A 56,856-nucleotide genomic window follows, 5' to 3' on the forward strand; every position below is an offset into this window, starting at 1 on the left:
GTCGCGCCGGTCGCTGCCCCAGTCGTGCCATGAGCGTCGAACCGCTCATTCAATTCGCTGCCGCCGTGGCGATCTCTTCGTTTCGTCGTTGGGGCTTCGCCCCTTCTTCCGTCAAGCACTGGACGCCCTAGGGGCGCGGCCCCGGCGGTATCCCCAGCCTTCCTCCCCTTTGTCGTGCAGGCCGGGTGATCCCCCTCCGCCGGGGCCGGTGCTGGACGGCTTCAACCCCCTCATTGCCGGGAGCTAGCCCGGGTTCATGCGAACCCGCAAGCTAGGAGATTGACGTGAAGAAGGAGCTTTACCAGGCCGTGACGGATACCATCATCAAGGACCTGGAGTTTGGCATTCGGACGTGGATGCAACCGTGGATCGTCGGTGGGGAAGGCGGCCAGCTCAATCGGCCGCTGCGCGCCAATGGCGAAGCCTATCGTGGGATTAACGTGCTCGTGCTTTGGGGAGCTGCGGCGGAAAACGGTTTCTCGTCGCCAACGTGGATGAGTTTCAAGCAAGCCCAGGACATAGGTGGAAATGTTAGAAAGGGCGAACGGGGAACCTTGGTGGTCTATGCCGGGACCCTGACCCGAACGAAAATGAACGAGCAGACTGGGGAAGAGAGCGAGCGGGGGATTCCGTTCCTCAAGTCCTATTCGGTTTTCAATGCCGACCAGATCGAGGGATTGCCGGCAAAATACATCAAGCCGCCGGTAGCGATGTTGAACCCCGCCCAGCGCATCGAGCAGGTGGACAAGTTTATCGCTGCCGCCGGTGCCGAAGTCAGAAATGACGGGGCAATGGCGTTCTATAGCCCCGAACGTGACCTGGTGCAGATGCCAGCCTTCGACGCGTTCCGTGAGCCTGAAGGATACTATGCCACCCTATTGCACGAGCTGACCCACTGGACGCGCCACAAGTCGCGGTTGGATCGCAGTTTCGGCCGAGAGCGGTGGGGCGACGAAGGTTACGCCGCCGAGGAACTGGTGGCGGAACTGGGCGCCGCATTCCTTTGCGCGGATTTGCAGATCGCCCCCACGGTTCGCAAGGACCACGCAGCATATATCGGAAGCTGGTTGAAGGTGTTGAAAGACGATAAGCGAGCGATCTTCACGGCCGCGTCTTATGCCCAGAAGGCCGCTGACTATTTGCATGGGTTGCAACAGACCAAGGAGGCTACGGCCTAGGCGGAGCCCTCCAATGGCCACAAAAAATGCGGCGCCTGCCAAGGGCAGGCGCCGAAGGCTGGCAGAAGCCAGCGAATGCCAGCCGCTATCCGCTATCCGCTCGCTTTGGCGGCAGCTGCACACAGCCTCGCGAAATCGCTCATGCGCCGAGGATCTGCACTTGCCCCGCAGATCAATATAGCTTCGACAGGGCAGAAAGAAACAGGCCCTGCAGTTGTCACTGCAAGGCCCGTTCACGTTGAGCGTGGGCGCCTTAGGTCCGGTCGTAAACCGGCGCGAGTGGAGCTACCCTCTTCGTTGCGTCTACACCCGCCTGTGCGGACTGCTTGGACGTGTAGACTTCAGAATGGCAGAGGGTTTCACCGTTGGCAGCCTTAAGACGCCAGAAGTACCCGCCTGCATTGGCGCGGAGGATTTCGAACATATTGTTGGCCCTCCTTGGGCCGAAAGTGAGACCCGTCCGAAGCGCCGGGTCATTGATTTTTAAGGAGGGGCCGGCTAGGGTGATGTTGTTCAAGACATGCCTAGCGGGCTTCGGCCCAGGTATTCGGAAATCGGCTGGTTTACGAGACCAGTCGGTTTTCCATCCATTTCACCTTCGGGGTCAGATACGGCCCCTTAGGCGGCAGTTCGTCGGGACTCGCCGGCGGGACTTGCGGAAACCGCGTCCCATCCTTGATTTCAGCGATACGGCCCTGATTGAGACCGAAGAACGCTGCAATATCGTGGTGGCGGTCGCCCCGCTCGATCATGCCCCGAATAAGCGCAACGTCGCGCTCGTCGTGGACGCATTCGCCTGAACTGGCGCTTGGTCATGGCACCAATGCCATTGGTCGACTACGTTATTGCCCACGAGGCTTGTCACGTTCTTCAGCACAATCATTCACGGCGATTTTGGCGGTCGTTAGAAACGATCATGCCGGACTACGAGGACCGCCTAAGAAGACTTGATCGAATGGGGCACCAGTACATTTGGTGATTTTGTATGAGCGATATCAAATTATTCCGCACGGAAAGCGCTGCTGTCACTGAGCTTCGCGGCAGCGCGGTTGCACTAGAAAAGTCGCTACAAACCCTCATTGAACGAAACATGGAAGCGTTCCTGGGCGTGCGGTTTCTCGCATCCGAGTTTCCTACGACGAACGGTGGGCGAATGGACTCGCTCGGCATCGACGAAAACGGTTCGCCAGTTATCGTCGAGTACAAGCGGGCGAGCAACGAGAACGTCATCAACCAAGGCTTGTTCTATCTTGACTGGCTCATGGACCACCGCCGTGATTTCGAATGGCTTGTTCTGGAGCGCTTTGGTGCCGAACAGGCAAAGGCGGTTGATTGGGGAACCCCTCGGCTGGTCTGCATAGCCGGCGACTTCACCAAGTACGATGCTCATGCGGTCAACCAGATGAATCGGAACATCGCGCTGGTTCGCTATCGCCGATTTGGCGAAGAACTGTTGCTTTTCGAACTGTTGACATCGGCATCGGAGCGCCCCACTCGCGAAATTCCCGCCAGCACCGACGCTCTAGGCGAGCCTGCGGCGGCGCGACCACGGTCCCGCCAGAAGACGGTTACGCAATATCTCGCGGACGCGGACCAGGACCTTGTGGACCTCTACGAGGCGACGAAGGCGTACCTGTTAGCGCTGGGCGATGATGTCGAGCTGAAGACCCTGGACAACTACGTCGCCTTCCGCCGCCTAAAGAACTTCGCGTGCGTCGAGGTTAAACCGCAGATCAGGCACCTCAAGGTTTTCCTGAAGGTCGATCCAGACACCATCGAACTTGAGCCCGGTTTCACCCGCGACGTGCGCAACATCGGCCATTTCGGCACTGGCGACCTCGAAATCATCATCACTGATGTCGCCAAGCTGGACAAAGCCAAGCCACTGATGGACCGCAGCTATGATGGCGCGTGAAATGCTGGGGGTCATGTCAATAGCCTGCAGCGCAGTGCACACAACCGACTGGCCGACCGTGGTATCACCGGGCCTTAAACCGGGCCTCTACGAAAGGCGCCAACAGATATACAGCTAACCTATTGAAAATACTGGTGGGCTCACCAGGTCTCGAAGCTGGAACCAGACCGATATAAGCGGTTTGGACGGACCTTAGAGGGAAAGATCGTCCGCGGCGCCGATGCCCCTATTTTTCCGCCGCCTGGCTGTGAATGCGAGACCGGGCGATACGTTCTGCAGGTACAGATCGATTTCCTCGCTAGCCTGGAGGACTAGTCAAAGGCACTACGTGTTAGTGTTGGCAGCTTTTGAGAACGTGCATATTTGCCGTCAGCGACGCGCCCCATTGCGGTGACTAAGCCGATCCACTTGTGGACGTGCATTCAAAACGGCCACGGAAACAGCGACCAAATTGGTATAGCGTGGCCGGACGAAACGGAGGGGCAGAACGTGGGCTTGGTTGACTATCTATACTATGATGACAGGCGCCTGGACTCGTACATAGAGCAATTCGCGTCGCCGGTGACGTTTGATAAATTTGCGGAATGGACGGCTAGCCTCAGCCTGGCAGGTCCCAATGGGGAGGGGAAACAAACCGGCCATGCTAGGCCACTGACCAAGCACGAGAAGGTTGAGGAGGTAACGCAGTTCCTTGTGGACAAGGACTTAGTGCAGGGTCGGCCATGTGGCAGACAGCGCGAATTAGCGTTTGTGGATGACACGTTCAGTGCACGGCGCTTTTTCATTCCAAAGCATAATATCGCGATCTGGATGTCTAAGCCCGCGAAGGCGCCGACCGTGTCTCATAATGATTTCCAGGTCACGTATTTCATTGAGGACTACACCCAGCGGGGGAACCACGAAGGTCCGCCATCCCGGTATTCTGGATATAGCGGTCTATATCTGCTGTCTGAGGAGCTTGAGCGAGGGAACAAGGAACCTCTTCGAGACCTCTGGGATGAACCAGAAACCGGCAAGCTTGCCTTTATTCGCGATCCGATAGGGTTCTTCACAAAGGTCGGGGCACATGTGGGCCCGACCCAAAACATCAGGACAGTCTACAAATTCAGGGCTTCATCGACCGATTTGGATCATCCGGATGGCTACGTCTTGTGCGTGATCGGGTATCCACTTTGGATCGAGAGGGCTTAGATTCTCAATCGTGTCACGCGGATAATAGAACAAACGACGAGTGACCCGGTAAAGTTAGCCTGCAGGGCACTTTCTCTTGAGAAGGCTACACCGAAATGCACGAGCTTGTGACTTTGCTACGCGGCCTGAAGGAGGCTTAGGGCGAACATGAAAAGCGAAAACAGCAGCAACCTCCTTCATCTCGAGGAAGTCCGGAAGGCTGCTAAGGGGCCGCTGCACCAGAAGCTGGTCGACGCCTTTATCGAGATGGCTAAGGACCCTGAAAAAGGGGCGGTCGATTACGCCACCGGTCTGAGGGCCATCTTGGAGGAAACGCTGATAAAGGAGGAGATCCCTAGTGCGCTTCCTCGATCTGACAGTTAGGAACTTTCGCGGATTCGGGCCTTCCGCCGAAACCATAAAGTTCGGTGGCGATTTGATCTTGATGTTCGGCCCAAACGGCTTTGGTAAAACCTCGATTTCAGAAGCCGTCGAGTGGCTGTTTTACGGTGTCACAAAACGTCGCAAACGGGGAGAGCAATTCAGCCGTCCCGAGTATGCCAATTCGTACGCCAATGTTCATGGACGCACACCGGTCGAAGTCATAGCCACGGTGGAGATCGCAGGTACGCAGCACGTGTTGAGCCGCCGCCTTGGTCCGGGGGAGACTTCGGTGACGTCTGTCGATGGCGTCGAGTCTTCCTTCGCCGTGCTGGGTCACAAGCCGATCGAGGCCGTGTATCCGGTCATAGCGCAGCACGGATTGCAGACCTTCATTCTGTCGAAGCCAAAAGATCGTCGCGATGCGATCTCGGCGGCGCTTGGGCTCGATGAGCTCACTGCATTCAAGGCGTCGCTCGAAGGGGCCCGGTCATCGTTTCAACGCACGCCACCTGCGAACGTCACCAGTGCAAGGAAGGAACTCTCGGGGCTGGCTCCGGGCCTGCTCACGGTTCTTGAGGCAAACGATGTTAGCAAAAGGTGGCAAAAACAGCCTGTCGAAGTCGATGCGACCCGCGATCCCGAGCAGTTGCTAGAGGCGGCAAGGGCGCTTTCTCATAGCACCGCCGAGAGCGTCGAGGATGTTTTGAAGGATCTGCGGACGACGCGAGAGCGCGCGAGCAAAGCACTGTTCGATCTCGAAGGGTTCAGCCCGCTGGGCGGAAAGACCGCAAGGCTTGCTATCGCTCGTGCCGTGAGGCTCGAGAAGCTGCTCGACACTCTGTCGAGAGGCGCCAAAAACTATCTTGAGCAGGTTGCTGCGGGGTACAGCGCGGCGCTGCTGGACTTCTGGATCAAAGGCATTGAGCTAGCTCCGGTCGGCGAGAAATGTCCGATGTGCGAATCCCAAACGCTGCGTGCGCATCATAGGGAGGAGTTGGCGGCCAGAATTAAAGCCGGCGCCGACCAGATCCAAACACGCAAAGATTTAGGGAGCGTCGTTAAGTCGATCGCCGCGCTGGCATCGCAGCTGGAAACGGACCTTAGGGCCCTTGCGATCCCCTCCGATTTCTCCATGGTGGAAGACGAACGCCTTCGCGAAATTCTCGGCCACGGACATGGTGCGGTTGATGCTTTCTCCGTGGCGCACGCCGACTTTAGGCGCGAACTCGCGGGAGCAATGTCCGCGCTATTGTCAGTGAAAAAGCATGCATCGGAATTCCTGGAAAAACTCGATGCCGGCGGCAGCTTTTCAGCCGTGCTGTCCGCGCACGAGATTGCCCGGAACACCATCCGACCTGCAGCCTCGCGTAGTGGCCGCAGCTCTGGATCATATGGGGCGGCCTTCGACACGCTGGATGCGCTCATCGCTGAGAAGGTATCCAGCGACAAGGAGGTTGCGAAGATCGATGCGGTCGGCAAGGCGCTTCGCAAATTAGATCAGGTCGATTTGCTAGCGCGTTATGCAACGACGCTCGCTGAATCCCTTGAGCTGATAAGGAGCGTTGAGAAGGAGATTCAGGGAAAGCACAACGTGCTGCTCAACACACGAGGTCAGGAGGTGAAGGACTTTTACGATCGGCTGAATGTGGGCGCCGATGTCGGCTTTTCCGGAATGGAGCCCGGCAATGACAGCATGCAGCTACACGCGACCAGCTTTGGCCGTAAGATGTCGGCAGCAGCGAATTTGTCGGAATGCCAGCTCAACTGCCTCGGGCTTGCCACCTACCTGATGAGAGCCTGCAGCCCTGGAACGCCGTTTGGCTTCGTCCTCCTCGATGATCCGGTACAATCCATGGATGACGGCCACGCAGAATCCTTTATCGCAGACATTGTTCCGCACCTGCTCGATGATCACGGAAAACAGGTGATCGTTCTCTCCCACACCCAAAAGGTGATCGAGCGGTTGAGGGATTTGAACCAGCATCGGGCGACCCGCGTCTACCACCTCGACAACTATGAGAAAGACGGCCCAACGCTAACCGAGCAGGTCGGGCTGCAGATGCTGATCTCAGAGATTAAGGGCGGAATGGTCGGTAACGAGAAAAATCGGGAATACGCGATCGACCGTATCCGTGTGCTCGGCGAGGAGGTAATTCGCGCGATCTACCTGAAGCAAATGAGATCGCCGGCGCCAGCGAAATACGACAGGGCTAACCCGAGCGATCTCCTGGACTTGTTTCGAACGATCACCGGAACGTCGCAACAGGAGTATGTTGGGTTGCGCGACACGATGAGGTTCGCAGACCCGGCACATCATACGCAGGTTGGGTACGCCGTGCCCGTGAAGACGAACATTCAACCGCACCTCGATCGCCTCGGGGGCCTGATAAAGACATACGGCATTTAGTTCGTACAAAGCGCCAGCACGATAGGTTCGGTGCAGGTGGAGGCTGCGCCTCCAGCCCTGGCGGGGAGAGAGAAGTCGTCCCTCCGAGCAGGGCTAGGGAATTGTGATAACGTCCCCGGTCGTGGTTCAGCGGCGAAACGCTGATGCAGGGTTGCGAGGCGCGGCGAAGGCGCTGTTAGGTTCTGGCACGCGAAGTTGGCGTTACGTCAGGATTACTAATTGGACAAAAGCTCAGCCATGCCTTGGATTGGCGAAAAGGGGCTGACGGCAGCTAACGGACTTAACCGCCTAAAAGCGGACGGACCGCTGTCGGCCCCAAACAACGCAATCAGGCTGGCATGGAGCTCAGATGCGATAGCAGCTCGGCCACATTGTGGGCACTATACTTCTTGAGTAGCCGCGCTCGGTAGCTCTCCACCGTGCGCGGCGAGATATCGAGCATGCGGGCAATCTCCTTGGAAGTCCGCCCCTCGCCCAGATGCATGACGATCTGCCGTTCCCGACCCGAGAGCTTGAGCACGTTCCGTGTCTCCGACAGATCGGCGAAGCTCCACACTGCGCGCCTGAGCGGATCGTCATCGCGGGTCAGCGAGTGACCGCGCACCCTGCACCAAAACAGAGTGCCGTCCCGGCGCGCCATTATACGCTCGTCCGAATAGCGGTTGTCGCGCCTGAGCGGTTCCACCCCGACGTCGCGAATTCGCTCGAATTCCTCGCGGGAGGGGTAAAGCATGGCAAAAGACTGTTCGAGAAGGTCGGCCACCGCATAGCCGAACATCTCCGCAAAGGTTGGATTGCAGCCCTTGATCACGCGGCTTTCCGTCACCACCAGCCCAATCGGCGCATGTTCGAAAGCAAGAGCGCTGAAATCGTCCGGCAGGGTCATATGGTGTGTTTCTACGGTATTGCCCGGTTGGGCGCGGCACAGGGATAATAGCGGTCAATTCGCGCTGCGCCAGAGAGATAAGCCCGACAAGGGCATGCGGGGTCGCGATTGATTGGGAGGGGGAGCATGGGCCGTGCAGTGCCCGGCAGGCGCTCCCCGGACGTAGAGTTTTCGGCACGGAGCGGCGCGCTTGCGCAGTTCCGGCCGGTCCAGGGAGGACAACAAATGAAGACCTTGCTCGCCGCTTTGGCAGTTTCCACCGCCTTTACTGGCGCCGCCGCCGCGCAGGATGCGGCCCGCATCGCGCTGCTGCACGGCCTGTCGGGGTCGCCGCTCGAAGCCTATTCCAAGCAGACCCATACCGGCTTCGAACTGGGCCTCGAATACGCCACGGGCGGCACAATGGAAGTCAAGGGCATCCCGATCGAGCTGATCATCAAGGACACCCAGTTCAAGCCCGACATCGCCCGCGCCCTCCTGGCCGAGGCTTATGGTAATGATGACGCGCTGATCGCGGTGGGCGACACATCCTCGGGCGTGGCGCTCTCCATGCTGCCGGTGGCCGCGGAATATGAACGCATCCTCCTGGTCGAACCGGCCGTGGCCGATGGCCTTACGGGTCCCGATTCCAACCGCTATGTGTTCAAGACCTCGCGCAATTCCTCGATGGACATGCAGGCCCAGGCGCTGGCGCTGGCGCCCGACGAGAACCTCTATGTCGCCACCCTGGCGCAGGACTATGCTTTTGGCCGCGATGGCGTTGCGGCCTTCAAGACTGCGCTCGAGGGCACCGGCGCGCATCTGGTGGCCGAAGAATACGTGCCGCAGCAGACGACCGATTTCACTGCCACGATCGAACGCTTGTTCAATGCGCTCAAGGACCAGCCGGGCCGCAAGGTCATCATGATCTACGTGGCCGGCATCGACGCCATGACGCCGCTTGCTTCGGCCGATCCGGGGCGCTTCGAGATCGAGCTTTCCACCGGCGGCAATATCCTGCCCGCGCTCGCCGCCTATAAGCAGGTGCCGGGCATGGAAGGGGCGATCTACTACTACTACGAAGCGCCGGACAATGAGGTGAATGACTGGCTGGTCGAAGAGCACATGGCGCGCTTCGGCACCCCGCCCGATTTCTTCACCGCTGGCGGCATGGCTTCGGCCATGGCGGTGGTGAAGGCACTCGAAACCGCGCCCGACTGGGAGACCGAGACGCTGATCCAGACCATGGAAGGCATGAGTTTCGAGACCCCCAAGGGGACCATGACCTTCCGACCGGAAGACCATCAGGCGCTCCAGGCCATGTACCACTTCAAGATCCGCGTCGAAGACGGCGTCGACTGGGCCATCCCCGAATTGGTGCGGGTCATCCAGCCGGACGAGATGGATATCCCGATCGGCCGCAACAACCAGGAATAAGCCGCGCCTCAAGCGGTCTTGACGGTGCGTCCGGCGGGGGTCCTCCTTCTCGCCGGACGCATCAGACATGCGGGGACACATGCCCAGTTCGCCATCGATCCGAACCGAGAACCTGTCGATCCACTTCGGCGGCCACGCCGCGGTCAATAATGTCACCTGCGCCTTTCATCCGGGCGAACTGACGGTGATCGTTGGCCCCAATGGCGCCGGCAAGACCACCTGGTTCAACCTGGTCTCGGGCCAATTGCGGCCGAGCGCCGGACGTATTCTCTTGGGCGAGCGGGACATTTCCCGGCTTGCGCCATCGGAGCGGGCCAAGGCCGGTATCGGAAGGGCCTTCCAGCTCACCAATCTCTTCCCCAAGCTCAGCGTGCTCGAAAATGTTCGATTGGCCGTGCAGTCACGGGCCAGGCAGGGCGGGCGGCTGTTTGCCCGCGCTGCCGCGCTTACCGGATTGACCGACAAGGCCATGCATTATCTCGCCGAAACCAACTTGACTGGGGCTGCCGCGCTGCTGGCATCGGCGCTGCCGCATGGCGACCAGCGCAAGCTGGAAGTGGCCATGCTCTTGGCCATGGAGCCGGATATCTTCATGTTCGACGAGCCGACGGCGGGCATGTCGGTGGACGAAGCGCCGATCATTCTCGACCTCATCGCCCGGATCAAGGCGGACACATCGCGCACCATTCTTCTGGTCGAGCACAAGATGGATGTAGTGCGGGCGCTGGCCGACCGCATCGTGGTGCTGCACAATGGCGAACTGGTCGCCGATGGCGATCCGGGCGAGGTGATGGCGCTCGATCTGGTGCGCGAAATCTATCTCGGCGTCGGCGCCGAGGAGGTGGCGTGATGGCCCCGGTGCTGCAACTGGACGATGTCCACACCGATATCGCGCAATACCAAATCCTGCATGGCGTCAGCCTGGCCATTCCCCAGGGCGGCGTGCATGTGATCCTGGGGCGCAATGGGGCGGGCAAAACCACGACGCTGCGTACCATCATGGGATTGTGGAAGGCGCGGAGCGGCAGCGTGCGGTTTCGCGGCGATGACATTACCCGGCTCTCGACCCCGGACATTGCGCAGCGCGGCATCGCATTCGTGCCCGAGAATATGGGCATTTTCGGTGGGCTGACCGTCGAAGAAAACATGCGGCTGGCCACCAAGGACGGCAGCTTTGACACGCAGCGTCTCAATCGCGTGCATGGCATCTTCCCGGCAATGGCGCAGTTCTGGACCAAGCCGGCCCACGCCCTCTCGGGCGGGCAGAAGCAGATGCTAGCGGTGTCACGTGCCATCATCGAGCGCCGCGATCTCATCCTGGTCGACGAGCCGACCAAGGGCCTGGCGCCAGCCATCATCCGCAACATGATCACCGCCTTCCGCGAGATCGCCGAGGAAACCACGATCCTGCTCGTTGAGCAGAATTTCTACTTTGCCAAGGCGCTGGGGCAGAGTGTCGCCGTCATTGATGACGGCCGCATCGTCCACAGCGGTACCATGGCCGAACTCGCATCCGATGCGGGCCTGCAGAGCCGCTTTCTCAGCCTGTCTCTGGAAGCGCATTGAGGACATGATGACCGACACCACCGCTTCGTTTCGCACCAGATTGACGACAGGCATCGACCGCTTTGGCGGGGTGCTGCTACTGCCCGTGGAGCTCGCCGTGATTGCTCTGCTGCTCATTGGCCAGCCCTCGACCTGGGCGACGCTGACCATAGCGGGCCTTGCCATGGGCATGATGATTTTCCTGATGGCCTCCGGCCTCTCGCTGATCTTCGGGCTCATGGATGTGCTGAATTTTGGCCATTCCGCCTTCGTCACAGCCGGGGCCTTCATTGGCGCGACCGTCCTGGGCTGGCTGGGCTTCTGGGTAACGGGCGGCAATCCGGCGCTCAACCTTGCCGGCCTGCTGCTGGCCATTGCCGCAGCCACCATCTTCGGCGGCCTTGCCGGCTGGTTCTTCGAACGCGTCGTCATCCGGCCCGTCTATCAGGACCATTTGCGGCAGATCCTGATCACCGTCGGTGCACTGATCGTGGCCGAGGAACTGGTGCTGCTGATCTGGGGCGGCGCGCCGATACCCGTGCCGCGCCCGGCGGTGCTCACGGGCTCGCTGGTGCTGGGCGGGGTGTCGGTCGAAATCTACCGCATCTTTGCCTTTGCGCTGGGGCTGGCCGTCTATGTCGCGCTCTATCTGGTGCTCAACCGCACACGGCTGGGCCTGCTCATCCGCGCCGGGGTGGAAAACCGCGAAATGGTCGAGGCGCTGGGTTTCCGCATCGACCGGCTGTTCATCCTGGTCTTCATGGCCGGTTCAGCGCTGGCGGCCATGGGCGGGGCCATGTGGGCGGGCTACCAGGGGCTGATCACCGCAGCGCTGGGGTCGGAAATGATGATCCTTGTCTTCATCGTCGTCATCATCGGGGGGCTGGGCTCGATCCAGGGATCGCTGCTGGGCGCGATCCTGGTGGGCCTGATGGCCAACTATGTCGCCTTTCTCGTCCCCAAGATGGCGCTGGCCTCCAACATGCTGCTGATGATGGCGATCCTGCTCTGGCGGCCCTATGGGCTGTTGCCCGCGGTCAAGCGGTGAGGCCGAGGTGAACATGGCACAGACCACTTCCGCCATCGGCGCTGCCGTCCCCAACTCAAAGGCGGGTCGCACCTTTGCCGGACGCGTGACCGTCTATGGCTTGGTGGCCCTGATTGGCCTGGCCCTGGCGCTGGCGCCATTCCTGTTCCCCGATGTGCGCAGCCAGGAGGTTGCGGCCCGCATCTGCGTCTTCATCGTGCTGGTGGCTAGCTATGACCTGCTGATCGGCTATACCGGGATTGTCTCCTTCGCACACACCATGTTCTTCGGGCTGGGCGCCTATGGTACAGCAATCGCGATCAAGACCATGGGACCGGGCTTCGAAGCGATCCTGCTTGGCGGCGGCATCGGTATCGTTGCGGCTTTGGTGCTGGCGCTGCTCATCGGCCTCCTCTCCTTGCGGGTGAAGGCGATCTTCTTTGCCATGGTGACGCTCGCTGCCGCTTCGGTGATGATGGTGCTGGCCAGTCAGTTGTCCGATTTCACCGGGGGTGAGGACGGCATCACCTATTCGATCCCGAAATTGTTCGCGCCTGCCACCGAACTTCTTGCGGACGCAGACGGCAAGGCCTTGAGGCTGTTTGGCGTTGCCCTCAATGGGAAGCTGGCGCTCTACTATTTCGTCTTCATCTCCGCCCTCGTGCTGTTCCTAGGAATGTTGCGCATCGTCGCCTCGCCGCTCGGTTCGGTGCTGCAGGCCATCCGCGAGAACGAGATGCGCGCCGAGGCCATCGGCTATCGGGTAGTAGTCTATCGCACCGCAATCTTCTGCATCGCCGCCGGCGTCGCCGCCTGCGCCGGCATCCTGCGAGCGGTCTGGCTCAAATATACCGGGCCGGAGGTCGTGCTGTCCTTCGACATCATGATCGACATCCTGCTCATGGTGGTGATCGGGGGCATGGGCACCATGTGGGGGGCGGTGATCGGCGTCGTACTGATGACGCTGGCCCAATATTATCTCAAGGACCTGATGGCCCTCGGCGCCGAAGCGTCGTCGGCCCTCCCCATCGTGCCCGACCTGCTCAATCCCGAGCGCTGGCTGCTCTGGCTGGGCCTGTGCTTCATTCTCCTGGTCTACTTCTTCCCGGCGGGCATTGCCGGCACGCTCATGGGCAAGGGAGTGCGGAGATGAGCCAGCCGCGCTCCACCTATCTCGATGCGGCAGGATTCGAGATGCACGTCACCGAATGGGGCGACAGAGGTAATCCTGCGCTGGTCATGTGGCATGGCCTCGCCCGGACCGGCCGGGACTTCGACGAGGCGGCGGCCGCCTTGTCCGACCGCTATTTCATCCTCTGCCCTGATACGCTTGGACGGGGCCTGTCGGCCTGGGCGCCGCGGGGCGCCGCAGACTACACTTTTGCCACCTATGGCGACATGGCAACGGCCATGCTGGACCACTATGGCATCGGTCGGTGTGGCTGGATTGGCACCTCGATGGGTGGTCTGCTCGGCATCACCCTGGCTGCGGGTTCCTTGCGCGACAGCATCAGCCATCTGATCATCAATGATGTGGGGCCTGACATTCCGGCCGACAGCGCCCGCCGCATCGCCGACTATGTCGGCAGTCCACCCGTCTTCGATACGGTCAGCGAGTATGAGGCCTGGTTGCGCCGCACCTACGCCCCCTTTGGCACCAATTCCGATCGTTTCTGGCGCCGAATGACCGATACGTCGGTGCGACGCACCGGCTCGGGCAGGCTGACGGTGCATTACGACCCGGCAATCGTCTCGCAGATGGGTGAGAACAAGGCCGATCTCGACGTCTGGACGGCTTACGATGCGGTCTCGGCAAAAACGCTGCTGATCCGCGGCGAGCATTCCGATGTGCTCCCGCCCACGATTGCCAGCGCCATGCGCATGCGTGGACCTTGCCCGCCGCTGGTCACCGTGCCCGACTGCGGCCACGCCCCCACCTTGGCCGACGAGTGGCAAATTGGCCTGTTGCGGGATTTCCTTGCGGACTAACGCGCCGCCGAGTGCCCAATGGCGCCCGACCGCGCCGCAGACGCCTGTCCTGAACGTCTGCTTCTCGCGTCGCGGACGCCAGAAGCCGTCAGTCCCCTTGCGGCCCCGGCTCTGCCGTTGGGCGGGAGCTAAAGAACGGCAGGTTTTGGGCTGCGGCCCGAGTAGCTGGAACGGCGACAAAGGGGTCGGAACCCGCCGGACGGGAACGCGCCCCATTCCGGTCGTTCGAGCGCTTTGGCGATATCCCAAAAGCAGCCGGCCCGCCCGGGCCACCGCAATGTCCTCGTGGCGTGGATTGCGGGCGGTCCGATCACATTGCATAAACCGAGGCTCGGCTCGGTTACAGCCCTAAACGCGTGTCGCGCTGATGTCCATTTGTCTCGTCGAAATGGTGGACCTAAGCCCCTTCCGACGATGGAAAGCACGACCTGGATTACCGTTGCGGGAGCGACGGTAGCAATTCTCGGCTCTTCATGGGCATCAAAAACACTATGAATTGACCTGCTCGATCAGCGCAAGCAGACCCATGAGTATCTCCCTCGGTGAGGGCGGGCACCCCGGAATGTGGAGGTCGACGGGGACGACGCTGTGTGCTCCGTCAAGCACAGCATAGCTGCCAGCAAAGCAACCGCCGTCCCGGGCGCAGTCGCCAATAGCGACGACCCATTTGGGGTTGGGCATCGCCTCGTAAGTCCGCCGTAGGGCTTCGCGCATGTTTTTGGTGACCGGACCCGTGACCGTCAGCACGTCGGCATGGCGCGGAGAGGCAACAAAGCGGACACCGAAGCGCTCGATATCGTAAAAGACGTTGTTGAGGGCATTAAGCTCAAGTTCGCAGCCGTTGCACGATCCGGCATCGACTGTCCTTATCGACAGGCTCCGTCCGAGCCGCTGGCGGGCGGCACGGTCGATTGCCGCCGCCAGCTCGGCGATTGCCCAATCCTCGGGCATCGGCGGCCGCTCGGTAAGAGGGGCTTGCAGTATGCCGTCCAGAAGCAGTCTGCGCATCACGTTACTCTAGAGGTCGTGCCCGGAATACGAGCAATTGAACGATTTATTGCAAAGCGGAAAATCGGCGACGATGTTGTTTTCGATCGCTGCCTCCAGTAGCGGCCACTGGAACCAGCTGGGGTCTCGCAGGTGGCAGCGTTCCACCTTCCCGTCGCCGCCGAGCCGCAGCCAGACGAGGATATCGCCGCGAAAACCTTCCACCAGGGCTGCACCTTCGCAAGGCTCGGTCCTGTCGGCAAAGCTGCCGACCAGCGCGCCCCCCGGCAGCGCCGAGAGCATCTGCTTGACCAGCGAGAGGCTCTGCTCGACTTCCCGTATGCGAATCCAGACTCTAGCGTCCACGTCGCCTTCGCTCAGCACCGGCACTTCGAAAGCGAGCTGGTCGTAGGGCGCATAGGGTTGCGTACGCCGCGTGTCAAAGCTCCGCCCCGATGCCCGGCCGATGTAGCCGCCGGCGCCGTACTGCGTTGCCAAAGCAGGCTTCAGCACCCCGGTCGAAACCGTCCGATCCTGCAAGGACGCGGTATTGTCGTAGGTTTCGACTAGCCGAGGCAACTGTTCGCCGATGCTGGCGATGAGCGCCGTGATTGCCTCCACCCCGTCGGGGCCGGGGTCAATGGAAACACCCCCCGGGACGATGCAGTCTCGCATCAGGCGATGACCGAAGGCAGTAACAGCTGCGCGCAAGACCCTTTCGCGCAAGGCACCAAAGTGCGCATGCAGGAGGGGGAAAGCGGCATCATTGCAGATGGCGCCGATATCACCGAGATGGTTGGCTAGGCGCTCCAGCTCCGCCATGAGCGCCCGCAGCCAGATCGCCCGGGCCGGAATCTCGAGTTGCAGCGCCGACTCCGCGGCCATGGCGAACGCCCATCCGTAAGCAACCGTACTGTCTCCGGAGACGCGGCCGGCCAGCTTTGCGGCCCCTGCCAGGTCGGCGCCGGCCATCAGGGACTCGATGCCTTTGTGAGCGTAGCCCAGCCGCTCCTCGAGCCGCACCACCGCTTCGCCGTTCGCGGTGAATCGGAAGTGACCGGGCTCGATAATGCCGGCATGCACCGGGCCCACGGCGATCTGATGCAGGCCCCCGCCCTCGACCGGCAGGAACGTGTAGAGCTCGGAATCTCGCCTTGCAGTCCGGGGGGGATTGAGGGGAAAGCTCTCGGGCCAGCATCCATGATCGAGCCAGGGGCGCTGGTCCGGAAGCCCGACGGGCACCAGGCCGAAAAGGTCCAGTATTGCCCTCTCAAGCCGAATGGCGGGAGGATGTGCCTGGCCGACCGATGGGTAGACGCCGTCCGGACATGGCAGGCTGAGGATGGCGACGGTGTTGGTCGCTGCCTCGATCACGGCCATGTGCACGCACTCGGTTTCGCCCCAAAGGCCGAGCAGGGTCATTTTCACGCTTACCAGCCCAGCGATGGCACGCTGCCACGTGGACGACTGGACAGTGCATCGCGGCCAGGGAGCGTGATATGGGACCAACATCCCCTCAGCGACGAGATCGGCCAAGCCTGACATTTGGGCTCCTCCTGCGTTCAACCGAGAAGAATTGCGATGTGCTGAAACCACGATACCAGCGGTGGCGGCAGGTAGACCCCCGCCGTCAACACCAGGGCGAGATGGATGAACATTGGGGCATAGGATGCCTTGACGGGCGCAAGGCTTCCCATCGGCTCGCCAAACGCCACTTCTGTGAGACGGAGCAGCAGCGCCCCGAACGCAACAAGCAGTCCAAAGGCCAGAGGAACCGCGAGTAGTGGCTGCAGGGCGAACGTCGAGGACACCACCAGGAACTCGCTCATGAAGATGCCGAACGGCGGCACGCCGATGATGGCTGCCACACCAACGACCAACCCCCAGCCCAGACCGGGATGAGTAACGGTGAGGCCGCGGATCTCGGCGAGTTTCTGCGTGCCCTTGACCTGAGAAATGTGCCCGACCGCGAAAAATATCGCCGACTTGGTAAGGCTGTGCATGACCATGTGCAACAGGCCCGCGAAGTTGGCGAGTGGGCCGCCAAGGCCGAAGGCAAAGACGATGATACCCATATGCTCGATAGACGAATAGGCAAACAGGCGTTTGATGTCGCGACGACCATACAGCATGAAGGCCGCGAAGATCAGCGACACCAGGCCCATGGTCATCATCAGCGGGCCAGGCGCAATCGCCCCCGGATTGGCGGCGAGCAGTATCTTGAAGCGTAGCACCGCATAGAGGGCAACGTTTAGAAGCAGCCCGGAGAGTACCGCCGAGATCGGCGTCGGACCTTCTGCGTGGGCATCGGGTAGCCAGGCGTGCAGGGGTGCGAGGCCCACCTTGGTGCCATAGCCGAGTAGCAGGAACACAAACGCGACATTGAGCAGCGCCGGGTCGAAGTCCGGAGCGTGTTCGACAAGGATCGTCCACACCATGGCGTCCTGACCTTCCCCGATCAGTGGCTGCGCCACCATGTAGACGAGGATGGTGCCAAACAGCGCGAACGCGATGCCGACGCTGCCGAGGATGAAGTATTTCCACGCCGCCTCAAGCGCTTCGCTGGTGCGATAGATGCCGACCATCAGCACGGTGGTCAGCGTGGCCAGCTCAACAGCCACCCACATCAGGCCGACATTGTTGGAGACGAAGGCCAGGTTCATGCCGAACATCATCACCTGATACATCGCGTGATAGAACCTGATGTTGGCGCTGTTGAGCCGCCCGGTCTCCAATTCGTGCGCGATGTAGCTGGCGCTGAATACGCTGGTGGTGAACCCCACGAAGGTATTGAGGACGATGAAGGCGATGTTCAGATCGTCGATGAAGAAATACGTTCCCGGATCCGGCCGACTGGTGACGAACAGCGACAACGCGGCCAACAGGGTCAGGAGACCGGCAGCCACATTGAGCCGCGCGGTCAGTCAGTAATTGGGTAGCAGCGCCATCAGCGCCGCTGCGCCCAGCGGAACAAGCAGCACCGCCATCACCGGGTCGAACGCGAGCGGGCTCACCGGCGGTCACCCTGGAACTCGTCGAGCGCCTCGACATCGACGGTGTCGAACCGTTCGCGAATTCGGAACAGAAAGATGCCGATGACAATGAAGGCGACAAGGATCGAAAAGGTGACGCTGATCTCGACCACCAGCGGCATTCCCTTGGCCCCTGTCGCCGCCAGCACGAGCCCGTTCTCCAGCGACATGAAGCCGACCACCTGGCTGACGGCGTTCCGCCGGGTGACCATCATCAGCAGGCCGAGGAGCAGCACCGACAACGCGAAGGCAAGATCCTCGCGCGCCAGCGGATCAATTTCAGAGGTAACCTGCAGCATCACCGCCATCGACAGCGCAACGAGCCCAATGCCGGCGAGCATGGTGAGACCGACCCCGACCGCGGTCTCGATCTCGCGATGGATGCCGAGCTGCCGGATAATCCGATGCAGTGCTACCGGAATAATGATCGCCTTGAAGACCAGCGCGATTGCGGCAGTGACATAGAGGTGGGGCGCATCCTGCACATAGGCCTGCCAGGCGACTGAAAGCGTCAGGATCAGCGCGTGCAAGGCGAAAGTGTTGAGCAGCGCATAGAGCCGATCCTGATAGAGCATCATGATGCTCACCAGCACCAAGCCGCCGGCAAGAAGGTGAGCAATGTCGAAAACGAAACCGTTCATCAGAGGCTCCGCGAGACGAATAGCAGTAGCGTACCCAGCAAGCCCAGCATCAGGGCCGCGCCCAGGAATGCCGGAACCCGGAAGACGCGCATCTTGGCGGTTGCCGTTTCGAACACGGCCAGCAGCGCGCCACCAACGAGGAGCTTGGCAAGATAGGCCGTGAAACCCAGGATGTGAGCAAGGGCGCCTGATCCAGGTTGCGCCAGCCCCCAGGGCACGAAGACGCAGGCAATCAGGGAAACATACAGCAGGAGCTTGAGCGCCGCGGCAAACTCGATCATGGCGAGGTGGCGGCCGGAATATTCAAGCACCATGGCCTCATGCACCATGGTGAGTTCGAGATGGGTCGCCGGATTGTCGATAGGGACGCGGGCATTTTCCGCGATCGCGACCATGATCAGCGCCACCAGAGCCATGCCGAGCGAAACGCGCAAACCCACATCGGGCGAAGCCATCACCGTGGCTACTGTGGAAAGCTGGGTCGACCCGGCAATCAGCGCCAGCGAGAACACGATGAGCAGCATGGCCGGCTCGGCAAGAGAAGCGATCATCGCCTCGCGGCTGGCGCCGATGCCGCCGAAGCTGGTGCCCGCATCCATGCCCGCGAGCGAAAGGAAGAAGCGGGCACTGCCGACCAATGCGGTGATGGCAATGAGGTCGGCGCTCCAGGTGAAATAGAGGCCGGTGGCAAATGTCGGAACCAGGGCGGCAGCGACCCAGGTCGCCGCGAAGATCAAATAGGGTGCGGCCCGGAACAGCCATGAGGCGTTCTCAGCCAGCACGACCTCCTTCCGCAGCAACCGGACGAGGTCGCGATAGGGCTGCAGAACGGACGCGCCTTGGCGCCGCTGCAGGCGAGCCTTGAGCTTGCGGACCAGGCCGGTGAGCAGTGGCGCGAGCAGCAGCACCGCCGCCATCTGCAGGCCCTGAACAAGGATGTCGAGGATCATGCCCACAGTGCCAGCACGAGCAGGAGGGTGACGAGGGCGGCGAAGACGATGCTGAGATAGCGCCTTATGGTCAAAAATTGCAGTCCGTTGAGCCGCTTGGCCACGAAGCGCACGCCGCGAACGATGGGGGCATAGATGCTGTCCCACACGATGTCTCGCATCGTCACCGTCAGCCGCGCCGCTCGCATGTCGCCAGGCGCAGGCATGTCGATCTCTTCGTGCGCCCGGAACGCAAGCTGGCCAAAGACCCGGCGAATTGGCTGCGCAAAGCTGTCGCCGGAATACTGCATGTCGGCGCTGAGCGACGGGAGGCCACACCCCCAGGCCGGACCGCGTCGCACTGCGCGCGAGGCGAAGCTGTGTATGAAGAACACGGCCAGCCACGCGGACAGGGCGACAAAGGCGAAAATCAGAAGTCCATTGTAGGAACTGCGGCTCTCAGCGATAGGCACCAGCGATAGCCAGGCAATCTCCGCCTGCCTCGGCAAGCCACTGCCAACCAGAGAATTTGCCACTGGGGACAGCGCATCGACCACCAATCCCGGAAACATGCCGGCCAGCAGGCACAGGCTGGCCAGGATCGACATGGCGGCGAGCGAAAAGTGATCGACCTCACGGGCTTCGATCGCCGCAGCGCTGCGCGGACGCCCGAGGAACACCGTCCCATACACCTTGATGAAGCAGGCGGCGGCAAGGGCCGCGGCGAGCGCCAGCATGCCACCGACCGCAGGCACCATCAGCTTCAGGCCGAATTGCGGCAGGTCCGGGCTCTGGAGGATCGCCTGGAACACCAACCATTCCGAAGCAAAGCCGTTGAGCGGCGGCAGTGCCGAGATGGCGAAGCATCCGACCAGGAAGACGACGCTGGTGACCGGCATCCGATGAATGAGTCCACCAAGCCTTTCCATGTCTCGCTCGCCCGTAGCAGTCAGCACCGCGCCCGCGCCGAAGAACAGGAGACTCTTGAAGAAGGCGTGATTGAGCACATGGAACAGCGCCGCAGTCAGCGCCAGCGCCGCCGCCAGCCTCATGCCGTTCGCCTCGAAGGCTAGCGCAAGTCCAAGGCTGACGAAGATGACGCCGATGTTCTCGATCGTCGAATAGGCGAGGAGACGCTTTATGTCTCTCTCCATTAGCGCCGAGAGTATGCCAAAGACCGCGGTCGCGCCGCCGATGAACATCACGATGATGCTGGACCACCAATTCGGTTCGCCGACGAGATCGAAGATCACCCGGATGAAGCCATAGACCGCCACCTTGGTCATCACGCCGCTCATCAGCGCGGAGACATGGCTGGGAGCCGCCGGATGGGCCAGCGGCAGCCAGACATGAAGTGGCACCAGGCCAGCTTTCGATCCTGCCCCAAGCAGCATGAGGCCCAGCACCAGCGCAACGACGAGCGATTTGTGTTCGACCGCCCTGATCATCTCGAACGCATAGCCGCCATCGGGTCCAGCGAGCAGGCCAAAGGCAAGCAGCAGCGCCAGCGTGCCGAAGCTTGCCATCACGAGGTAGATATAGCCGGCCCTGGCATTCCCTGGTTCGCGGTGGTGAGCCATGACCAGCGCCCAGGAACTCAGCGACATGAATTCCCAGGCAAACAAAAAGGCAAAGGCGTCGTCGGCGAGCACCACAAGGTTCATGCCGGCGAGGAAGGCGGGAAAGAATGGCAGCACGCGCCCCGGTGTCGTTTCGTGCGTCCCGTAGCCGAGACCGAAAAGGCTGGCCACGCCCCCGCCGAGGTTGACCACGACAAGGAAGAATGCCGACAGCATATCGAGGCGGAAGTTGGCGCCGATCCAGGGCAGTCCGAGAGGCAACGTCAGGGTCGAGTTGTCATGAAGTGCATCCAGAAGTTGTGTCAGGGCGGCAACGAGCGCAACTGCGGAAATAGCCGCGGTCACGCCGTAGATCACCTGGGTTGCCCTACCGGACCGGCCGAGTCCGATCGCCAATATTGCCGTCGCGAGCAAGACGGCAATGCACCCGAGCAACAGCCCGATTGAGCCCGTCACGACCGGCTCCCTGCAACACCGAGGCGCAGTTCACCACGCCCGCGAGCTAAGCTGGCACGCACCTGCAGGCAGCTTTGTAGGGTGATGGGGGCGCCAGGCACTGTCAACTTCGATGCCGCCGGGTTTGAGGTCCGCGATCAACTTCATGAGGGCGTGGACATCGCCGCGGGTCATGACCTCGCGACATGTATTTGAATGCACCATACCCAATATATGATGTCACAGACATATGAATTAGCGCAGCTTAGAATGACCGCCCGCTGTTAGGCAAGCTCGCCGGCAAGAAGCGGGCTTCAGGCCTTTCGCCCCCGCGCCCCCGCCGCCCCGCCGACAATGCGTGGTGACGTCAAGATAAAGAGCACCGCCGCAAGCGGGATTGAGAAGATATAGCCAAGGTGGCCGAACCCAAGGGCACCGACAACGCCGCCCGCAAAAAACATGCCGACGATCCGGAGCAGGATCGACAGCTTTTTCAGGTCAGCCTTGACCCTCGGGGCATCTGGTTGTTCCTTGCTGCGATGCCAATAGGCATACTTCCCCAGCTCAATGCCGATGTCCGTCACCATGCCGGTGAGATGGGTCGTTCGGATCCGGGAGCCAGAGATTTTGGTGATGGTCGCATTCTGAAGCCCCATGATGAAACAGAGCAATGGTGCCGCCAGCGCCATGAACCCTGGGGCCTCTCGACTGGCTGTGCCCAGGACGCCGAAGGCCAGCAGAAGCAGCGCTTCAAGAGCGATCGGATAGGCGTATTGTTTGGTCCGGTCGTTACGACGGCCCCAGTTGATCAACACCGCCGAACAGGCAGCACCCGCGACAAAGGCTATCATGGCCACAACGCCGACGCCGACAGCACCGAATACCCCCAGCGCAAGATTGTCGGCGATCGCGGACACGATTCCCGTCATATGAGAGGTGTATTGGCCGATAGCCAGAAAGCCACCTGCATTGGTCGCACCAGCGATGAATGCCAGAACGATCCCCAATAGCACGTCGGTCACCCCCGATCGACGGTGAGCAACAGTGGTGCGCAGGAATTGCGCTCGACTTCGGCGGCGAGGGGAGGGTTCTATGGCGCTTCCGATCCGGTTCGTCAGGTCTAGTGTGATCTCCCGGACGGCGTACCGGCCTGCCGAAGACGAACGCCGCGCCCCCCGGTCTCGCTGCGCGCGTATTCGCTGATCAACTCGATACCGTCGCGAGCCAGGGCATCGACCACCTTGGTCAGCGTGTCGATGTTGCCGCGCACATTGCCGTCACTGGCCTCCATGCGCTGAATGGTCGGCACGGAAACACCTGAAATCTGCGCCAGTGTTTTTTGGTCGATGCCCAATAGCGCCCGCGCGGCTCTCAGCTGTGCAGCCGTGATCATTCAATTCCCCTCGCGCCATCCACTTGTGGATATGGTATAATCTCCACAAAATGACGTTTCAAGCTTCATTATTGAGTGATTAGCAATATCGTGCCCGACGTGACGACGCTCGTGTGGTATGGGAGACAGCACATGGTATCAGGGACCATCAGGCGAGCCCTCGGGGGTCTACTCTCACATGAGACCGGCAGTGCGTGAAGTTTGGGAGGTGGTAAAGACAGGCGTCATTCTGGCGGTCCTGATCCTGTCTGTTTGGCTGGTCCTGATTGCGACGATGGGTGTCAACGTTTACTCGATCATCCTCGCCGTCACGTCTGCGGCCCTGATCCGGCATGCTGTGGGAAGGGGCAATGGGAGGTGAGTGGCAAGAATCCCGTGGAGTCTGTCAATCGGCTCGACCTCGTTTGGCGTGGTCCCCGGCGTCGACCTCACATCATGAACATCCTGGACCCACATTTGTCGCCGAATTCGCACGGGGGGTTTCCCAAGCGTTGCAAGCGGGTGTGATCAGCCAGAGCGCCTTGCCTGGGTGCCAGCGAGTGCAAACCGCACGCCGCGTCCACCGCCGTCGCCGCGCATATATCTCCAATCAGTTCAATGCCAGCATGATTGAGCGCGTCTACCACTTTGCTCAGCGTGTCGATGATGCCGCGGACGTTGCCGCCGCTCGCCTCCATGCGCCGGATTGTCGGCAGAGACACACCGGCAAGGCGGACCAGTGTCTTCTGGTCGATGACCCAAAGCGCGTCGCCAGCACGCAGCTGTATGGCGGTGATCATCATATTCCCCTTGCACAAACCCCCAGGTCCAATGGTACAAGCAAGCGAAGTTGATGTCTCAAGCATCGTTATTGAGCGATTGGAGCTAAGTCGGAGGCCCTATGTCTACTGCACGCATCGCATCAAGCGCCCGCATTGTGTTTAATGACGGCCAAACCACCGTGTCCTGCACGGTGCACCAATTAACCGAAAGCGGCGCAACTCTTCAGGTTCATTCTGTTTTCGGCATTCCCAGCGCGTTCCGACTGGCGCTGAGTGAAACCACGCAACACCCCTGCTGGGTGGTCCGGAAGGGCGCCAAGGAGCTGAAGGTCGCCTTTACTGATTGGCAGCCCGCCGCCGAGGCCCTGGGAGCGTGAAGCGTGCACATGCGGCACACACCTTGGGACCGGCTTTGACCTCGACTATTCTGATCCTGCAGAATGAACGCCTGTATGCCGACTATGTGGAGCAGATGTTTGTCGAGCTTGGCTTCACGGTCGGAGGTGCATTCTGCACCGCAGGCGATGCGAAGCGTTGGCTGGTGGATCATGAACCAGATGTCGCTGTTATCGACGCCGAAGTGCAGGACGGTGACTGCATAGAACTGGCGCGACGTTTGAAGGCCAGAGGTGTGCCTTTCGTGGTCTACTCCACGGTCACGCCCATTGGCAAATCGGCCCACCCGCTACTTTCTACGGGTACGTTCCTGAAGAAGCCTGCCAACCGGGCCGCCTTGTTAGCCTCGGTAACGGGCGTCCTGGATGGGTCTCAAGCTTGAAGGCAGTTTCCGAGGGCTCTATTCAAATCTCGACCCGAAGCGCGCGGGGGACGGTCCACTCCGCGCTAGTATTGACGCATTTCGAAGATCGCAAATCTCACTAGGCGGCAGTAGCGGCATGGAATAATGATCCTGTTGGAACGTATTCGAAGTGGCGCTGGGGATATCCAGATACTGGAAACCAAGCTCCATCGCTCACTGGTTTACAAGCAAGGCGGCTGTTGCCAAAGCGAAGCCGACGCCGATGGTATTAGCCTCTGCTCCTACATCCACGGGATATTTGGTCTACTGGCTCAATCGACTCCGAGCAGCGTTCTGATGATTGGCTGCGGCGGGGGGAGTCTGGCGACGATGCTCGCCACCAAGGGTGTCCAAGTCACAATCGTCGACGTCAACCCGCACGCCTTCGACATCGCGCGGCGCTATTTCAACCTGCCGAACGACGTGCGATGTCAATTGGCAGATGGCAGGGATTCCTGCGCGACAACCCCGACCGCTATGACGCCATTGTGATGGACGCCTATGTTGGTGCGTTCGTGCCCCAGCACCTGCGGTCGATGAGCTTCTTCCGGCTGGCGCAAACCCGACTTGAGGATGGTGGATGCCTGATCGCCAATGTGTTCACAGAGCATGATTTCGACGCGGCGCCGGATGTCGCCGCGACGGCGATGGGCGAAGTGTGGGATGACGTCCGTGTCCTCGATATTAGAGGGATGCAACACCGCAATGCCTTGGTCATGGCAGGCGATGTCGCCTATTTGCAGGAGCCGGAACTGCTCATGCGGCCCTTGGCCGGGATCTCGGAAATACTGCACGACATTCACCGTTGGCGGTTCCGCAAGTGGCGCCTGCGGGTGTCGTGAGTGCAGCAGTTTGGTCCACTCTACGTTTGCTAGGAAACCAGGTGTCCGGTCCAGGAAGCTCACCCTTCGTCAAAGGCATGCCAGAGCTGCCGGTCTGCAACGCCCCCTACCCTGCCCGGCAGCTACGCGCCCCATTCCAGCCGTTGAACCACGTTCGGCGAGTTCCCAAAAGCGGATGGGCCGCTCGATCGCCAGTGAGGTCTGCAACGGGGTGGATTGCGGACTGTCGGCTCCTGGATGTGGAATTGGGTAAGCCGTCCTTTTCCCTAGCCTCACAATCGCGATACGGTGACCATGTCTGGGTTGAGGGAGGAACAGATGCGCGTCAACGGATCGTGTCACTGTGGGGCAATAACCTTTGATGCGGATATTGATCCGGAAAAGGTTCGCATATGCCACTGCACTGATTGCCAGCAACTATCGGGCACTGCCTTCCGTGTCATGGTTCCGTGCTCGGAGAGTGACTTTCATCTGAGAACAGGCGAGCCCAAGATTTACGTGAAGACGGCCGAGAGTGGTAGGCGCCGCCAGCAGGCGTTCTGCGGGAACTGTGGCTCGCCTATCTACGCAACATCGGACGAGCCGAAAGGCGCAAGAAGCCTCGGGCTTCGGATTGGCGTTCTGGCGCAAAGACGTGAGCTTATGCCAAGACGACAATTCTGGTTTCGGTCAGTTCTTCCATGGCTACCGCCACTCCCTGGCATTGCCGAAGACGGGACTTCCTATAAGCAGTAGCGCAGACTCGACCGTTCTGGGGTGGGTAGCTGACTGGCTGCTTTTGAGGCCACAAGGCTCAGTAGCTGACGTTCATGCCTTGGGGAGATAGGTTTTCCGTATGTCAGCATGATAGCATCAAGAACATCTTGGATCGGTGGCTGGAATGCGAGTGACGTTGTCTTCTCTGTTCTTGATTTTGCCCCTCGGTGGATGCGCACAAATTCCCGAACATCCTGCTAGCGTGTATTTTGATCGCCTCATTCAGGCGATATCGGCGGATGACTACGCGCCACATGACCTCCTCGAACCCAGGTCTCCAGCCGACGAGCAAGATATAGTCACCGAGCTTGTTGCAGACGGCTTTGAACCCCAGCGGAACGGTGGATCGGCAAACCAGCTCGGTTACATCGAGTGCGAGGATCTTTCATACGTCAAGGTCGGAGTGAGTGATCAGCAGTTCTCATACCACCTGAGGCTATCCTGGGGGGGCCTTCTTTCGGAGGCCTTCTACATAGACATTTATCGAGACATCGATTGCAAACTGCTCTCCATCTCGGGCGCAAGGTTCAGACAAGCTATGTAGCCTGTCACGGCTGAACCGCACGTCAGGCTCGAATGACCCTTTGGGGGTGGCTTGCAGACAAGCAGCTTTTGGCGATCTAGCCGGAGAGAGCCGACATCGGAACCCAGAACATGATCGCGGACCCACCGGCAAATGCCTGCGGGCATTGATGGATGCATTAGGTGCTCAATTGCTTGCCGCGGATCGAGTTCAGGCCCAGCGGCCCGGGAGTTTGGACCTGAGGCGCGAAACCGCGAAATCGAGGAAGCTGCGCATCTTGAGCGGCATCCGGCCGTGGCTGGCGTGGACCAAGTTGATCGGCAGCGGCTCCGGCTCATACTCCTCGAGTATCGTCCGGAGGTCACCTCGGACAATCGCCGCATCTGCCTGATAGTGAAGAACCCTCGTCGCGCCGATACCGGCTATGGCGGCATCGACCGCGGCCTCCGCCGTCGTAACCGACAGACGCACATTGACCGGCACGTCGCTGACGCCCTTCAATCGTGGCGCCGAGAACCGCCAGTCAGATGCCGGCGTGAGGAGATCGAAGCTCACGCAGGGCAGGCTCGAGAGGTCTTGAGGAGACGTCGGGGTGCCATGCCCGGCGAGCAGCGCAGGGCTGGCGCAGATTACGGTGCGCATGGTGCCAATCCGCGTCGCAACCATCGAACTGTCGGGAAGGGGCCCGATCCGCACCGCCATGTCGACGTGATCATCGACCAAGTGCACGTTGCGGTCGGTCAGCACCAGCTGGATGTTGATCTCGGGAAAAGTCGCGAGAAACTCGGTTACGACGGGCAGGACGTGCAACCGACCGAACAAGATCGGCGCGGTCAACACGAGTTCGCCCCTAGGCATTATGAATTCGCCAGCCGCAATGCGCTCGGCATCGTCGACCTGCTCGAGGATTCGTCGAGCGGCATCGACATAGGCGAGGCCCGAGTTGGTCAGGCTTAGTTTGCGTGTCGTGCGGACCAGGAGACGCGTGCCCAGGACGGCCTCAAGTTCGGAGATCTTGCGACTGAGCGTCGGTAGTGGCACGCCGAGTTTGCGACCAGCGGCGGACATGCTTCCGCTCTCGACCGTGAGCACCAGCATGGACATTGCTTCAAGTCGATCCATCGAACTTTCCGTTCTCAGCGTGTTTGGCGATATCTCGCGAGCATCGGCCGGACGATATCGGCACGTTCCATACCTAAGGACTATTCCATAAATTGGAAGGGTGTTTCTCGAAATGGGCCAATTATGCACTTTGGCGAAGAGGCCCATCTTCCCGTCACCGAGCTGCTCCCGGTTCGGACCGACAGGAAAAAGTGTTATGACCCGCATCACCATCCCGACCCGTGACGAAGCTCCCGAGGCGTCCAAGCCGCTGCTTGACGCAGTCCATGCCAAGCTCGGCGTCGTTCCCAACCTCTTCCGCCTGATCGCCAAGAGCCCTGCTGCTCTCACCGGATATCTCGGCTTCAATGGCGCTCTGACCAAAGCACTCGACGTCAAGACCCGCGAGCGGATCGCGATCGCGGTCGCCCAGGTCAACGGCTGCGACTACTGCCTCTCGGCGCACACCTATCTCGGCCTTAACCTCGCAAAGATCAGCCCGGAAGAGGTCGCGCTCAACCGCATGGGACGTTCGTCCGATCCACGCGCCGACGCCGCAGTGGCCTTCGCAGCCAAGATGGCGCGGGAGCGCGGCCACGTCACCGACGCTGACATCTCCGCTGTACGCGGGGCCGGTTACACGGATGCGCAGATCGTCGAGATCGTCGCGCTCGTCGCCGACAATGTGTTCACGAACTTTCTGAACGAGGTAGCTGCAACGGAAATCGACTTTCCCATAGTGCGCAGCGCCGAAGCAGCTTGACGCCCGGCGGGCCGGAGTTCCGCCGCTCCGGCCCGTCCTCGCAGCGACGGAGCGACCATGGCCTACGGTTTTCTCGACATCGCGGTCACCCCCAGCGTCAAGGCAGCGCAGGCGTCTATGAACAGCGACAGGATCTGGACCGACTTCAAGGGCCGCCGCGAGTTTGACCGGTTCACGGAGAACGAGGCCGCCTTCATTGCCGCGCGCGACAGCTTCTACATGGCCAGCGTCTCCGAGACGGGTTGGCCATATGTCCAGCATCGCGGCGGTCCCGCCGGATTCCTCAAGGTGATTGACGCGAAGACGCTGGCCTTCGCCGACTACCGTGGCAACCGCCAATATATCAGCTTGGGGAATCTCTCCACGGATGACCGGGTGGCGTTGATCCTGATGGACTATGCCGGTCGCCAGCGGCTGAAGATCTATGCCCGGCTAGACGTCGTCGCGCTCGACGCCGACCAAGCGCTCGCGGCGCAAGTGACGATCCCTGGATACAAGGCGGCACAGGAACGCATTCTCAAGCTCCGCCTCGAGGCGTTCGACTGGAACTGTCCCCAGCATATCACCCCGCGCTTTACCGAAGCCGAGATCGCGGTGGCCGTGAACTCGCTCAGCGAACGGGTCGCGGCGCTCCAAGCCGCAAACGATACTCTGCGGGCGCAGCTCGCTCAACGAGGAGACTGACGATGGAAGCCGAACGCCCGCCACTGCCGCCGTTCACTATGGAGAGTGCGACGGAGAAGGTCCGCCTCGCCGAGGATGGCTGGAACAGCAGAGACCCCGCGCGGGTCTCGTTGGCCTACACGCCTGACAGCCAGTGGCGTAACCGGGCCGACTTCCTCCAGGGAAGGGACGCGATCGTTGCGTTCCTCACGCGCAAGTGGGAACGCGAGCACGAATACCGTCTGATCAAGGAACTGTGGGGCTTCCGGGAGAACCGCATGGCAGTCCGCTTCGCCTATGAATGGCACGACGGTTCAGGAGACTGGTTCCGCTCGTACGGCAACGAGCTCTGGGAATTCGACGGACGCGGCCTGATGCGACGTCGGATCGCCAGCATCAACGATGCGCCGATCACCGATGCCGAGCGGAAGTATCGCTGGCCGCAAGGGCGGCGGCCGGACGATCACCCCGGGCTGAGCGACCTTGGGTTCTAGGCGGCTCGCGCGGTCGCGGTTCACCGGGCAGCTAACAGATCAGATCGCCAAGACCCGCCAAATGATGAAGCGCCGGCCGTTTGAGCAATCGATGTACGATGCGTTGTCGGCTGCCTTGCAGCCAAGTGGCCGGCGGAAGCCCGATCTAACGTGACGCCGTCGTGCCGTGGCTATTATGATAGGGATGCAAACGGATAGTGCAATGGCAGCTTTGGGGAGATTCCTGGCTGGTCCGAAACGGCTGAAAAGGGGTCGCCAGCGGTCCGGCGGCTTTGACGGCACGATGATTGCCAGTGCCCGTGGCTCGGAGGGGGTGGATACCTGCCCGACCGCTTCTGGACGGCGGAGTTGGGAAAGCGGACGTCCAGGTGGCCGCCGCACTTCGACCGCTGCGCGCCCCATTTTGGTCATTCAGAACGAGTTTGTGCTTTCCCGAAAGCTGCCGCCGCTCATCCTCTGGTTGAGGTCAATCGCTAAGCAGCATGTTGCCAGGCTTCCTGCAACTTGCTCCGCACAAACTCATCCACATCCTTCTCCGACCAGAGCTCGATATGGTGGGTGAAGCGGCCCTTGGAGGGCCCAACCGCCTCGGCCACCGCCGACACGGTCACGGAATAGGCGTCGAGCAGGGAAGCGTCTTGGACAGCGGGGGCAAGGGCATCAAGCATGGCGGAGGTCCACAGGATTTGATGCTGGTGATGTGGGAGGCCCCAGCCGCCGCCACAACCTGCCCATTTGGGCGGCTTTCGAATGGGCGGTGGGCGGCGCACCTTCACATCAAGTGCTTCAACCCGCGGTGTCCTCCATGTCCGATCTGCTCAATCTCTCCAACGCACTCTCCGCTCTCGCCGCCAGTGTCGCGCCCCGTATCATCGCAGTGGAAGGCGGCGATGGCCACCAGGTCAGCGGCTTCATCTGGCGCAGCGGCCTTGCCGTCACGGCGCATGAAGTGCTCGAGGGTGAGGACGAGGCCGAGGTCCTGCTGGCCGATGGTCGCGTGCTCAAGGCAGCCATTGCCGGTCGCGATCCTTCGACCGATGTCGCCCTGCTCAAATTTGAAACCGGCGAATTCGCCGACTGGCCCACCGCCGATGTGGTCCTGCCTGGCTCGCTCGCCTTGGTCGCCGGCCGCAGCGAAGCATCGCTGATCGCCAGTCTTGCCTCGATCACCGAGGTCGGGCCGGCCTGGCGCAGCATGCGCGGGGGCGACATCGCCGCGCGCATCACACTGGGTCTGCGCCTCAGTGGTCACACCGAGGGCGGCGCCGTCGTTGCGCCGGACGGCTCGCTTGCGGGCATGGCAGTCACCGGCGCCGGCCGTCGGGCCATCGCCATTCCGGCCACGACGATCGCCCGCTCCGTCGCTACGCTCGCCGACAAGGGCTATGTGCCGCGCGGTTGGCTCGGCGTAATGCTGCATCCGCTCGGCAAGGGTGGCGGCGCCATCATCGTCGGGCTGGAATCCGATAGCCCGGCCGAACACGCGGGATTGCTGGTCGGCGACATCATCACCACATGGAATGGCGAGGCGATCAATTCGGTCGGCGCGATTTCCGATCGCCTTGGCACGGGCGCCGTTGGCGCCAAGGTCAACCTGGGAGTGCAGCGAGGCGGTAATGCCGAGCAATACGATATCGCGATCGGCGAGCGCCCGCGCCGCTGAGCGCGTCTGGCAGGGCGCCAAGGGCATTCATCTCGTTCTCGACGATGATGCCCTCGGTGCGGCCTTGCGCCTAGCCCTGTCCGATCGAGCCGATCTCGTGGAGACGGGTCCCGACGATGCCTCGGTGGTGATCACCGATCGCGATCTGCCCGACTTTTCCGGCGCCGCCCGCGACCGCGTACTCCGCGTCGGCCCGGGCAGTGAAGGGCGCAACGGTATAGACGCCATCGAACCGTCGCTGATCCTGTCGGCCGGGGCGGTGATCGCCGCCGGCTATGCCATCGAGCCGGTGGCCACCGAAGCCAGCAATCCCGATCGCGCCCCGATCCACCTCAGCCATCGCGAGCATCAGGTCGCGGCGCTACTGGTTGATGGTGCCTCCAACAAGCTGATCGTCCGCCAGCTCGACATATCGGTCCACACCGCCAAATTCCACGTCACCGCCGTGCTCGACAAGCTCGGCGCCCGCAACCGCGCCGATGCCGTGGCGCTCATCCTGCGCGAAGGTCTCGTCGCGCTGTAACCATGCCCCCTGCGGCGACAACTGAGCTGCTGCCGGTTCGGTGGACACGAAGTTAGGCTAGCTTAGCTTGCTCTTCGCATTCCACGGGGCTCAGATAACCCAGTGTCGAGTGTTAGCACCTCGGGTTGTAGAAGCGCTCGATATAGTCGAACACGTCGGCCATGCACATGCTTCATCACGTCTTACTCGGTGAAGCTAACATCGCAGGGGCAGCAAAAGTCTACGATGCGATGCTTGCGCCGCTCTGCTATGTCCGCGTCTGAGCTGCCCGCCGATCACCACGCCGCCATGGCGTTCCGTACCTTTGTGATGAAGCCACCCAGTTGGTCCGGCGTACAGTTGTTCATGTCGTAGAGCGCCAGGTATTGCGGCGGCGTCTTGGTGCGAAAGGTAGCCCAGCCCCAGCGCAGGGCGAGGCGGCGTGGTGGATCGCCCATGACGAAGCTGCGCCAGCGGTCACCGCCATACGTCGTCACGAAGGCGGCCTTCTTGATGTTGGAAAGGCCGGGGACGAGTTTGCCGCGATCGCCGTCCTTCATGGTGAAGGACACGCCGGGCAGGAAGATACGGTCGAAATAGCCCTTGAGAATAGCCGGATAGCCATAGTTCCAAACCGGATGGACGATCACCAGCCCCTCGGCCGCCTTAAGGCGCTCGACATAGGGCCGCGTCAGGTCCGTCAGGTTCCCCGGCACGTCATGATAACCCAGCCTTTCCTCGCGGCTGAGAACGGCAGGGAAGTCCTCCTCGTAGAGGTTGAGCGCATCGACGCTGTGGCCGGCGGCGCTCAGTCCTTCGACGGCCGCGTGGAACAGGGCACGGTTGAAACTGGTCTCGACCGGATGGGCATGGATGACGTGGACACGCATCAGGCACTCTGCCGAACCGTGTTGAGACCATCGAATAGCCAGGCCTTGCCGGCGTTGAAGTCGAAATCAGGGTTCTCCCAGGCCACCATCTTGCCGGGATTGAGAATGCCCTTGGGATCGGCCTCGCGCTTGAAGGCGAGCTGTTTCTGGTCCGTCCGCTTCATCCCACCTTCCTCGAGCGTATAGCGGTGCGGATTGAAGACATTGCAGTCATTGTCTTCGTGGATGCGGATGATTTCCTCGAGCCGCTCCTCGGTCGTGTAGCGCACCAGCGGCAGGCCGGCGAAAGTCACCTCGCCATCCTGCCGTGTCATTTCGATATGCATGGGCAACTCGTCGCCCAGAATCTCGACGATCCTTTGCACATGATTGATCGTCGGATACCGCGTCTGCAGATAAGTGATGCTCGGATCGACCTTGAGCGCCCGCAACGTCGTGTGGTTCCAGGCCAGTTCATAGACCGGCGGCAGCCGCTTGCGCTCGTCCTCGCTGGCGAGGTCCGATCGATAGCGGATGTCGCCCCCTTGGTGGCTCACGAACAGGACCAACGCCTCCACCGCGACTGGCGCCACCATGATCAGCACCACCGATTGCCCCTCCTTGAGATAGGGTTTGTGACGGTTGAAATAGGCCTCCGGAATGGGGGCGGCGCAGGGCGAGACCTCCTTGACCAGGAGCCCATCCTGCAGCGCCACCGCCTCGGCAAAGCGCGCCGCATCCATGAACTGGTCAAAGCCGACGATGACATCCACCCAGTCATGTGCCGGCGCCAGCGGCATTTCAGCTTCGACGATGATGCCATTGGTGCCATAGGCATGCGCAACCTTGAGAATATCCTCGCCCTTGAGATCCAGCTCGCGCGGCTCGGCCTCGCAGGTGACGATCTTGAGCCCAAGAATGCTTCCGAGATTGCGCAGGCCACCCCAGCGGACCGATCCGACGCCACCTGAACCGCCAGCGATGAAACCGCCCAGCGAGGCCATGCGATAGGTCGATGGGTGGAAGCGCAGTTCACCACCCACGGCCGCCTTGGTTTCGTGGTCCATGGCCTCCAGCACTGCGCCGGCCTGCGCCCGCACCCGGTCGGGCTTGATCTCGAGCACCTTGTCCATGTTCATCAGATTGAGCATGGCACCGCCCGAAAGCGGCATGGCCTGGCCGTAGTTGCCGGTCCCGGCGCCGCGCGGCGTGATGGCCACGCCATGCTTGTAGGCGGCGCGCAGCACGGTTTTCACCTCTTCGGTCGAGCGCGGCGACACCACGACCTCCGCTGTCACGTGATCGAGCTTTTGCTTGAGCACCGGGGAATACCAGTAATGGTCGCGGCTGCGCTGCTGCACGATGCGCGGATTGTCTTCCTGCGGAATGTCACCCAGTTCGGGGCGAAAGTCGGAAATGCTCATTTGGGTCCCATAAGGTCGTCGAGTTCTCGATAGTCGGGCAGGGTCGTGTCCACGGCCTTGCCGGCGCGGATCACGGTGCGGTCTGCTTGCGGCCGGCTCATCAATTCGGTCCAGTTGCGGCCCTTCATCACCACCAGGTCGGCGACTTCGCCGGGGCTGATTTCGGCGCCATAGGCAAATCCGGCAACGGCGGCGGGGTCGGACGACACTACCCGCACCCAGGCAAAGGCGTCACTCTGCGGATGATCGAAGTGGAGAATACGGGCGCCCTCGCGCAACACCTCGAACCCGTCGAGATCGCCATAGGCATAGAAGGGGTCGCGGGTATTGTCCGAGGCTATGGCGACGCGAACGCCGGCGGCCTTCAATTCATTGACCAGCGTCACGCCGCGCCAGCGCGGCGTCCTGACGCCATCGGCATTGTCACGGTCCTGCAGATACATGTTGCACATGGGAAGCGACACCACGGCAATGCCGGCCCGCGCCACCTTGTCGATCACCCGCTTGGTGGTCTCCGTGTCCTGCACCGCCAGCGAGCAGCAATGCCCAGCGACGACCGATCCGGTAAAGCCACTCTCGATCACCGCGTCAGCCAGGCATTCGAGCGCATTGGCCTTGGGGTCCGGGCTTTCGTCGGTATGAAGATCGATATCGAGGCCCAGCTCGCCCGCCATTGCCACGAGCTTGCGCATGATAGTGGGGTTTTCCAGATGCACGGCGGTCGAGCCGCCCAGAATCCCGCCCGCCGCCTTGGCGGTCGTTGCAATGGCCCTCAAGGCCGCATCATCAAGGATGGTGTCCGGCCCCATCAGGCCCGCAGCCTGCAGCTCGATCCGCCCGGCCCAGCGCTCGCGCATGGCCGCGAACACGTCCCAGGTGATTTCATGCTGCGGCGGGGCCATGTCGAGATGGGTGCGGATGGCCGCCGTGCCATGGGCGTAGGCGCAGCGCAGCGAAAAATCCATGCGCCGCTCGACATCCGTGGCCGCCCAATTGGCCTCGCGGTCTTCCAGCACCGCCATCAGCGCGCCGATCCAGGTCCCATCCGGATTCTGTTTACGCGGCCAGATATGGCCCTTGTCGAGATGCGTGTGCAGGTCCGCGAAGGCCGGCATCACGATGTCGCCGCGCAGGTCGAGGCGCTGCGGCAGGCTTGCCGATCCGGCCGGGCCGATAGCGGCAATCTTCGCATCGGCAATGGTGATGTCTACCAGGTCCAGCGCCCCGGAGGCCGCATCGCCCATCACCGAGATGGGCACGGCGACATTGGCCAACACATAGTGTCCATCGGCGGGAATAGAGAGGGTCACGTCAATTCTCCCGCTTCATGGCGCTCTCGTGCCAGCGATGCAGCAGCAGCCAGGCGATGAAGGATGTGGCCGCAAAGATGGCGACGCCAGTGATCATCAGCAGGATCAGTGCCGCGTAAAGGCGCGGATAATTGAGCCGGTAACCCGATTCCAGGAGCCGGAAAGCGAGCCCTGAACCCTTGCCCGCCGACCCGGCCGCGAACTCGGCCACGACGGCGGCGATCAGCGAGAGACCGCCGCCGATCCTGAGGCCCGCCGCGAAATAGGGAAGGGAAGCGGGCAGCTTGAGATAGAGCAAGGTCTGCCAGCGATTGGCGCCATAGAGCTCGAACAGGTTCAGCAGGTTATGGTCGACGCTTTTGAGACCCGCCACCATGTTGGACAGGATCGGGAAGAAGGCGACCACGAAGGCGCAGGTCAGCAGCGCCGACTGGGTATCGGGCATGTAGATGATCAGCAGCGGCGCGATGGCAATCATCGGCGTCACCTGCAGGATGACGGCAAAGGGGAAGATGGCCAGCTCGATCCATTTGCTTTGCACCAGGATGATGGCGAGACCCACGCCCCCGATCAGCGCGATGGCCAGCGCCAGGAAGGTGATGCGCAGCGTCACCAGCAGCGACGGCGAAAGCGTGCCCCAATCAGTGTAAAGGGCCATGATGACATCGCCCGGCGCCGGCATGATGTAGCGCGGTACCTGATTGACTGTGATGTGCATTTGCCAGAGGCCGATGGCGAGCAGCACCATGGTCACCGGAATGACCACGCGCAGCACCCGTTCGACCAGGCTGGTGCGCTGGACCGCGATGGCCACGGCGCTGTCGGTTCCGGCTTCGGCAATGTTGGCAGTCTGGATGGCGTCGGTCATTTGCCCTGCGCTCCCAGCATAATGGCTTCCTGCAAGGCGCGGGAAACCCGGTCCGTGGTGGCGCGATACTCTTCCGACGTCCGGTAATGAGCGTCGCGGACGGCGGAAGTTTCGATGGCAAGATCGGCGCAGACCTGGCCCGGCCGGGCGCGCATCACCACGATGCGGTTGGAGAGGAAGGCGCTTTCGAACACCGAATGGGTCACGAAGATCACGGTAATGCCGGTCTCGCGCCAGAGGCGCAGCACGTCGTCATTGAGTTTCTGGCGGGTGATTTCGTCGAGCGCCGCAAAGGGTTCGTCCATCAACAGCAGGCGAGGCTTGGTGACGAGGGCACGGGCGATGGAGACGCGCATCTTCATGCCGCCCGAGAGTTCGCGCGGATAGGATTTTTCGAAGTCGCCCAGGCCCACCGAGGCCAGTGCCTCCACAATGCGGGGGCGGGCGGCGCTTTTGCTGACGCCATTGAGCCGCAGCGGCAGATAGACGTTGTCCAGCACCGTGGCCCAGGGCAGCAGCGTCGGCTCCTGGAACACGAAGCCGACATCGCCCTCGGGCAGGCCGCGCGCATTGATGCGCGAACTGGGCCAGTCGATGCTGCCCGAGGAGGCGGCCCCCAGACCGGCAATGATGCGCAGGGCGGTGGATTTGCCGCAGCCCGAGGGGCCTAGAAGGCTGAGGAATTCGCCACGCCGGACGTCGAGCGTCATGTCCTTGAGGGCCAGCGTGCCATTGGAGAATAGCTTGCTCACATGGCGCATCGAGACAACGGTGCGCTCCGGAGCGGTTTCGGCCCGAACGGCGGCCGGTTCGATAACGTCAGTCAAAATACCAAACCCGGTCTAGGGTCAAAGCGGCGCGGGCAGGATTGCCCGCGCCGGCAGGGGAAATGGTTACATCAGGTCCATACCCAGGCCCTGACAGACATATTCAGTCGTATAGGCTTGGGAGATGTCGAGCCCGGCCTCGTACACGCCGACTTCGACCATCTTGTCGTAGAATTCCTGCCAGTGGGCGTCGGTCATGCAGCCAATGCCCAGGGTCTCGGCGTCGCCGGAAACCACGATGCCATATTCCTTCATCTTGGCGATGCCATAGGCGATCTGGTCGTCGGTCATTTCCGGATTGTCGGCCTTGATCAGCTCATTGGCCGCGGCATTGTCGCCGTAGAGGTAGTTGTACCAGCCGATGATCGTGGCTTCGACGAAGCGCTTGGCGATGTCGGGGTTCTCGTCGACCCAGGGCTTCATGGCTTCGATCGTGGTCGAGTAGGGGGTGTAGCCCTGGTCGGCCAGCAGCCAGACATCGGGGGCAAAGCCCGCCTCGCGCTCGATGGCGAGCGGTTCCGAGGTCAGGTACCCCTGCTGGATTGCCATGTCGTCGGCCAGGAAGGAGGCCGGGTTGAACTGGTAGGGCTCGTATTTCTCATCCACGAAATCGGGCCATTCCGTCTTCATCCAGGTGAAATAGGAGGTGAAGCCGTCCGCGCCCAGGATGTATTTCGACGCGCCGGCCAGCTCCGGGAAGCTCGCAAACTTGCCCGGATGCGACATCAGGATTTGCGGGTCCTTCTGGAAGATCGCAGCCAGGGTGATGGTCGGGATCTGTTCCTTGACGGCGTTGATAGCGCCCGAGGCGCCGCCCATGTAGAACTGCACCTGGCCCGAGACCAGCATCGGCCGGCCCGGCGATTGCGGCCCGCCCTGCATGATGGTCACGTCGAGCCCGTATTCCGCATAGGTGCCGTCGGCGACGGCCTGATAGTAGCCGCCATGTTCGGCCTGGGCCAGCCAGTTGGTGGCAAAAGTCACCGCGTCGAGATCCTGCGCCATGGCCGGTGAAGCGGTCAAGGCCAGCGCGGCGACGAGTATGGATTTGGTTGAAATGTGCATTGATGCGCTCCCTGCGCCGCGCCTCTGGCGTCGCGGCATTGTGTCGGACGGCTGGGGCCGCCAAGGAGCTACCTTTCGACAAGCAGCATCGCATGTGAAGCTAAAATTTAGGCAGAAGTTAGGAATGCCTGCCATGCGTGCAAATTATGGATTGTAGGCTGGCCAAGCTGACGAGAGCGACCTAGCATGCGCACCAACGATCAAGGCCTCCATGTTCACTCCCCTCAGTCCATCCAGCATCCACCCGCCCTTCGCGCCCTATAGCCACGGCGTGGTCGTTCCAGCGGGCCAGAAGCTGGTTTTCTGCTCTGGGCAGTTGGGCATTGATGCAGCAGGCACGGTCCCACCCGATTGCGCGGGCCAGGCAAAACTCTGCTTCGACAATATCGCTGCCATCCTGGCCGAGGCGGGCCTTGGTCTTTCCGACATTATTCGCATCAATGCCTATGTGACCGGGCGCGAGCACCTCGCCGCCTACATGGGCGTGCGCAATGCGCTCTTCGGTGAGCCGTTTCCGACCTCGACCTTGATGATCGTATCTGGCTTCGCCCGTCCCGAATTCGTGGTCGAGATCGAAGCCATCGCCGCCGGCCCCGCCTGAGGACAATGTCATGAGAAAAATCTGGTGGACTGACTTCGCCGCCCGCGAATTTGACGGCATCGATCCCAACAAGACCATCGCCATCCTGCCCATCGCAGCTGTGGAACAGCACGGACCGCACCTGCCGGTGGGCACCGACACCATCATTAACCAGTCGATGATGGAACTGCTGGTCGAGCGTGCTCCACCCGACATGGACATCCGCATCCTGCCGGTTCAGGCCATTGGCAAGTCCAACGAGCACATCTGGGCCAAGGGGACGATCACCCACAAAGCGACCAATCTCATTGCCGCATGGACCCAGATCGGCCTCGAAGTGGCTCGCGCCGGCGTCAAGAAAATCGTCTTCGTTAATTCCCATGGCGGCAACGAGGAAATCATGGGCATCGTCGCCCGCGAGTTGCGCGTCGAGGCCGGCATGTTGGCGGTCAAGAGCGGCTGGCGCTTCGGCGCGCCCGAGGGCGTGCTGAGCGATCTAGAACGCCGCCACGGCATTCACGGCGGTGATGCTGAAACCTCGCTGATCCTGCATTTCCGCCCTGATCTGGTGGACATGTCGCGGGCCGGGAACTTTCCCTCGATTGCGGCGCGCGACGAGCAGGAATTCAAGTATCTGCGACCTACCGGAGCCTTCGGCCACGTCTATGCCTGGATCGCCTCGGACATCAATCCGTCCGGCGCAGTCGGCGAGGCAGCCCTGGCCACAGCCGAAAAAGGGCGGCTCATTGCCGAGCGCAATGTTGCAGGCATGCTGGAGGTGCTTGCAGAGGTGGAAGGCGCGCTGCTACCGGAGCACCACTAGCGGACCCGGCAACTTCCGCTAATTCCCGACTATCGTCAGCTATTCGTTGTCAGCGCTCCAAACCTGCCCGTCGCCAAACGGCCCCGGCTCAGCCGTTGGGCGGGAGCTAAAAGAACGGCAGGTTTTGGGCCGCGGCCCGAGTAGCCGGAACGGCGACATAGGGGTCGATAGCAGCCCCGTTGAACAGCCACTTCGTTTCTCCTTCGGCCATTTCGGCCAGAGGAGAACAATCATGGGTATTTCTGAGTATGACCCCGCTGCAGCACTAAGGTCGGCATGGAATGCGGGCAAACAGGTCGGCGCCAAGCGTGCGCTGAAAGTTCGGCAGATTTGGTCGATCCGATTCTTCCTCGATCGCGAGGGACGAATGAGAGATCGAGCGCTGTTCGACTTGGCGATCGACAGCAAGCTGCGCGGCTGTGATCTGGTGAAGATCAAGATCGGTACCCTGGTCTCCGGTCCAACCATTCGTGCCAGGTCAATGGTGATCCAGCAGAAAACCGGTCGCCCGGTTCAGTTCGAGATCACCTCTGATGCTCGGACCAGTCTGCTGGCTTGGCTTGAGCGCCGAGGCGGCACGATCGAAGACTTTGCCTTTCCAAGCCGGGCCAATCCGGCGGGGCATTTGAGCACGCGCCAATACGCGAGGCTGGTCGACGAGTGGGTAGTAGCCATTGGTCTGCGGCCAGAAGAGTACGGCACCCACTCGCTTCGGCGGACTAAAGCATCCCTCATCTACAAAGCGACGGGGAACTTGCGGGCGGTCCAGCTGCTGCTTGGACACAGTAAGATCGAGAACACCGTTCGGTATCTCGGGGTTTACGTCGATGACGCATTGTCCTTAGCGGAAGCAACTGAGATCTGACACGAGCCTTTGCCGACGATCAAAACGCCACGTCGGCGAAGCGCCCCATTTCAGTCACTCAGGCCGCCGTTTCGATTTCCTGAAACCTGCCGGTCAGACAAGGGGGATAGAGTGAGAACGACAGGCCTGGATGGAATAGCGACAATTTTCATGGCTTTTGAAACGGCATGGTGATTCCGACCCGCTATGCGTTGGTTATCGACGAAATTGTGTTCGGCGATACCGGTCCATTCGTGAGGGATCCTTGGCTAAGCCGCTGCAATCGAGTGCCGCCGCACCAACCGCCGCAGAATACCCCGACAACGAGGGCATAGAGCGGCGCCGACACCCGCGCTATCGCATGGACGCCCCCGAGGAAGAACCCGTGCAGGTCAGCCCGCAGGTCGATCGGCGCCAGCGCGAGCGGCGCACCATCGACGAGATGCGTGCCGAGTTGCAGCGCGTCTATGTCGCTCCGGTCAATCCCGGCACTCGCGGTAGCTGGTTCGGCCGGTTCAACGTCAAACCCACACGCATCTTGCTTCTGCTCGTGGCCCTCATGGCCGGCGGCATGGCCGCCTATCTTGCCACCGCAGGATCACGATCTGCCGTTGCCGAGGCGTCCGCTGAGGCTGTGCCGGAGGTCGTCAAGGAGCCGCGCATCCGTGTGCTGGTGGCCAAGACCGCGATCGGCATCGGCCAGCAATTGCTTCCCGCTTCCATCGGTTGGGAAGAATGGCCTGAGGGCTCGATCCTTGCTGACTACATCACCGCAGAGGCCACGCCCGAAGCGGCGGAAAACCTGTCGGACGCCGTGGCCCGCTTTGCATTCTTCCCCGGCGACCCGATCCGCGACCAGAAGCTGGTGCGCGACGCACAGGGTTATCTCTCCGCCGTGCTCGAACCCGGCATGCGGGGTGTTTCTGTCTCGGTTTCGGCGCTAACCGGGTCTGGCGGGTTCATCAGCCCCAATGACCATGTCGATGTGCTGCTGACCCGCAACCTTCCTGGAGCCGAAGCGTCAGAAACCGTGCTGCGCAACGTTCGCGTCCTGGCCATCAATGCCAGGCTGGGCGAGACCGGATCGACCGGTGCCTCCGAAGAGCAGGAGAGCGGGCGAGCCCCGATATTCAGTGAGGCCATCGCCACGCTTGAACTCGACGAGACCGGCGCGCAGGTGATCATCGGCGCCTCTGCCCTGGGCCGCCTGACTCTCGTTCTGCGCGCCATGAGCGACTTCGGCGAGGCGGAAAACACCGGGGACCTGCGGGCCAACCAGGCGATCCGGCTGACCAGCCCGTTCTGGACATCGATGGGCACCGCGCTGGTGCGGTGAGGCCGCCGGAAAGCGGTGTTAAGTGGGCATTGACGGCACCCTGATAGCTTTGAATGAACATCACGATGGCGGAGTTGGGTACGGTGACACAGTTGGTCCTGGGGAAGAGAGGTGGCACTCCGTTGATGCGCACCTGCGGTCGCCTCGGTCGTACCGCCTGCGTTGCTTTGGCATTGGCGCTGACCACACTGGCCCCCGCCGTCCCTGCCCTCGCGCAGACGGTCAATTACGATATCGCCAGCACCTCGGTCATGAGGATCAACCTACCTGTCTCGCAGGCGGTGACAGTGACGGTCTCGGGCGCGGTCGGCAAGGTGGTGTCGGCCGATGCCGCCATTGCCGACGCCCAGATGATCACCAACAAGTCCCTCTACCTCATCGGCAAGTCCTTCGGCACCACGACCGTGAACCTGTTTTCCGATGTGGGTGAACCGATCGGCCTGCTGGCGGTCGAAGTGGGCGCCGATACGGCCGACATGACCAGCGCCATCCGATCGGCGGTGCCGAATTCGGATGTTCGCGTCAGCACGGTGAACGGACGCGTACGCCTCTCGGGCTCGGTGAGCGATGAAGGCTCCATGCAGAAAGTACTGCAGATCGTCGACCAGTATGGCAGCCCTAGCGTGATCAACACCATCACCCTGGCCGGCGGCCAACAGGTCAATCTCGAGGTTCGGATACTCGAAGCGCAACGTGACGCCGGGCGGCAGCTTGGTATCCAGTGGGGCGGCACGGTCGGTGGAGTTTCGGCCAATATCAGCGGCGGCCCCAACAATCCCGCTGGCAGCGCCGCTTCGTTCTCGTCCTTCGCCACCAGCGTGCTGGCTGGCCTCACGGGCGTGAGCCTGACCGCGACCATCAATGCCCTCGAGGCCAAGAGCCTCGTTCGCACCCTGGCCGAACCGAACCTGACCACGCTGTCAGGCGTCAAGGCAAGCTTCTTGGCCGGTGGCCAGGTCCCCATCCGGGTCTCGGATGGCGACGGCGGCGCGACCATCGAATATCGCGACTTCGGCGTGCGCCTGGTGTTCACGCCCATCGTGCTCGATGGCGACCGCATCCAGATCCAGTTGACGCCCGAAGTAAGCAGCATCGGCGCGATGACCGCCGCCGGCGATCCTGTTTTCAGCACCCGCACGCTCGATGCGACGGTGGAACTGCGCGATGGGCAGAGCTTTTCCGTGGCCGGCCTGCTGCAGGCAAGCTCCAACACCAGTCAGAACCAATTGCCCTGGATTGGTGATGTTCCCATCCTCGGGGCGCTGTTCAGGTCGTCGAGCTACCAGAAGAATGACACCGAGCTGGTGGTCATTGTCACGCCGCGCCTGGTCCAGCCGGCAACGCCCGGACAACTGCTGGCCACACCGCTGGACGGAACCGCCCCCGCCACTGATGCCGAGTTCTTCCTGCTTGGCCAGATGGAGGTCACGCCCAAGTTGATCCAGAACCTTGAAGCCAGGGCCAGCGTCAACGGCGCCTTCGGCTACATGATCGACCTCGGCCTGGGTGAGACCAATTGATGGCGCGGCTTGTCCTGAAAGGCGGAGCGGCGCTGGCCATTGCCCTGCTCGCCACCGGCTGCACCTATGACCACCTGCAGCGCACCGACCGAGTCGCGTTTCGAGCCGGCAATGCGGTGCGGGCCAACATGGCCATCCAGACGGTCAACCCGTCCAAGGGCTCGCAATATGTCACGACCGGCCTTGGCGCCAACGGTAACGTGATGCCAGTCGCTCCGGCCCAGCCCTGATCGCCGGACCGCGGTGGCAGCCCGGGTCAGGCCCGGGTCGCAGCGCTGGTCAACATCTGGATGTTGTTGGCGATCAGCACGTTGTCGGGATCAAGGCTGAGCGCACGACGGAAATTGGTCAGCGCCGCCGTCAGGTTGCCGCGCAGCATGTAGGAATAGCCCACATTGTTGTAGTATTGCGCGGTGTCGCCCGAGAGCTGGTGGAGGCTGGCATAAACCCGGTCCGAGAGGTCGAACCGGCCCAGCCGGTCGTAGGAGGCACCGAGCCCGACATAGCCTTCAGTGTTCTTGGGCGAGAGTTCGACAACACGCTGGTAGAACGCGGCCGAATAGCCAAAGTCATTGTTGCGGAAGTGGGTCCTGGCCTCGGCCAGCGCCGCTTCGGGCGTCGTCGGCTGGCGACCGGACAGATCGGCGACCTGTTGCTTGGAATTGCCAAACGCACTCGCGCCAAGGCCGCCTGTGGCGCAGCCGGACAGCGGCACCACCGCCATCAGCGCGACCAGGATTCCCGAGCGCAAAACACTACTGCAGCAGCGATACATGCCGATGCCCCTCTAACCCCGCCGCGACCAAAGAAGGGTCGTAGCTCCGCGATCCGAACTTAGTCGATCCCAGCGTTAATCATCGTAAATGCGGCGGGGAACTCTGGAATCAGGCTTACCGGACCGTAAAAACCCGGAACTCATGTATTGAGGGTCACCCGGCGGATAGGCTTCCATAGGTTGCCGCCGCAAAGAGATGTGTGAATGTCCGTTATTCGGTCCGGATCGTGCCCTTTTGCGTAGTGTAACTGAGGCTTGGCCTCCACGCATTTCCGGATTGGTCGGACTGGTTAGCGTGCGGGCACTGCCGGCAAGCTGACGAGGGATCATCGCTCAATGGGGCGACGGATTCCAGTGTCATATATATCTGGCGCGCTGGACGGCCCATTCATCGTTCTGTTCGAGCAGGATGGCGCCCACGAGGCGGACGATGGCGTCCTCGTTGGGAAATTGCCTGCGCCCTCGGTCCGACGCTTCACCTCGCCATTGGCGCGCTCGATTGGGTTGTTGCTGTGCAGCTGGTCCGGTGCGCTCCTTGGGGAAGCTCATAGGGTTGTCCCCACCGGGGATGGGCCTCCATTTTCGGCAGCGCTCGCATCCACGACACCGTCAAGATCGAAGAACGAGTCGTGGCGGCCCAACAGCATCATCGACGGTGACTGATGGGTCCAAGCGTCCGGGCAATTGCATTAGTGGAAGTCACCTGCGGCGGTTAGCACTAATTGAAGGGGCGGCTGACTGCCGAATTCGTCCCAGAACCGGACGAGCCGCTCCCGGCCCCTACCCTGCCCTTCCGCTTGGCGCCCCAAACCGGTCATCCGACCCGCCTTGGGCGCTTCCTGGAAGCTGTCATCAAGGTTTAGGTCGTTTCAACGTCGAGTATGCGGAGGGGACGGTTGCTTGTTGAGGAAATCGAGAACAGGCCGCTTCCATAAAGTTTGCGTCCGATCGCCGCCTCACATACCTTTGAAAGCGAATGCGAGCCTATCCTATGGCACACTTTCCAAAGCAGGAAGACTGCAGGGGAGACTGACCGTGAGGCGCATGCCGCCTGACAACGGGTCGAGCGTCACCCCTCCGCCAAGCGAAGCAGCGCGCTGGCGCATATTGCCCAGTCCATTGCCACTGGTGGTCGGCAGGTCACTGCGTCCGTCATTCTCGACGGTGATACGAGCGGAGCCGTCCTCTGCTCGTTCACCCGTGACGGTAATGCGCTGCGCCGGACCGTGCTTGATGGCGTTCGTTACAGCCTCCTGAAGAATGCGCAGAAGCGCGAGCGCGTGGCCCGGGGTGACGCCGGCGATGGCGGGGAGGCGGTCCATCGACCATTCCATCGCGATATTGAGGCGGCGCAACTGCAACGAGACGCGCTCGCGGAAATAGGCGAGCGCTACGGGAATGTCCTCGTCTCCAATATCGAGCGACTGGATCACGAGGCGCAGATCGTCTAGGGCTTCGCGCGCCGTCTTTTCGATATCCGGATTCTCCGCGTTTTCGGCCTGGGCGATGATCGAGACGATATGGCCGGACAAGCCGTCATGCAGGTCTCGCGTCAGGCGCTGGCGCTCCTGCTCGCGGGCAATGTCGGCGGAAAGTTGAGTTTCATGTGCATGGGCTCTGGCAAGCTCCTCCTGCTGTTCATTGAGCCCGATGCGCATGGTTTCATTGGCAGCATCGAGCGTGTCGAGGGACTGCGTCAACCGTCGGAACAAGATGACCGCCAGCCCTGTGATCAGAAATATCTGCGGATAGAGAAGCAGGATGGCGCCGCGATCATAGACCCCGGCGATGCTGGCAGCATCGACAAACACATAGAAGATGATGGCCTCGATCCCCATCATGACCAGGGCGAATTCCTTATTGCGGGTCGCGCGGAACGCCCGCCTGAGTGCGAGGGCAGTCGCCACCAGCCAGCCTATCGAGACGAAGACGAACGCAACGCCCAGCGGCCGGAAATAAGGATAGACCATCAGGGCAACGAGGATGACCGCCGACCAGGAAAACGCGACGGGGATCAGCCAGCGCGGCCGCTGCCGACCGACCATGGCGCAGGCCAGGCCGAAAAGAATCATGCTGGAGAAGCTACCAACGCTGGTCACCACTATGGACGAGATGCCTGCGCGCAGCACATCGAACGGATTCATGCTTGCCAGATTGGTCAGCGTGAGGCTCACGCCCATCAGGCAGAACCAGCCGTAGACGGCATCGCGCCGGGCCAGCCAGAGACCGGCGACGCCGATAGTGAGCAGGATGTACAGGGCTAGAACGCCGATTCGCTGCAGGTCCACCAGGAAGGCGAGAAGCCGGTAGTTGGGCAGGATCTGTTCGCTGGTTCCAAGATAGGCAGCTGCCAGATAACCGATCCTGAACCCCCCTTCGCGCGTCATGTGCACGCTAAGTACGTTCGTTCCGAGTTCGAGGGCGTTTTCAGGCAGGCGTGCAAGATGGGGCATCTCGTAAAGCGGGGCGGCCCAGGGTTGCGCGTGCACCACGAAGAGGTCCTGCCCGTTGAGCTGGACATGCGGGGTGAGGCGCGTCAGGGGGATCAGCAGATATTGCGCCCGTTCTCGCTCCTCTTCGTCGCGGAGCGTGAAGGTCAACCTGTATTCTACCTCATGCAAGCCCGCCGAAATGTCACGCGGCCAGGAATGGGGCAGGCTCACCGACTGGGGTGCCGCGCCATCGAGGGCAAAACTGGCTTGGTCGATGGTCAAAGCATCCGGCGTCGGCAACTGCACCAGGAGTGGAAGCATGGCCAGTATGACGAGGCCGACAAGGCCCGCAGCTCGGCCGATGATGTGTGCCCGACCCGTCATGTCTATCGCGGCAGGATGCCGCGTTCGCGCGCCTCGAACACGGCCTGCGAGCGGTTGTTCACGCTAAGCTTGCGGTAGATGTTGCGGATGTGGACGGGAACGGTGTTGCGGGAGATTTCGAGACGCGCGGCGATCTCCTCATAGGTCAGGCCCCGGGCGATGTGGTTGAGTATCTCCATTTCGCGCACCGTGAGATCTGACGGCGCGTCGGGCGTCCCGTCATGGGTCTCATGGCCAGCAAGGCGGCGCACCAAGAGGCGTGCAATGCTCGATGAAATCGGGGAGCGGCCCGCCAGGAGATCTTTGACCGCCTCGAGCAGATCGATAGCGTAGGCATCCTTGTGCAGATAGCCGGCGGCGCCGGCCTCGATGGCGTCGAGTACGGTGCGTTGGTCGGCAAGCACCGAGATGACCATGGCCTCCGCATCGGGCGAGATGTCCTTCAAGCGGCGGATTGCTTCTATGCCGGTGCCGTCGGGCAAGCGCAGATCGGTAATCAGCAGGTCGACAGTTTCCCGCTCGATCACCTGTTTTGCATCGAAAAGCGTTCCACAGGCCGCAATGAGGCTTCCTTGGTCCCAGCCTTCGAGGATTCGGGCAAGCCGGTTGCGCACCGGCACATCATCCTCGACAAGAAGGACGCGCCAGTTGGTCTTATTCTCGGTCCTCTCCGACGCCTCCCGGGCCATATTTGCCGCTCATATTCCTAGACGAAGGCCGCTGCCAGTCGATACCCCGATATACTGGCCGGGAGGACCGAAGACGGCAAGTCTGCGACTGTAAGATCACTCCAATATCAAGCACATACTATGTTCATGGTATTTTCCCCTCTATCGCGCACAACTATTGGTTCCCGGTGACGTTTGACCGGGATTCGAACGGCGCGCGATCTCGATGGCGGCATCTTCATTTGCCGTGAAATTCATCCCTGATCGCCACTCCCAAGGATTCCGTACAGGCGCAAACCTTCCGACCGTTCGCTGAATTTGCGCGCACGGTCATCAGTGCAGGGCCGAGGGGGCGCAGTGATGGGATCAGAGCCAACTGGAGCGGCGCGCCTTTCGGGCCTTGCGCATTCACAGCTCCTCGCAAACCTACTGTCTACCAGCGCGCTGTGCACGGCGGCGCTGCTTGCCTTCGGCGCACCTGCGGCATGGGCCGCAGATGTAGTCATCGACAACAGAACGGAAACCGTCGTCGGTACAGGCGGCGGCACGCAGGCCAGCCCGTGGACGATTAGCGGTGATCTTTTTCTGGGTGATTGGGGGACCGGCAGGCTCGATATTTCCGCTGGCGGCGTGGTCAGCAATGAAGATAGCACTCTAGGCAGATTTTTGGGTTCAGGCACCGTAACGGTGGACGGCACCGGCTCCAAATGGACCAATTCGGCAATTCTCAATGTCGGTTCGAATGGCACGGGAACCGTGAGCATCACCAATGGCGGGGCGGTCAGCAATACATTTGGCACCATCGCCGGTGAGACCGGCTCAGAAGGCGCGGTGACGGTGGATGGCGCTGGCTCCACTTGGACGAATTCCGGCAGTCTTAAGATCGGCGATTTAGGCGCCGGCACTCTGACCATCGCCAATGACGGCAAGGTTACTGTGACCGGGCCATGGAAGACCGTGGATATTGCTTACGGTTCAGGCTCCACCGGCACGCTCAATATTGGCGCGGCGGCGGGCGAAGCGGCCGTTGGTGCGGGGACGCTCAGTGCGACGGAACTCATCTTTGGAGAGGGTGATGGCACGCTGGTCTTCAATCACACCGAAGACTCTTATGGGTTCGCGGCGGATATTTCCGGCGTGGGCACGATCAACATTCTTTCGGGCCTGACCAATCTCACCGGCGATTCCTCCGGCTTCACCGGCACGACGAATGCGGACGGGGGCACACTGGTCATTACCGGCTGGCTCGGCGGGTTTACTGGCTATGTCGGCAGCAGCGTCGGATCGACGGGGACTGTGTCAGTCCTGGGCGCGGGGGCAAGCTGGACGGCAAACAACTTGTACGTCGGCTACAATGGCACCGGCTCATTGACCATCGCGGGTGGCGCCACGGTGAGCAGCTTCGATGCAACGATCGGTTATGCCTCCGGCGCGCTCGGCACGGTGAGCGTGATCGGCGACGGCTCAAGCTGGGCAATCGCGAGCGGCCTCGAGATTGGCCGCAGGGGCACGGGAACGCTCAATATTCTGGACGGGGCGATGGTCGCTGCCGGCGATGACACGAATATTGGCGACCGAGCGGGCAGTGACGGCACGATGACTGTGTCGGGCACCGGCTCAAGCTTTGAAGCAGCAAGTTACACGATCTATGTCGGCAACGAGGGCACTGGCGAGCTGAATATCGAAGACGGCGGTGCGGTCAGCAATACTTATGGCTTTGTCGGTGACGACGCCGGCTCTGTCGGTACCGCGAACGTGGACGGCATGGGGTCCACATGGATCAATTCGCAGAGCCTTGTTGTCGGCAATTCAGGCTCGGGCACATTGAACATTACGGATGGCGGCGCGGTCAGTAGCAATGCGGGCTATGTCGGTAACAGCTCCAGTGCGGACGGCACGGTCACCGTGGACGGGACAGGTTCGAGCTGGACAAATGCGTCGTTCCTGACCATCAGCGAAGTCGGCGCGGGCACGCTGAACATCACCAATGGCGGGGCGGTCAGCAATACCTTTGGCTCCATCGGCAGCAGCACGGGGTCGAATGGCGCGGCGACGGTCGCGGGCGCGGGTTCCACATGGACCAATTCGGTGAGCCTCGTTGTCGGCAGTATCGGCACCGGTGAACTGACCATCGCCAATGGCGGGGCGGTCAGCGCCGGGGGCGGTAGTGGAAATGTCGTCATCGCCAATGACGTTGACGCCACCGGCACACTGAATATCGGCGCAGCGGCGGGCGATGCGGCGGCGGGCGCGGGCATTCTCGATGCGGGGAACATCATCTTCGGCGATGGTGATGGCACGCTGGTGTTCAACCACACGGACGGCGATTACGAATTCGCGGCAGCAATTTCCGGCAATGCGGGCACCAGCAGCACCGCCGGCACTGGTAAGATCAACCACATTGCAGGCACCACCACCCTCACGGGCGATAGCTCCGGATTTTCAGGCACCACGACGATCACCGGCGGGTTCCTGAAGCTGGAAGGAACGCTTGGCGGCGTCTTGCGGGTGAATAATGGCGCGCTCAGCATCGAAAATGGCGGCGTCGCAAACTCGACGCTCGACAGCACCATAGGCGACGACACCAACGACGTCGGCTTCGCGACGGTGACAGGGCCCGGCTCCACCTGGACGAATGCGAACGATCTCTTTGTGGGCGACTTCGGCACGGGCGTTCTGACGATACTTGACGGCGCTTCGGTCAGCGACGACGCGGCCTATGTCGGCAACAATGCCGACGGAACCGGCACAGTCACCGTGAACGGTACGGGTTCGAGCTGGAACCATAACAACGAGTTTTCCATCGGCTATATGGGCGAGGGGATACTGAAGATCGAAAATGGCGGCTCTGTCGGTGCCGAAGACGGCTATATCGCCTATCAGGCGGGGTCTGAAGGCACGGTTACGGTCACCGGAGCCGGTTCGGTCTGGGACACGGATGCGACCATTGTAGGCGATCATGGCACCGGCAGGATCACCATTGCCGACGGTGGTGCGCTCGTGACCACGAACGGCTATCTCGGGGCGGAAACCGGCACAGGGATAGCAACGGTAACGGGCAGTGGCTCGACATGGACCAGCGCGCAGCGTCTTGTTATAGGCGATTCCGCGACGGGCACGATGACGATTGCCGATGGCGGCGTGGCCCGCTCAGACGCCGGGATTGTCGATCTCGGCAAGGAACTGGGTGCCAATGGCACGCTCAATATCGGCGCGGCGGCGGGCGAGACGGCGGTGGGTGCTGGCACGCTTCAGGCCGAGATGGTTCAATTCGGTCAAGGTGCCGGCACAATCAACTTCAACCATACAGACACCGACTATGAATTCGCCGTGGATCTTTCAAGGCCACTCGGCTCCGGCACAATCAACCACCTCGCTGGGGTCACCAGGCTGACCGGCGACGCCAGCGCCTTCGATGGCTCGACCAACGTCACCGGCGGTGCGCTCTATGTGAACAACGCGCTTGGTGGCCTGATCAATGTCACAGGAGGCACGCTCGGCGGTTCGGGTGCGCTGGGCACCGTCGCAATTGCGTCCGGCGGCACCATCGCGCCGGGCAACTCCATCGGTACGCTCAACGTTGGCAATATTACAATCGCGGCGGGCACGACCTATGCCGTTGAGGTGAACAGCGCGGGCCAGAGCGACCTGATCAACGCGACCGGAACGGCCACGATCAATGGCGGCACGGTCACTGTCATCCCGTTCCCGGACTACGCGATCGGCAAAGCCTACACCATTGTTACGGCTGCGGGCGGTGTGACCGGTACCTTCGACGCGTCGCGCTTTGCGGCCAGTTCGCTCTTCGTTACTCCGACGCTCACCTACGACGCCAACAACGCCTTTGTGACGCTGGCCCAGACCGCGACCTTTGCTTCGGTAGCTGAGACGCCAAACCAAATCGCCGCGGCTGGTGGCGCCAATAGCCTTGGCTCGGGCAATGCGATCTTCGATGCGATCGGTGTGCTTGGCACCAGTGCCCAAGCCCGAACCGCCTTCGACGCCATCTCCGGAGAAGTCCACGCCTCGGCCAAGACGGCACTACTGGAAGACAGCCGTTTCCCGCGCGAGGCGGCAATGGACCGACTGCGCGTGGCGCTTGGCGGTGTTGCGGCCGACAACAGCGCGCAGATGGGGGATCGGATTTCCGATAGCTTCGGCCCGTGGGCTCACGGCTTTGGCTCCTGGAGCGAATGGGGCAGCGACGGAAATGCCGCCGCAATGGACCGCGCCATAGGCGGGTTTGTGACGGGTGGAGATGCTCTGGTCTGGGACAATGTGCGCTTCGGCACAATGGGCGGCTATTCCCACTCCAATTTCAGAGTCAATGCTCGCGCGTCCTCCGGCACGGTGGACACCTACACCCTGGGGGCCTATGGCGGCGGGGCATGGGATGCCTTCACTCTCACCGGCGGACTGGCCCATAGCTGGCACAGCCTGGGCACCTCCCGTTCGGCAACCTTTGCCGGTTTCGCGGATAGTCTTTCAGCGACCTACAGCGCTCGGACCCTGCAAGCCTGGGGGGAAGCGGCCTATAGCTTCGAGGCAGGCGCGGCCCGGTTCGAGCCCTTCGCCAACCTCGCCCATGTCAGCCTGTCGACCGACGGCCTCACAGAAAGCGGCGGTGCGGCGGCATTGAGCGGCGCTACCGATGTAGTCAATGCGACCTTCGCAACGCTGGGTCTGCGGGCCGAGACCGATGTCACGCTCGATGAGCTGGAAGCCAAGCTGAGCGGCATGGTGGGTTGGCGGCATGCCTTCGGTGGCGCGCCAAATGCGCGGATGGCCTTTGCTTCGGGCGGCAGTGCCTTCACTGTTGCGGGTGTGCCGCTGGCGCAGGACAGTCTGGTCTTCGATGCCGGGTTCAATGTGAGCCTGACCGACAGCGCAACCCTGGGCGTTGCCTATAGCGGCCAAATGGGCTCGGGCCTTCAGAACCAGAGCGCTAGCATCAGTCTGAAAGGGAAGTTCTGATCGCGAGCGCCGTGTCGGCGTCCTCCCCTGACCGCGCCAGCCGTCAGGACCTCAGGTGGGCAAGGCCAATCCATAGAGATACAGAGACATGAAGACCCTCACGATGCCCTTCACAAAATCCGTCCTTGCCATCACCGTTGCCCTGGCGCTTTCCACCACAACATCCGTTGGCCAGGAAGCGGGACTGCCAGGCAATGCCTCGAGCCTGCTTGAGAGCCATGGCAACTGGCAGCTTGTCTGCACGGCTCCCGAAGGCACCGTCAGATGCGTGATGTCGCAAACACAGTTGGCCGAAAATCGTCAGCAGGTTTTGAGCATCGAGCTGTCCCGCGGAGACGACCGCAATACCGCCGGCGGCGTACTGGTCCTTCCCTTCGGCCTAGACCTTGCGAGGGGGATCACTTACCAGCTCGACGGAGGCCAGGGCAGCGCCGTCCAACCTTTCCGAACCTGCTTGCCGGTCGGTTGCTTGGTCGACATCGCCCTCGACTCCGACACGGTCGCATCGCTGGGGGCCGGTGACCAGCTCGATGTCATTGCCACCGCTGATGGTGGCCAAGAGATCGCTTTCTCGATCTCGCTCGCCGGGTTTTCGAATGCACACGACCGCATGATTGCCCTTCTGCGATAGTAAGATCAGCGCAGCGTGCGGGGCGCGGATAGCATCGTCCAGCGGAGCTATCCGCTCCCGTCAGTCCAGCGGCCCTGGCCAACGGCAGCCCTGTTAAGCTGCCATTGACCGACCGCTATCCGACCTTCGATTCTCAAAGGAGACTGACAGATTACGGCCCCCTTGCGGCCATTCATGATTGTCCGGTACTTCGGCAGGTTAGGGGCCGCCCGCGGGCTGGCTTTCTGCCGTTGCATCCAACGGACGATCATCGGCGTGCGGTGTCGGGCCCTCAAGCTTTGAATTCGACCAGCTCAATCCGGATCTCGTCTCGTGTGGATCGAGGATGCGGCTACTATTTCTCTCCGAATACAAGCTTATCGCCGGGCCATAAACCGGGCCCTGACGAAAAGCGGTCAGTGGAAATACCGATAACCCCTTGAATTCATTGGTGGGCCCACCAGGACTCGAACCTGGAACCAGACCGTTATGAGCGGTCGGCTCTAACCATTGAGCTATAGGCCCCCGCTCCGCGTCTTACCAGGGTCTCGCCCGGTGACAAGAGGGAAGTCGCGGCGACGCGGCCCAGCAGCGCTCAAGAGTTCGCAATTGCCGCGCGCTTTTGTGCATTTCCATCCGCCTGCTATATGTCGCGCTGTCCTTGGAGTCCTCAATGCGCGAAGGCGACATCATCAACGGCCTGGTCAAGGGCCTGGCGGTCATCGAGTGCTTTGACGAGGAGCATGCCAGCCAGTCGATCACCGACGTGGCCAACCGCACCGGCCTCGAACGGGCGACCGCCCGACGCTGCCTGTTGACCCTGGTCCATCTTGGCTATGCCAGTTATGATGGCAAGTTCTTCCGCCTCACGCCGCGCGTACTCAACCTGGGCCATTCCTACCTGGCCGCGACGCCCCTGCCCCGGCTGATTCTGCCCTTTCTCGAAGAGCTTTCCGACCAGATCAACGAAAGCTCGTCCGCGGCGGTGCTCGACAGTACCGAGATTCTCTACATCGCCCGTGCCTCCTATCGCCGTGTGATGTCGATCAATCTGGGCGCCGGAGCGCGCCTGCCCGCCTATTGCACCTCGATGGGGCGTATCCTGCTGGCCGCGCTGCCGCCCGCCGCGGCGCGCGAAGTGCTCAACCGCTCCGAACTCATAGCCTATACCGCCAAGACCAAGGCCGACCTGCCCTCGATCACCACCGAACTGGCGGTCGTCGCGGCGCAGGGCTTTGCCGTCATCGATGAAGAGCTCGAACTGGGCCTCTGCTCCATCGCCGTGCCGCTATTCAATGCGCAAGGCCACACCGTCGCCGCGCTCAATATCGGCGCCCAGTCCGCCCGCGCTTCCACCTCGCACATGATCGCCAATTTCCTGCCTCTGATGCGCAAGGTGCAGGCCGAAGTACGCCCCTTGCTGCGCTGAGCTTGCCTTCTGTATTAGCGCTAATCTAGGTTGGGCCAGCCGATTCCGAAGGAGCCCCACATGCAGCGCAATCAATATGGCATGCCCCTGATGGGCCTGGGCACCTATGGCCGCCGCGGCACCCAGGGCATTGACGCCATCCTGGCGGCCTTGGAGATCGGCTACCGCCATCTCGACACTGCCCAGAGCTACGACACCGAGCGCGAATGCGGGGAGGCCCTGCGGCAGTCGGGCCTGCCGCGTGACGAAGTCTTCGTCACCACCAAGATCGACATGCCCAATTTCGGCGCCGGAAAGCTGGTTCCCTCGCTGCGCCGCAGCCTCGACGCCCTGACCATGGACTATGTCGACCTGACCCTGATCCACTGGCCGTCGCCCCATGAACAGGTGCCGCTGGCCACATATCTCGAACAGCTCGCCGAGGCCCAGGCGCTTGGCCTGACACGCACTATCGGCGTTTCCAACTTCACCATCGACCTGCTGCAGCGCTCCCGCACCATTCTGGGCGACCTACCCATCGCCAACAACCAGGTCGAGTGCCACCCTTACCTGCAGAACCGGAAGCTCGTGGACTTCTGCGATGGCGCGGGCATTCCGGTGACCGCCTACCAGCCCATTGCCCATGGCGCGCTCAAGGGTGACCCGGTGCTCGAACCCCTCGCCGCGACGAAGGGCTGCACCGTCGAACAGCTTGCCATCGCCTTTGCGCTGGCCCGCGGCCTCGCCGCCATTCCGGCCTCGAGCAACCGCGAGCGCCTCGCCACCAACTTCGCCGCCGAGCAGGTCGTGCTGACGCCTGATGACACGGCGATCATCGCTTCCGTGGATCGCGGCGCCCGTCGCATCGATCCGGCCAGCGCTCCCGCCTGGGACTGATCGCACCCGATACTCGACTTCCAGCCCAGTCTCAATCAGGCGGAAACGCCCCGCTGAGCGGGACTTTCGCTATCCCGTGGACGGTCACGGAACCGTCACGGCGCCGTTGTCATAGCGTCATCCGCCAGCCTTACCCATGCCACCACTTTAGATAGGGGGTGGCGATGCTCAAGATAGCCAGTGTCTCGCGGCGGTTCGGCACCAAACTTGCCGTCAGCGATGTGACCATCGAAATCCCCCAGGGACAGATGGTCGGCATCATCGGTCGCTCCGGCGCCGGCAAGTCGACGCTGCTGCGCATGATCAACCGCCTCGCCGACGTATCGTCCGGCTATATCGAATACAAGGGCGTCAAGGTCTCCGCCTTGCGCGGCGGCGAGCTGCGCGCCTGGCAGCGCGACTGCGCCATGATCTTCCAGCAGTTCAACCTGGTGCCTCGCCTCGACGTCATCACCAACGTGATGCTCGGCCGGCTCAACGGGCGCAATCCTGTGCTCAACCTGCTGCAGATATTCACTACCGACGAGCAGATGCTGGCGTTGAAGGCCCTGGAGCGCCTGGACATCGCTCCGACCGCCATGCAGTGGGCTCAAACCCTCTCCGGCGGTCAACAACAGCGCGTCGCCATTGCGCGTGCCTTGATGCAAAACCCCAAGGTGATCCTCGCCGACGAGCCGATCGCCAGCCTGGATCCGCGCAATGCGCAGATCGTCATGGACAGCCTGCGCGACATCAACGCCGACGGCATCACCGTCATCACCAATCTGCACACGCTCGATACCGCGCGCGCCTATTGCGAGCGCATCATCGGCATGTCGATGGGCAAGGTGGTGTTCGATGGCACCCCCGATGAGCTGACCGGCGAAGTGGCGCGCACCATCTACGGCGCAGACGGGCTCAAGGAGGCTTTGACCTCCACGGCTATCGAACCGATCTCGCCGCGCATCCCGGCTGCAGCACCCACAGCCTGACCCCTTCCCCGGCGGCCCAGCGCTCCGCGCCGGTCCGGCCGAGAAAACCTCGCGTCACCAAAGGAGATTTCCATGACTGCGATCCGTACCATCCTGCTGGCCGGCATTGCCCTTGCCGGCGTTACCGCACCCACCTTCGCCCAGGAAATCGATGTTATCCGCATCGGCCTGCTCGGCGGCGAGAACGAAGCAGACCGGCTGGCCGACAACCAGTGCCTGATAGACAAGCTGCCGGCCGCCCTTGGCGTCAAGGAAGTCCAGCTGTTCCCAGCTGCTGACTACGACGGCGTGATCCAGGGCCTGCTGGGCGGCACGCTGGACGTGGCCGGCCTTGGTGCCTCAGGCTTCGCCGCCGTGTATCTGCAGGATCCGGAGGCCGTTGAGCCCTTCCTGACCAACGTGCAGACCGACGGCTCGACCGGTTACTATTCGGTCGCCCTCGCCATGGCGGATTCGGGCATCACCTCGATCGAGCAGGCCAAGGGCAAGA

The 56,856-nt window shown here is 61.8% G+C and carries 53 protein-coding genes, 1 tRNA gene and 4 pseudogenes (1 of these 58 only partly in view); 34 read left to right on the plus strand and 24 right to left on the minus strand.

Annotation, left to right across the window (positions count from 1 at the left end):
- Nucleotides 1-284: 284 nt before the first annotated feature.
- Nucleotides 285-1,178, plus strand: coding sequence for a zincin-like metallopeptidase domain-containing protein (locus tag IH615_RS11720; protein ID WP_291362058.1), 894 nt, complete (start codon nucleotides 285-287; stop codon nucleotides 1,176-1,178).
- 253 nt (nucleotides 1,179-1,431) lie between these two features.
- Here IH615_RS11720 and IH615_RS11725 read toward each other — a convergent pair whose 3' ends face one another.
- Complete coding sequence (locus IH615_RS11725) at nucleotides 1,432-1,602, minus strand: DUF1508 domain-containing protein (protein WP_291362059.1); 171 nt, start codon at nucleotides 1,600-1,602, stop codon at nucleotides 1,432-1,434.
- Between the two features lie 357 nt (nucleotides 1,603-1,959).
- Here IH615_RS11725 and IH615_RS11730 point away from each other — a divergent pair.
- The 5 genes and pseudogenes from IH615_RS11730 to IH615_RS11750 all read left to right on the plus strand — a co-directional run.
- Nucleotides 1,960-2,157: pseudogene (locus tag IH615_RS11730) on the plus strand (M48 family metallopeptidase); the annotation flags it as partial.
- 6 nt (nucleotides 2,158-2,163) lie between these two features.
- A complete protein-coding gene (locus IH615_RS11735; protein WP_291362060.1) occupies nucleotides 2,164-3,093 on the plus strand; it encodes a DUF5655 domain-containing protein in 930 nt (309 codons plus the stop codon).
- Between the two features lie 495 nt (nucleotides 3,094-3,588).
- Nucleotides 3,589-4,284, plus strand: coding sequence for a hypothetical protein (locus IH615_RS11740; RefSeq protein WP_291362061.1), 696 nt, complete (start codon nucleotides 3,589-3,591; stop codon nucleotides 4,282-4,284).
- Between the two features lie 147 nt (nucleotides 4,285-4,431).
- Complete coding sequence (locus IH615_RS11745) at nucleotides 4,432-4,647, plus strand: hypothetical protein (protein ID WP_291362062.1); 216 nt, start codon at nucleotides 4,432-4,434, stop codon at nucleotides 4,645-4,647.
- The gene (locus IH615_RS11750; RefSeq protein WP_291362063.1) at nucleotides 4,622-7,054 is read left to right on the plus strand and encodes an AAA family ATPase; all 2,433 of its coding nucleotides are present in this window, start codon (nucleotides 4,622-4,624) and stop codon (nucleotides 7,052-7,054) included. The genes IH615_RS11745 and IH615_RS11750 overlap by 26 nt, the downstream gene beginning before the upstream one ends.
- A gap of 328 nt (nucleotides 7,055-7,382) precedes the next feature.
- Here the strand turns inward: IH615_RS11750 and IH615_RS11755 are convergent, their stop codons facing one another.
- Entirely contained in the window at nucleotides 7,383-7,940 is a 558-nt protein-coding gene (locus IH615_RS11755) for a PAS and helix-turn-helix domain-containing protein (RefSeq protein ID WP_291362064.1), read from the minus strand.
- A gap of 225 nt (nucleotides 7,941-8,165) precedes the next feature.
- Between IH615_RS11755 and IH615_RS11760 the strand changes: the two genes are divergently transcribed.
- From IH615_RS11760 to IH615_RS11785, 6 genes are all read left to right on the plus strand, one after another.
- Nucleotides 8,166-9,356, plus strand: coding sequence for a substrate-binding domain-containing protein (locus tag IH615_RS11760; protein WP_291362065.1), 1,191 nt, complete (start codon nucleotides 8,166-8,168; stop codon nucleotides 9,354-9,356).
- Nucleotides 9,357-9,435: 79 nt separating this feature from the next.
- Nucleotides 9,436-10,206 carry an ABC transporter ATP-binding protein gene (locus IH615_RS11765; protein ID WP_291362066.1) on the plus strand — a complete coding sequence of 257 codons (771 nt, stop codon included), beginning with the start codon at nucleotides 9,436-9,438 and terminating at the stop codon, nucleotides 10,204-10,206.
- On the plus strand, nucleotides 10,206-10,922 hold the full coding sequence (locus IH615_RS11770; RefSeq protein WP_291362067.1) for an ABC transporter ATP-binding protein: 717 nt from the start codon (nucleotides 10,206-10,208) through the stop codon (nucleotides 10,920-10,922). Before IH615_RS11765 ends, IH615_RS11770 begins: the two co-directional genes overlap by 1 nt.
- Before the next feature lie 7 nt (nucleotides 10,923-10,929).
- A complete protein-coding gene (locus IH615_RS11775; RefSeq protein WP_291362068.1) occupies nucleotides 10,930-11,949 on the plus strand; it encodes a branched-chain amino acid ABC transporter permease in 1,020 nt (339 codons plus the stop codon).
- Between the two features lie 13 nt (nucleotides 11,950-11,962).
- On the plus strand, nucleotides 11,963-13,081 hold the full coding sequence (locus IH615_RS11780) for a branched-chain amino acid ABC transporter permease (protein WP_291362069.1): 1,119 nt from the start codon (nucleotides 11,963-11,965) through the stop codon (nucleotides 13,079-13,081).
- On the plus strand, nucleotides 13,078-13,917 hold the full coding sequence (locus IH615_RS11785) for an alpha/beta hydrolase (RefSeq protein WP_291362070.1): 840 nt from the start codon (nucleotides 13,078-13,080) through the stop codon (nucleotides 13,915-13,917). Before IH615_RS11780 ends, IH615_RS11785 begins: the two co-directional genes overlap by 4 nt.
- A gap of 489 nt (nucleotides 13,918-14,406) precedes the next feature.
- On the opposite strand, the gene nuoB is transcribed toward IH615_RS11785, so the two are convergent.
- The 9 genes and pseudogenes from nuoB to IH615_RS11830 all read right to left on the minus strand — a co-directional run bounded on the left by nuoB (nucleotide 14,407) and on the right by IH615_RS11830 (nucleotide 23,693).
- Nucleotides 14,407-14,925, minus strand: a complete 519-nt coding sequence (gene nuoB / locus IH615_RS11790) for an NADH-quinone oxidoreductase subunit NuoB (protein WP_291362071.1) — start codon at nucleotides 14,923-14,925, stop codon at nucleotides 14,407-14,409.
- Nucleotides 14,926-14,934: 9 nt separating this feature from the next.
- The gene (locus IH615_RS11795; RefSeq protein WP_291362072.1) at nucleotides 14,935-16,449 is read right to left on the minus strand and encodes an NADH-quinone oxidoreductase subunit C; all 1,515 of its coding nucleotides are present in this window, start codon (nucleotides 16,447-16,449) and stop codon (nucleotides 14,935-14,937) included.
- A gap of 17 nt (nucleotides 16,450-16,466) precedes the next feature.
- Nucleotides 16,467-17,891, minus strand: a pseudogene (locus tag IH615_RS11800) (hydrogenase 4 subunit F).
- Nucleotides 17,892-17,914: 23 nt separating this feature from the next.
- A complete protein-coding gene (locus IH615_RS11805; RefSeq protein ID WP_291362073.1) occupies nucleotides 17,915-18,577 on the minus strand; it encodes a hydrogenase-4 component E in 663 nt (220 codons plus the stop codon).
- Nucleotides 18,577-19,533, minus strand: coding sequence for an NADH-quinone oxidoreductase subunit H (locus tag IH615_RS11810; RefSeq protein ID WP_291362074.1), 957 nt, complete (start codon nucleotides 19,531-19,533; stop codon nucleotides 18,577-18,579). The genes IH615_RS11805 and IH615_RS11810 overlap by 1 nt, the downstream gene beginning before the upstream one ends.
- The gene (hyfB, locus tag IH615_RS11815) at nucleotides 19,524-21,542 is read right to left on the minus strand and encodes a hydrogenase 4 subunit B (RefSeq protein ID WP_291362075.1); all 2,019 of its coding nucleotides are present in this window, start codon (nucleotides 21,540-21,542) and stop codon (nucleotides 19,524-19,526) included. Before hyfB ends, IH615_RS11810 begins: the two co-directional genes overlap by 10 nt.
- 293 nt (nucleotides 21,543-21,835) lie before the next feature.
- On the minus strand, nucleotides 21,836-22,543 hold the full coding sequence (locus IH615_RS11820) for a YoaK family protein (protein WP_291362076.1): 708 nt from the start codon (nucleotides 22,541-22,543) through the stop codon (nucleotides 21,836-21,838).
- A 98-nt stretch (nucleotides 22,544-22,641) separates the two neighbouring features.
- Nucleotides 22,642-22,914 (minus strand): helix-turn-helix transcriptional regulator, encoded by a 273-nt coding sequence (locus IH615_RS11825; protein ID WP_291362077.1) that lies wholly within the window; start codon nucleotides 22,912-22,914, stop codon nucleotides 22,642-22,644.
- Nucleotides 22,915-23,421: 507 nt separating this feature from the next.
- A pseudogene (locus tag IH615_RS11830) lies at nucleotides 23,422-23,693 on the minus strand (transcriptional regulator).
- A gap of 101 nt (nucleotides 23,694-23,794) precedes the next feature.
- Here IH615_RS11830 and IH615_RS11835 point away from each other — a divergent pair.
- The 5 genes from IH615_RS11835 (at nucleotide 23,795) to IH615_RS11855 (ending at nucleotide 26,051) form a co-directional block, all read left to right on the plus strand.
- Nucleotides 23,795-24,052: a hypothetical protein gene (locus IH615_RS11835; RefSeq protein WP_291362078.1), complete on the plus strand. Its 258-nt coding sequence runs from the start codon at nucleotides 23,795-23,797 to the stop codon at nucleotides 24,050-24,052.
- Between the two features lie 35 nt (nucleotides 24,053-24,087).
- Nucleotides 24,088-24,453 carry a response regulator gene (locus tag IH615_RS11840; RefSeq protein WP_291362079.1) on the plus strand — a complete coding sequence of 122 codons (366 nt, stop codon included), beginning with the start codon at nucleotides 24,088-24,090 and terminating at the stop codon, nucleotides 24,451-24,453.
- A 126-nt stretch (nucleotides 24,454-24,579) separates the two neighbouring features.
- Nucleotides 24,580-24,966: a methyltransferase domain-containing protein gene (locus tag IH615_RS11845; RefSeq protein WP_291362080.1), complete on the plus strand. Its 387-nt coding sequence runs from the start codon at nucleotides 24,580-24,582 to the stop codon at nucleotides 24,964-24,966.
- Nucleotides 24,903-25,316, plus strand: coding sequence for a fused MFS/spermidine synthase (locus IH615_RS11850; RefSeq protein WP_291362081.1), 414 nt, complete (start codon nucleotides 24,903-24,905; stop codon nucleotides 25,314-25,316). The genes IH615_RS11845 and IH615_RS11850 overlap by 64 nt, the downstream gene beginning before the upstream one ends.
- Nucleotides 25,317-25,634: 318 nt before the next feature.
- Nucleotides 25,635-26,051 carry a GFA family protein gene (locus tag IH615_RS11855; RefSeq protein ID WP_291362082.1) on the plus strand — a complete coding sequence of 139 codons (417 nt, stop codon included), beginning with the start codon at nucleotides 25,635-25,637 and terminating at the stop codon, nucleotides 26,049-26,051.
- 754 nt (nucleotides 26,052-26,805) lie between these two features.
- Here the strand turns inward: IH615_RS11855 and IH615_RS11860 are convergent.
- The gene (locus IH615_RS11860) at nucleotides 26,806-27,717 is read right to left on the minus strand and encodes a LysR family transcriptional regulator (protein WP_291362083.1); all 912 of its coding nucleotides are present in this window, start codon (nucleotides 27,715-27,717) and stop codon (nucleotides 26,806-26,808) included.
- A gap of 196 nt (nucleotides 27,718-27,913) precedes the next feature.
- Between IH615_RS11860 and IH615_RS11865 the strand changes: the two genes are divergently transcribed.
- Genes IH615_RS11865 through IH615_RS11875 form a run of 3 tightly spaced genes read left to right on the plus strand, consistent with a single transcriptional unit; the run spans nucleotide 27,914 to nucleotide 29,616 of the window.
- Nucleotides 27,914-28,459, plus strand: coding sequence for a peroxidase-related enzyme (locus tag IH615_RS11865; RefSeq protein WP_291362084.1), 546 nt, complete (start codon nucleotides 27,914-27,916; stop codon nucleotides 28,457-28,459).
- 57 nt (nucleotides 28,460-28,516) lie between these two features.
- On the plus strand, nucleotides 28,517-29,143 hold the full coding sequence (locus tag IH615_RS11870; protein WP_291362085.1) for a pyridoxamine 5'-phosphate oxidase family protein: 627 nt from the start codon (nucleotides 28,517-28,519) through the stop codon (nucleotides 29,141-29,143).
- A 2-nt stretch (nucleotides 29,144-29,145) separates the two neighbouring features.
- Nucleotides 29,146-29,616 (plus strand): nuclear transport factor 2 family protein, encoded by a 471-nt coding sequence (locus IH615_RS11875; RefSeq protein ID WP_291362086.1) that lies wholly within the window; start codon nucleotides 29,146-29,148, stop codon nucleotides 29,614-29,616.
- Nucleotides 29,617-30,089: 473 nt separating this feature from the next.
- Here IH615_RS11875 and IH615_RS11880 read toward each other — a convergent pair whose 3' ends face one another.
- Nucleotides 30,090-30,284, minus strand: a complete 195-nt coding sequence (locus IH615_RS11880; RefSeq protein WP_291362087.1) for a hypothetical protein — start codon at nucleotides 30,282-30,284, stop codon at nucleotides 30,090-30,092.
- A gap of 137 nt (nucleotides 30,285-30,421) precedes the next feature.
- Between IH615_RS11880 and IH615_RS11885 the strand changes: the two genes are divergently transcribed.
- A complete protein-coding gene (locus tag IH615_RS11885; protein ID WP_291362088.1) occupies nucleotides 30,422-31,279 on the plus strand; it encodes a S1C family serine protease in 858 nt (285 codons plus the stop codon).
- Nucleotides 31,233-31,802, plus strand: a complete 570-nt coding sequence (locus IH615_RS11890) for a LuxR C-terminal-related transcriptional regulator (protein ID WP_291362089.1) — start codon at nucleotides 31,233-31,235, stop codon at nucleotides 31,800-31,802. Before IH615_RS11885 ends, IH615_RS11890 begins: the two co-directional genes overlap by 47 nt.
- A 275-nt stretch (nucleotides 31,803-32,077) precedes the next feature.
- Here the strand turns inward: IH615_RS11890 and IH615_RS11895 are convergent, their stop codons facing one another.
- From IH615_RS11895 to IH615_RS11920, 6 genes are all read right to left on the minus strand, one after another.
- On the minus strand, nucleotides 32,078-32,671 hold the full coding sequence (locus IH615_RS11895) for an NAD(P)H-dependent oxidoreductase (RefSeq protein ID WP_291362090.1): 594 nt from the start codon (nucleotides 32,669-32,671) through the stop codon (nucleotides 32,078-32,080).
- A complete protein-coding gene (locus IH615_RS11900; protein WP_291362091.1) occupies nucleotides 32,671-34,074 on the minus strand; it encodes an FAD-binding oxidoreductase in 1,404 nt (467 codons plus the stop codon). The genes IH615_RS11895 and IH615_RS11900 overlap by 1 nt, the downstream gene beginning before the upstream one ends.
- A complete protein-coding gene (locus IH615_RS11905; protein ID WP_291362092.1) occupies nucleotides 34,071-35,384 on the minus strand; it encodes a cytosine deaminase in 1,314 nt (437 codons plus the stop codon). The genes IH615_RS11900 and IH615_RS11905 overlap by 4 nt, the downstream gene beginning before the upstream one ends.
- Nucleotide 35,385: 1 nt before the next feature.
- Nucleotides 35,386-36,252 carry an ABC transporter permease gene (locus IH615_RS11910; RefSeq protein WP_291362093.1) on the minus strand — a complete coding sequence of 289 codons (867 nt, stop codon included), beginning with the start codon at nucleotides 36,250-36,252 and terminating at the stop codon, nucleotides 35,386-35,388.
- On the minus strand, nucleotides 36,249-37,079 hold the full coding sequence (locus IH615_RS11915; RefSeq protein WP_291362094.1) for an ABC transporter ATP-binding protein: 831 nt from the start codon (nucleotides 37,077-37,079) through the stop codon (nucleotides 36,249-36,251). The genes IH615_RS11910 and IH615_RS11915 overlap by 4 nt, the downstream gene beginning before the upstream one ends.
- Before the next feature lie 66 nt (nucleotides 37,080-37,145).
- Complete coding sequence (locus tag IH615_RS11920; protein ID WP_291362095.1) at nucleotides 37,146-38,144, minus strand: ABC transporter substrate-binding protein; 999 nt, start codon at nucleotides 38,142-38,144, stop codon at nucleotides 37,146-37,148.
- Between the two features lie 211 nt (nucleotides 38,145-38,355).
- On the opposite strand from IH615_RS11920, the gene IH615_RS11925 reads away from it, so the two are divergent.
- The 6 genes from IH615_RS11925 to IH615_RS11950 all read left to right on the plus strand — a co-directional run bounded on the left by IH615_RS11925 (nucleotide 38,356) and on the right by IH615_RS11950 (nucleotide 43,477).
- A complete protein-coding gene (locus IH615_RS11925; protein ID WP_291362096.1) occupies nucleotides 38,356-38,745 on the plus strand; it encodes a RidA family protein in 390 nt (129 codons plus the stop codon).
- Nucleotides 38,746-38,755: 10 nt separating this feature from the next.
- Nucleotides 38,756-39,547, plus strand: coding sequence for a creatininase family protein (locus IH615_RS11930; RefSeq protein ID WP_291362097.1), 792 nt, complete (start codon nucleotides 38,756-38,758; stop codon nucleotides 39,545-39,547).
- 232 nt (nucleotides 39,548-39,779) lie between these two features.
- Nucleotides 39,780-40,412, plus strand: coding sequence for a tyrosine-type recombinase/integrase (locus IH615_RS11935; RefSeq protein ID WP_291362098.1), 633 nt, complete (start codon nucleotides 39,780-39,782; stop codon nucleotides 40,410-40,412).
- Nucleotides 40,413-40,656: 244 nt separating this feature from the next.
- Entirely contained in the window at nucleotides 40,657-41,727 is a 1,071-nt protein-coding gene (gene cpaB, locus IH615_RS11940; RefSeq protein ID WP_291362099.1) for a Flp pilus assembly protein CpaB, read from the plus strand.
- Nucleotides 41,728-41,780: 53 nt separating this feature from the next.
- Complete coding sequence (locus tag IH615_RS11945) at nucleotides 41,781-43,247, plus strand: type II and III secretion system protein family protein (protein ID WP_291362100.1); 1,467 nt, start codon at nucleotides 41,781-41,783, stop codon at nucleotides 43,245-43,247.
- The gene (locus IH615_RS11950) at nucleotides 43,247-43,477 is read left to right on the plus strand and encodes a hypothetical protein (protein ID WP_291362101.1); all 231 of its coding nucleotides are present in this window, start codon (nucleotides 43,247-43,249) and stop codon (nucleotides 43,475-43,477) included. The genes IH615_RS11945 and IH615_RS11950 overlap by 1 nt, the downstream gene beginning before the upstream one ends.
- Nucleotides 43,478-43,503: 26 nt before the next feature.
- On the opposite strand, the gene IH615_RS11955 is transcribed toward IH615_RS11950, so the two are convergent.
- From IH615_RS11955 to IH615_RS11970, 4 genes and pseudogenes are all read right to left on the minus strand, one after another.
- Nucleotides 43,504-43,998: a tetratricopeptide repeat protein gene (locus IH615_RS11955; protein WP_291362102.1), complete on the minus strand. Its 495-nt coding sequence runs from the start codon at nucleotides 43,996-43,998 to the stop codon at nucleotides 43,504-43,506.
- 314 nt (nucleotides 43,999-44,312) lie between these two features.
- Nucleotides 44,313-44,543 (minus strand): annotated as a pseudogene (locus IH615_RS11960) (transposase); the annotation flags it as partial.
- Between the two features lie 468 nt (nucleotides 44,544-45,011).
- Nucleotides 45,012-46,838, minus strand: coding sequence for an ATP-binding protein (locus IH615_RS11965; RefSeq protein WP_291362103.1), 1,827 nt, complete (start codon nucleotides 46,836-46,838; stop codon nucleotides 45,012-45,014).
- A gap of 2 nt (nucleotides 46,839-46,840) precedes the next feature.
- Nucleotides 46,841-47,527, minus strand: a complete 687-nt coding sequence (locus tag IH615_RS11970) for a response regulator transcription factor (protein WP_291362104.1) — start codon at nucleotides 47,525-47,527, stop codon at nucleotides 46,841-46,843.
- A gap of 339 nt (nucleotides 47,528-47,866) precedes the next feature.
- On the opposite strand from IH615_RS11970, the gene IH615_RS11975 reads away from it, so the two are divergent.
- Nucleotides 47,867-52,480, plus strand: coding sequence for an autotransporter domain-containing protein (locus IH615_RS11975; RefSeq protein ID WP_291362105.1), 4,614 nt, complete (start codon nucleotides 47,867-47,869; stop codon nucleotides 52,478-52,480).
- Nucleotides 52,481-52,568: 88 nt separating this feature from the next.
- Nucleotides 52,569-53,111 carry an invasion associated locus B family protein gene (locus IH615_RS11980; RefSeq protein ID WP_291362106.1) on the plus strand — a complete coding sequence of 181 codons (543 nt, stop codon included), beginning with the start codon at nucleotides 52,569-52,571 and terminating at the stop codon, nucleotides 53,109-53,111.
- A 428-nt stretch (nucleotides 53,112-53,539) separates the two neighbouring features.
- Here the strand turns inward: IH615_RS11980 and IH615_RS11985 are convergent.
- Nucleotides 53,540-53,615, minus strand: a tRNA-Ile gene (locus IH615_RS11985).
- A gap of 148 nt (nucleotides 53,616-53,763) precedes the next feature.
- Between IH615_RS11985 and IH615_RS11990 the strand changes: the two genes are divergently transcribed.
- The 4 genes from IH615_RS11990 to phnD all read left to right on the plus strand — a co-directional run.
- Nucleotides 53,764-54,519: an IclR family transcriptional regulator C-terminal domain-containing protein gene (locus IH615_RS11990; RefSeq protein ID WP_291362107.1), complete on the plus strand. Its 756-nt coding sequence runs from the start codon at nucleotides 53,764-53,766 to the stop codon at nucleotides 54,517-54,519.
- A 60-nt stretch (nucleotides 54,520-54,579) separates the two neighbouring features.
- On the plus strand, nucleotides 54,580-55,395 hold the full coding sequence (locus tag IH615_RS11995) for an aldo/keto reductase (RefSeq protein WP_291362108.1): 816 nt from the start codon (nucleotides 54,580-54,582) through the stop codon (nucleotides 55,393-55,395).
- Between the two features lie 164 nt (nucleotides 55,396-55,559).
- The gene (gene phnC / locus IH615_RS12000; protein ID WP_291362109.1) at nucleotides 55,560-56,366 is read left to right on the plus strand and encodes a phosphonate ABC transporter ATP-binding protein; all 807 of its coding nucleotides are present in this window, start codon (nucleotides 55,560-55,562) and stop codon (nucleotides 56,364-56,366) included.
- Between the two features lie 72 nt (nucleotides 56,367-56,438).
- Nucleotides 56,439-56,856: the start of a phosphonate ABC transporter substrate-binding protein gene (gene phnD / locus IH615_RS12005; protein ID WP_291362110.1), read on the plus strand. 494 nt of this gene lie beyond the right edge of the window; only the first 418 of its 912 coding nucleotides appear in the window; its start codon is at nucleotides 56,439-56,441; its stop codon lies off the right edge, out of view.

The sequence above is a fragment of the Devosia sp. genome, assembly GCF_014860165.1.
GTDB lineage: Bacteria > Pseudomonadota > Alphaproteobacteria > Rhizobiales > Devosiaceae > Devosia.

Excerpts from the sequence above, each read along its gene's own strand:
- IH615_RS11900 (WP_291362091.1), bottom strand. The coding sequence starts at position 34,074 with ATGAGCATTTCCGACTTTCGCCCCGAACTGGGTGACATTCCGCAGGAA.
- IH615_RS11770 (WP_291362067.1), top strand. The coding sequence starts at position 10,206 with ATGGCCCCGGTGCTGCAACTGGACGATGTCCACACCGATATCGCGCAA.
- IH615_RS11725 (WP_291362059.1), bottom strand. The coding sequence starts at position 1,602 with ATGTTCGAAATCCTCCGCGCCAATGCAGGCGGGTACTTCTGGCGTCTT.
- IH615_RS11990 (WP_291362107.1), top strand. The coding sequence starts at position 53,764 with ATGCGCGAAGGCGACATCATCAACGGCCTGGTCAAGGGCCTGGCGGTC.
- nuoB (WP_291362071.1), bottom strand. The coding sequence starts at position 14,925 with ATGCGCAGACTGCTTCTGGACGGCATACTGCAAGCCCCTCTTACCGAG.
- IH615_RS11975 (WP_291362105.1), top strand. The coding sequence starts at position 47,867 with ATGGGATCAGAGCCAACTGGAGCGGCGCGCCTTTCGGGCCTTGCGCAT.
- IH615_RS11910 (WP_291362093.1), bottom strand. The coding sequence starts at position 36,252 with ATGACCGACGCCATCCAGACTGCCAACATTGCCGAAGCCGGAACCGAC.
- IH615_RS11780 (WP_291362069.1), top strand. The coding sequence starts at position 11,963 with ATGGCACAGACCACTTCCGCCATCGGCGCTGCCGTCCCCAACTCAAAG.
- IH615_RS11835 (WP_291362078.1), top strand. The coding sequence starts at position 23,795 with ATGTCTACTGCACGCATCGCATCAAGCGCCCGCATTGTGTTTAATGAC.
- IH615_RS11870 (WP_291362085.1), top strand. The coding sequence starts at position 28,517 with ATGGCCTACGGTTTTCTCGACATCGCGGTCACCCCCAGCGTCAAGGCA.
- IH615_RS11755 (WP_291362064.1), bottom strand. The coding sequence starts at position 7,940 with ATGACCCTGCCGGACGATTTCAGCGCTCTTGCTTTCGAACATGCGCCG.
- IH615_RS11855 (WP_291362082.1), top strand. The coding sequence starts at position 25,635 with ATGCGCGTCAACGGATCGTGTCACTGTGGGGCAATAACCTTTGATGCG.
- IH615_RS11935 (WP_291362098.1), top strand. The coding sequence starts at position 39,780 with ATGGGTATTTCTGAGTATGACCCCGCTGCAGCACTAAGGTCGGCATGG.
- IH615_RS11890 (WP_291362089.1), top strand. The coding sequence starts at position 31,233 with ATGCCGAGCAATACGATATCGCGATCGGCGAGCGCCCGCGCCGCTGAG.
- IH615_RS11785 (WP_291362070.1), top strand. The coding sequence starts at position 13,078 with ATGAGCCAGCCGCGCTCCACCTATCTCGATGCGGCAGGATTCGAGATG.
- IH615_RS11860 (WP_291362083.1), bottom strand. The coding sequence starts at position 27,717 with ATGGATCGACTTGAAGCAATGTCCATGCTGGTGCTCACGGTCGAGAGC.
- IH615_RS11745 (WP_291362062.1), top strand. The coding sequence starts at position 4,432 with ATGAAAAGCGAAAACAGCAGCAACCTCCTTCATCTCGAGGAAGTCCGG.
- IH615_RS11760 (WP_291362065.1), top strand. The coding sequence starts at position 8,166 with ATGAAGACCTTGCTCGCCGCTTTGGCAGTTTCCACCGCCTTTACTGGC.
- IH615_RS11945 (WP_291362100.1), top strand. The coding sequence starts at position 41,781 with ATGAACATCACGATGGCGGAGTTGGGTACGGTGACACAGTTGGTCCTG.
- phnC (WP_291362109.1), top strand. The coding sequence starts at position 55,560 with ATGCTCAAGATAGCCAGTGTCTCGCGGCGGTTCGGCACCAAACTTGCC.
- IH615_RS11805 (WP_291362073.1), bottom strand. The coding sequence starts at position 18,577 with ATGAACGGTTTCGTTTTCGACATTGCTCACCTTCTTGCCGGCGGCTTG.
- IH615_RS11930 (WP_291362097.1), top strand. The coding sequence starts at position 38,756 with ATGAGAAAAATCTGGTGGACTGACTTCGCCGCCCGCGAATTTGACGGC.
- IH615_RS11795 (WP_291362072.1), bottom strand. The coding sequence starts at position 16,449 with ATGTCAGGCTTGGCCGATCTCGTCGCTGAGGGGATGTTGGTCCCATAT.
- IH615_RS11825 (WP_291362077.1), bottom strand. The coding sequence starts at position 22,914 with ATGATCACGGCTGCACAGCTGAGAGCCGCGCGGGCGCTATTGGGCATC.
- IH615_RS11845 (WP_291362080.1), top strand. The coding sequence starts at position 24,580 with ATGATCCTGTTGGAACGTATTCGAAGTGGCGCTGGGGATATCCAGATA.
- IH615_RS11880 (WP_291362087.1), bottom strand. The coding sequence starts at position 30,284 with ATGCTTGATGCCCTTGCCCCCGCTGTCCAAGACGCTTCCCTGCTCGAC.
- IH615_RS11865 (WP_291362084.1), top strand. The coding sequence starts at position 27,914 with ATGACCCGCATCACCATCCCGACCCGTGACGAAGCTCCCGAGGCGTCC.
- IH615_RS11775 (WP_291362068.1), top strand. The coding sequence starts at position 10,930 with ATGACCGACACCACCGCTTCGTTTCGCACCAGATTGACGACAGGCATC.
- IH615_RS11735 (WP_291362060.1), top strand. The coding sequence starts at position 2,164 with ATGAGCGATATCAAATTATTCCGCACGGAAAGCGCTGCTGTCACTGAG.
- IH615_RS11850 (WP_291362081.1), top strand. The coding sequence starts at position 24,903 with ATGTCAATTGGCAGATGGCAGGGATTCCTGCGCGACAACCCCGACCGC.
- IH615_RS11925 (WP_291362096.1), top strand. The coding sequence starts at position 38,356 with ATGTTCACTCCCCTCAGTCCATCCAGCATCCACCCGCCCTTCGCGCCC.
- IH615_RS11875 (WP_291362086.1), top strand. The coding sequence starts at position 29,146 with ATGGAAGCCGAACGCCCGCCACTGCCGCCGTTCACTATGGAGAGTGCG.
- IH615_RS11950 (WP_291362101.1), top strand. The coding sequence starts at position 43,247 with ATGGCGCGGCTTGTCCTGAAAGGCGGAGCGGCGCTGGCCATTGCCCTG.
- IH615_RS11885 (WP_291362088.1), top strand. The coding sequence starts at position 30,422 with ATGTCCGATCTGCTCAATCTCTCCAACGCACTCTCCGCTCTCGCCGCC.
- IH615_RS11970 (WP_291362104.1), bottom strand. The coding sequence starts at position 47,527 with ATGGCCCGGGAGGCGTCGGAGAGGACCGAGAATAAGACCAACTGGCGC.
- IH615_RS11895 (WP_291362090.1), bottom strand. The coding sequence starts at position 32,671 with ATGCGTGTCCACGTCATCCATGCCCATCCGGTCGAGACCAGTTTCAAC.
- IH615_RS11995 (WP_291362108.1), top strand. The coding sequence starts at position 54,580 with ATGCAGCGCAATCAATATGGCATGCCCCTGATGGGCCTGGGCACCTAT.
- IH615_RS11765 (WP_291362066.1), top strand. The coding sequence starts at position 9,436 with ATGCCCAGTTCGCCATCGATCCGAACCGAGAACCTGTCGATCCACTTC.
- IH615_RS11965 (WP_291362103.1), bottom strand. The coding sequence starts at position 46,838 with ATGACGGGTCGGGCACACATCATCGGCCGAGCTGCGGGCCTTGTCGGC.
- IH615_RS11920 (WP_291362095.1), bottom strand. The coding sequence starts at position 38,144 with ATGCACATTTCAACCAAATCCATACTCGTCGCCGCGCTGGCCTTGACC.
- IH615_RS11980 (WP_291362106.1), top strand. The coding sequence starts at position 52,569 with ATGAAGACCCTCACGATGCCCTTCACAAAATCCGTCCTTGCCATCACC.